Source organism: Niastella sp. sgz303648 (assembly GCF_059587045.1).
In genome coordinates, this window is sequence record NZ_JCAPSW010000008.1 from 57,672 (window position 1) to 115,342 (window position 57,671).

A 57,671-nucleotide genomic window follows, 5' to 3' on the forward strand; every position below is an offset into this window, starting at 1 on the left:
ATCCCATAGCAGATTTCCTGACAAGAGTTCGGAATGCGCAGTTAGCCGGTCACCGGATTGTTGAGATCCCGGCTTCTAACCTCAAAAAGCGTATTACTGAAATATTGTACGATCAGGGATACATTCTGAAGTACAAATTTGAGGATGACAGCAAACAGGGTGTAATTAAAATAGCCCTGAAATATGATCCTCAAAGTAAAGAACCTGCTATCAAATCGCTGGAAAGAATCAGCCGCCCTGGTTTGCGTCAGTACGCCAGCCCGGCCGAATTCAAAAGAGTAAAGAACGGTTTGGGTGTTGCTATTATCAGCACATCACAAGGTGTAATGACCGATAAACAAGCCAAAGTTCAGAATGTTGGCGGCGAAGTTCTTTGCTATATTTATTAATTTTGCACCCCAACGCAAAACGCGGAACGCAAAAAGCACAAGGCTGAACGCGCAACGCGGAACGCAAAAAGCAGGTTTTAAATTTTGAGTTTACAGCGTTAAGCATTGAGCGTTAGGCGTTAAGCATTAAGTATTAAGCGTTAAGCTTGTTCTCCGGATACATTAAGCCCGTAACCTATAGGGGCTGACCGGTTCGGCGAACTCAAACAATAAACTACAAACTAAAAATTAAATTAGTTATGTCTCGTATAGGTAAAAAACCGGTAACTGTTGTTAGTGGTGTTACAATTACGGTTAGCGCTGATAATGTGATCTCCGTAAAAGGTCCTAAGGGCGAATTGAAACAAGCCATTGACCGTGATATTAAAGCAGAAGTGAAAGACGGAGAAGTTATTTTCACCCGTCCTACCGACCAGATCCGTCACCGTGCATTGCATGGTTTGTACCGTGCGCTGGTGGCCAACATGGTAAAAGGTGTAACCGAAGGATTTGTAAAGAAACTGGAACTGGTAGGGGTAGGTTATAAAGCAAGCAATCAGGGTAACCTGCTCGATTTATCGCTGGGTTATTCGCACAATATTCTTTTCGAGATCCCCAAAGAACTGAAAGTAGCAACTGCACAGGAAAAAGGGGAAAACCCGAAAATCACCCTCGAAGGCATTGACAAACAATTGCTGGGTCAGGTAGCCGCCAAATTACGCAGCTTACGTAAACCCGAGCCGTACAAAGGTAAAGGTGTTAAATACGTTGGTGAGCAAATTCGTCGTAAAGCTGGTAAGGCAGCTGGTAAATAATTTTAGCTGATTAGCTAATTTGCTAATGTGCTAATGAAGTTCCCGATAAGAGTGATTGAATTCTTATCGGGAACTTAAAACAAGACGATCAATTAGCACATTATCGCATTATCAAATTATCAAATTAGTTCTCCGGCAGTATCGGAGGGCATAAAATAAAAGCAATGAATACCAAATTACAACAAAGGCAGAAGATTCGCTACCGCATTCGTAAGAAGGTGGCTGGCACTGCTGCAAAGCCCAGATTGGCTATTTTTCGTAGTAACAACGACATTTATGCACAGTTGATCGACGACGAAAATGGTTTCACACTGGCTGCTGCCTCTTCACGTGATAAAGACATCGCTGCGCAAAAAGGTACCAAGGTTGAAAAAAGCAAACTGGTAGGTCAGGCTGTTGCCCGCAAAGCAAAAGAACTGGGAATTACCATAATCGTTTTCGACCGTGGCGGTAACCTGTATCATGGCCGTGTTCAGGGCGTAGCTGAAGGTGCAAGAGAAGGCGGACTTCAATTTTAATTAGTTCAATTATACAATTCCGATAATTTCAAATAGAAATAATGGCAAAAGTTAATTTAAACAGGGTTAAAGCCGGCGATCTGGAGCTGAAAGAAAAAGTAGTGGCTATTAACCGCGTGGTAAAAACAACCAAAGGTGGTCGCGCCTTCAGTTTTTCTGCCCTGGTAGTAGTTGGTAACGGAAATGGTGTGGTAGGACACGGGCTTGGAAAAGCTAAAGAAGTACAGGAAGCAATTACCAAAGGTATCGAAGACGCCAAAAAGAACCTCATAAAAGTGCCTATCATGCATGGAACTATTCCGCATGACCAATGGGCTAAAGAAGGCGCTGCCAAAGTACTGGTTAAACCGGCTGCCCATGGTACCGGTGTAATTGCCGGAGGCAGCATGCGCGCTGTGCTCGAAGCAGCAGGTATTACCGACGTATTGGCCAAGTCGCTGGGTTCTGCTAACCCTCACAATGTGGTAAAAGCTACCTTTAAAGTGCTGGCTTTATTGCGTGAACCGGTTACTGTTGCCCGTCAGCGTAAACTGAACCTGAAGAAAGTATTTAACGGATAAACCGGCAACCGGCAACCGGCAGTCGTGAATCGGCATCCGGTAGCCGGCAGCCCATAATGAGTTGAATCATGAAAAAGATTAAAATAACTTTAGTAAAAAGTCCTATTGACAGACCCGAGCGGCAGAAATTAACCCTGCAGGCACTGGGTTTAAATAAGACCAATGCTTCGAAAGAAGTTGAAGCTACTCCACAAATCCTGGGTATGGTTCGCAAAGTAACCCACCTGGTGAAAGTTGAAGAAGCTTAAGAATTTGAAAATTTGAAAATGTGCTAATTTGAAAATTCAATTAGCACATTTTAACTTTGAGTCCATTTTCAAATTTTCAAATTCACCAATTTTCAAATTAAAAAGCGAGGGGCGATTCCCCGTAAGTAAAAATCAAATTACAATGAAATTACATGAGTTAAGGCCTGCCAAAGGCGCAACGCACAAAGAAAAACGTTTAGGTCGTGGTGAAGCTTCCGGTAAAGGTGGCACTTCTACAAAAGGTAACAAAGGGGGCCAGAGCCGTGCAGGTTATCAACGCAAAAACGCCCATGAAGGCGGACAGATGCCGATTCAGCGTCGTTTGCCCAAACGCGGCTTTAAAAATCCTTTCCGTGTTGAGTACAAAGTATTTAACCTCGGTCAGGTAGATCATCTGGTAGAAAAATATGAACTGAAAGAATTTTCTCTCGAAAATTTATATATCAACGGTCTTGTAAGCCAAACAGATAAGGTAAAAATATTAGGAAACGGCGAACTGAAAAGCAAAGTGACCTTTAAAGTAAATGCCATTAGCGATAAAGCAAAGCAAGCTGTTGAAGCTGCGGGTGGTACCGTAGAATTGGTAAAGTAATTTTGTGTAACTTGCATAGACGCATTCAACCGGTGCGTCTTTTTTCTTTGAGGGATTAAATAAAACTTTGCAAATCCGTGAAAAAGTTCATACAAACACTTAAAAATATCTGGAGTATTGAGGAGCTGAGGAGTAAAATTCTGGTTACCATTACCCTGATAGCCGTATACCGCTTAGGCACCCACATTGTGTTGCCCGGTATAGACCCCGATAAAATCACCGTTGGTAATTCCGGTGGTATCCTGGGATTGATTGATGCTTTTGCAGGTGGCGCTTTTCACCAGGCTTCGATTCTTGCATTGGGTATCATGCCCTATATCTCTGCATCGATCTTTATTCAGTTGATGACCATCCTGTATCCTCCTTTCCAGAAATTACAGAAAGAAGGCGACAGCGGACGTAAAAAAATCAACCAATACACGCGTTACCTCACCGTACTGGTTACCATTTTACAGGCCAGCGCTTACGTAGCTTTTTTGAATACAACCAATGGCCAGGCCATGGTTGAAGCATATAAACCCTTCTTCTGGTTATCTACCACCGTTGTACTTACTGCAGGCACCCTGTTTGTAATGTGGCTCGGCGAAAAGATCACCGATAAAGGTTTGGGTAACGGTAGCTCTGTAATCATCATGGTGGGTATCCTTGCCCGTTTCCCGCAATCGTTGTGGCAGGAATGGTCGGCCCGCTCGAACAGAGGTGGTGGTGGTTTGCTGATCTTCGTAATTGAAATAGCTATTCTGGTTGCTATAATAATGGGTTTGATCGTATTGATCCAGGGTGTTCGCAAAGTGCCCGTTCAGTATGCCAAACAAATTGTGGGTAACCGCCAGTTTGGTGGCGCCCGTCAGTTCTTACCTTTAAAAGTTAACAGCGCCGGTGTAATGCCAATCATCTTTGCACAGGCCATCATGTTTTTACCAACCCTGTTATCTAACTTCGATTCAACAAAAGGATTGGCTGCAGTGTTTGGTAATCACAGTAACTTCTGGTATATGATTATTTATGCAGTAATGGTAATTGGTTTTACCTTCCTGTATACTGCATTGATATTTAATCCCAAGCAAATTGCCGACGATCTGAAACGTAATAACGGATTTATTCCCGGTGTAAAACCCGGACAGCCTACAGCCGATTATATCGGTGCTGTTATGGATAAAATCACTTTCCCAGGTGCAGTATTGCTGGCATTGGTTGGTATTTTACCAGGATTTGCACAAAGACTGGGCGTTCAGCAATCGTTCTCTTCCTTCTTTGGAGGTACTTCGCTGCTGATCATGGTGGGTGTTATTCTCGATACCCTGCAACAGATCGAAACCCAGTTGCTGATGCGCCAGTACGATGGTTTAATGAAGAGCGGAAGAATTCAGGGACGCCAGCAGGTAACTCCGGCCTCTCTGTAATAAAATATTTTTTGCAATCCAGACCTGACAGCTTCAAACATAAGTTGTCAGGTTTTGTTTTAATAAGAAACGCTGAATGCAGAACGCTCAACGCAAAACGCTCAATGCACAACGCTAAATGCTCAACGCAAAACGCTAAATGCAAAACTGATTCTTAGCGTTCGGCATTAAGCGTTCAGCGTTCAGCATCAGGCGTTCAGCTTATAATTTAATGAAATGATTTATTACAAAACAGAAGCAGAAATTGAACTTTTACGCGAAAGCGCTTTGCTGGTGAGTAAAACGCTTAGTGAAATAGCGGGCATGTTAAAGCCCGGTATAACCACTATTTCACTCGATAAAACAATTGGTGAATACATTCGCGATCATAAAGCGGCTCCTTCTTTTTTAAACTATAATGGGTATCCTTATAACTCCTGTATATCGGTAAATGATGTGGTAGTACACGGGCTTCCCGATAACAATGAATTGCGTGAAGGCGATATTATTTCGGTTGATATTGGGGTTTATAAGAATGGTTTCCATGGCGACCATGCCTATACATTTGCCATCGGCGATCCCGGTGAGGAAGTGATGAAACTGATACGGATTACCAAAGAATCATTATTCAAAGGCATTGAAAAAGCAGTTGCCGGCAACCGCATTGGCGATATTGCCTTTGCCATACAGGAACATACCGAAAAAAAGCATGGTTACGGCGTGGTGCGCGAACTGGTAGGACATGGTTTGGGTAAACAGATGCACGAAGATCCGCAGGTACCGAATTATGGCCGTCGTGGTACAGGAACGGTTTTGAAAGAAGGGCTGGTGCTGGCTATTGAACCGATGATCAATATGGGTAAAAAAGAGGTGTATACCGAAGAAGACGGCTGGACCGTTCGCACAGTTGATCATAAGCATTCGGTGCACTTTGAGCACGACGTGTGCGTGCGTAAAACAAAAGCCGATATATTATCTGATTACAGCATTATAGAATCAGCTGAAAAGGCCAATCCGAACTTAAAGTCATAAGTATTAAGTTATAAGCAATAAGTAGTTCATTCTTCTTACTTTTCCTTGTATTTGACTTAATACTTACAACTTATAACATATAACTTAATGAAGCGCCTGGTAGTTATCGGCGGGGGAGCGGCCGGATTTTTTTGCGCTGTGAATGCGGCCCGCATGCATCCTTCGCTGGAAGTGATCATTCTTGAAAAAACAAATAAACTGCTTTCGAAAGTAAAAGTATCGGGCGGCGGACGATGCAATGTAACACATGCCTGTTTTGATATTGCCGATATGAGCCGCAATTATCCACGCGGCGCCAACTTTGTAAAAAAAGCATTTCATCAGTTTTTTACTACCGATACCATACAATGGTTCGAACAACGCGGTGTTCCCTTGAAAACCGAAGACGATGGACGGATGTTTCCGGTTACCAATTCGTCGCAATCGGTCCTTGATTGTTTGATCAAAGAAGCGAATCGGTTTGGGGTAGAAGTTAGAATGATGACGGAAGTAAGAAGTCTGAAGTCAGATGTTGGAAGTCGGAAGTCTGAAGACGGAAGTCTGATGACAGAAGTCAGAAGTCTGAAATCGGATGAAGTGCGAAATAGTGAACAAAAACAGTTTACGCTTGAACTATCTAACCTAAAACCGCTGACTGCAGACTTCGTATGTATTGCCAGCGGCGGTTACCCAAAAACAGCACAATTCGCCTGGTTACAGCAACTGGGACATACCATTGCAGAGCCCGTGCCTTCGCTGTTTACCTTTAATATGCCCGGTAATGCCATTACACAACTAATGGGTGTTTCGGTGCCCGAAGCGCATGTTAAAATAACCGGCAGTAATTTATCATCAAAAGGACCATTGCTCATTACACACTGGGGCATGAGCGGACCAGCCATATTGAGGCTATCGGCCTGGGGTGCGCGGGAACTGGCCGGTTGCAATTATCAGTTTTCAATCATTGTAAACTGGCTGCCTGAGTATAACGAACATACATTGCGCGAACAATTGCAGCAATTGCGGTTCGATATGGCGGCGCAGAAAATGATAAATCGCAATCCTTTTAATTTACCACAAAGGTTTTGGCAGTATTTGCTCGAACAATCGGGCATCGATGCCGACAAACGCTGGGCCGACCTGCCGGCAAAAGAGCAAAATAAGCTGATCACTAATTGCTGCGCACAGGAGTTTAAAGTGCAGGGAAAAACTACTTTTAAAGAAGAGTTTGTTACTGCAGGTGGTATTCAGTTATCGGAGATCGATGTAAATACCATGCAAAGCAAGATAATACCAAACGTATTTTTTGCCGGTGAAATACTGGATGTGGATGGTATTACCGGCGGTTTTAATTTTCAGCACGCCTGGACGAGCGGATTCATTGCCGCGAAAGCAATTTCACAGATGGTTTGATGGCTGAAATAGGCCAGATGGTTCGATTGTCGGGTTTCGATAACCATCCAACAATCAAACCATCTAAACCGTATCAAATACTATTGAGCCTGAGGAAAGCCTAATAATCTTCTGTGATAATTGATCTGCCCGGTATGATAACTCAGGTGTGTTAACAAATGCAGTAGAAAGAATTCAGTAGTTACCGTTTCACCGTTAATAGGCAAAGGATAATTTTTTTCCAGTTCTTTTTTACTGGTTTGTTCCAATGCATCCTTAACTGCTACTTTGGTGTTTTCTATTTCATTCAGTAATTTATGTTTGCTGATATTTTTCAGCGTAAATTCTGCATCGCGGTTTCGTATATATCCCGAATCACCCAACACATTGCCGATAAAATGTTGTAAACTGCCGGTTAAGTGCAAACACAGGTTGCCACCGCTGTTCTTAATTCCTTCTTTTGTTACCCACAGGCTGCTGTCGTCAGGGTACTGCGTAATTTCTTCAGTCAATTTATTCAGGTCTCGCTCAAATAAAATGATCAATACTGGTGTAATCATAACAAATAGTCAGTTGAATAAAATTTTCGATAAATGTAAAAATAAAAGTTCCCATCAGAATAGCCTTGCAAAAAAATAATTTTCGTTCGTTAAAAACAATCTTATTTATACACGTTCGGCGAAAAAATAATAACTCATTTTCGTACAATATGTACAGTGAAAAGAGATAATCATTTTTGCTGATGCGTATTGCATAGCAGGGCCTAAAGGTAGATAAACAAATAATTATTAGGTTAAAAGGAGAAAATTCTGACCCATTTGACCGATTTGACCTGTTTGCCTAAATCGGTGCAAATCAAGTAGTTGGTAAAGGAAAAAAAACGCTGAATCCCTTTACTATTCAGCATTTTAGCCTATCTTTGCAGCCCGAATTAAAAACATCGGATTTTTATCATGTTTCAGAACTTAATTATTAAACAATTAAACGCTGAAGCACAGGAGTCTTCTGCAGCCACTCAGGCCGCCGAAGCTACAGCGACAACAAATGCACCTGTGCAGGCTCCGGAAGTTGTGGACAACAGCGCTCACGACGATTTTGACTGGAGTATCGACAAACGCAATGTGGCTTCTTACAGCAAGGAAGAGAAATTAAAATATGATGCTGTATATGAGGGTACTTTCAAAGCAGTTACCGACGGTGAACTGGTAAAAGGTCTGGTAGTGGCCCTTACCAAAACTGATGTGGTAATCAACATCGGCTTCAAAAGCGATGGTCTGGTTTCGTTAAACGAATTCCGCGATTTACCTAACCTTAAAACAGGTGATGAAGTGGAAGTAATGGTGGTAGAAAAAGAAGACCGGGAAGGTCATCTTAATCTCAGCCGTAAACAGGCCCGCATTACCCGTGCCTGGGAAAAAATTGTGGAAGTTCACAAAACCGGCGAAGTTATTACCGGTACTGTTACTTCAAAAACAAAAGGCGGTTTGATCGTAGATGTATTCGGTATGGAAACATTCTTACCGGGTTCACAAATCGACGTAAAACCTGTAACTGATTACGACCAGTTTGTAGGAAAAACAATGGAGTTCAAAGTAGTGAAGATCAACGAAGCTATTAAGAACGCCGTAGTTTCCCATAAAGCACTTATCGAAAGCGATATCGAAGCACAACGTGCCGAGATAATGAGCAAACTCGAAAGAGGCCAGGTGCTGGAAGGTACTATCAAGAATATTACCGACTTCGGCGCCTTCATGGATCTGGGCGGCTTAGACGGTCTGTTGTATATCACCGATATCAGCTGGGGCCGTATCAGCCATCCGGGCGAAGTGTTGAAACTGGATCAGAAGCTGAAAGTGGTTGTATTGGATTTTGATGATGAGAAAAAGCGTATCAGCCTTGGTTTGAAACAATTGACTCCTCACCCATGGGATATACTTCCTGAAAATATTCACGAAGGTTCTGTTGTAAAAGGTAAAGTAGTGAATATTGAAGATTACGGCGCATTCCTCGAAATTATGCCGGGTGTTGAAGGCTTGGTACACGTAAGTGAAATTACATGGGCCAATACACCTATCAATGCGAAAGAATTCTTCAAACTGGGCGACGAATACGAAGCTAAGATCGTTACGCTTGATAAAGACAATCGCAAGATGAGCTTATCTATCAAGCAAATGAGCGAAGATCCCTGGAGCACTATCGAAACCAAATTCCCCGAAGGAAGCCGTCATACCGGTTTGGTAAAGAACATTACGCCTTACGGTGTGTTTGTTGAACTGGCTCCTGGTATCGGTGGTATGATCCATATCAGCGATCTGAGCTGGCTGAAACGCTTCAACCATCCTTCTGAATACACTAAGGTTGGCGAAAATATCGATGTGGTTATTCTCGGCATCGATAAAGACAACCGCAAACTGCAACTGGGCCATAAACAACTTGAAGAAGATCCCTGGAATGCACTGCAGGGTACCTTTGCAGTTGGTTCAGTTCATGAAGGAACAGTTATTCGCAGAGACGACAAAGGCGGCATAGTTCAATTGCCTTACGGCCTTGAAGGATTTGCTCCTAACCGTCACCTCATGCGTGAAGATGGCAAAAGCATTGGCGCTGATGAAACAACCCAGTTTATGGTGATCGAGTTCGACCGCAATGAAAAACGCATTGTGGTATCGCATACCCGCATCTGGGAACAATCTAAGATAGAAGAAAAAGAAGCTCAGAAGAAAGAAGCCCGTGCTGAAGCTGATAAAACGAAGAAAGCAGTGAAAAACATTCAGGGTAAAGTAGAAAAAGCTACTTTAGGCGACCTGGGTGCATTGGCTGAGATCAAGGAAAAACTGAAACAGGAAGAGCAACAGGGTGGTACAACCGAAACCAAAGAGTAACACCGGTTTGTTTTACTGAATAATACACAGGCGTCCCGAATTATCGGGACGCTTTTTTTTGCAGGAAGTGTAGGTGTGTTGTTATTGCATTCATTTAAAATGACTTATACCATCAGCCTATTATCGTGCGCTTGATTAAAGTCATTTGTTTGACATATTTGTTTCAAAAAGCTTGCAAAACTAAGAACCGTTAGTTAAATTTATATAAGCTAATCAGAACCAACTTTCTTAAACGTTTTCGTAGATCCTGTTAAATCTTGCTCTGATAATTACCGTTTATCAAATGGCCTATACCGGGCTTTCCAATTTCCTTGCGCGAACTCATATTATCGTAAACCCAAATTGTACCGTATGAAGAAGCTATACTCCTTCGTATTCATCTGCATTTTTCTGTTCTTTTTTGCGCTTCATTGCCGGGTGTAACCGGGCATAAATGCAGATTCAACGTTTAAAACATACTGTAAACAAACATATAATTCATTTTACGTACATAGGTACAGGTTACCCTGTGCATATAAGTAAATAAAATTAGTACAGGTTCATTGGGTAGCAACTCTCATCATCAGCGGGATGTTCCGGTGTTTGCCGGGATGTCCCGTTCTGGTTTTGAGGGGGAAGTTAGCAGGTTGAAAAGTTAAAAGGTTAACAGGTTGGAAGGTTGATAAGTTAACAGGTTAACAGTTTAAAAAGTTGATAAGTTGAAAAGTTGGTAGGTTGACAGGTTAAGACGTATTCGGGTAACCGAAAATTAAATGTTTGCCAACTGGGTCTGCCGAAGCTATAGCGAAGGCGGATTGCCGTTTGCCGTTTCAAGTGCTCTACAGCTTTGCGAGCAACTGCTTATTAAATTCAAGTAACGAACTTAATTTACTATCCGCTGCATCCCAGCGGCCCTGGTGATGTACATGAGGGGCAGGTATAACCACACATTTCATGCGCGCTGCTTTGGCTGCGATCATACCATTGAACGAGTCTTCAAAACAAATGCATACAGTTGGCGGAACGTTTAACAATTCAGCACAATTTAAAAATACCTGCGGATGCGGTTTGCCATACGGAAGCTGTTCGGCCGAAGTAATGGCATTTAAATAAGGCCTGATTTGCAGTTTTTCAACCACTGCTTCAATTAAACGCATAGGCGAGGAAGAAGCCAGGCCGATTTGAAATTTGTTTTCTTTAAAAAACTGCATGATGTATTCAACACCCGGCATGGCAATACCATGTTGCTTTATTTTATCCAATGCATTTTGCTCAACCATTTTCACCGCTGCTACAGCTTCTTTTTTGTCAATGGTAAAGTGGGTGAACCAGTAATCGACCCATTCGGGCGTACGCAAACCGGTGGTAAGATTATATTCTTCATCAGTTAGCGTAACACCAAATTGTTGTAACATTTCGGCACCGGCCTGTTGCCATAAGGGTTCCGAATCGATCAGCAGGCCATCCATATCAAAAATTACGGCAGAAAATTTCATGGGCGCAAAGATAGCAGATAAGGCTCAAGGTACAAGGTAAAAGGAACAAGGTGCATCGCCGTATGTTACTTGTGTGGCTGGCATGAATATTTAAAAATAAATTATTAACAGGATTAAAGAAACCCATAAATTACACACGTAATGCATGAGCAACATTATAAATTGCCGTTATTAACAAATTCTTTAATTTCAGTAAATTGAAAGGAAAAAATTATAGTGCATGAGCTCGTTTAGTGAACGAATGAGGCATATAAAGCTGGTGAGGAAAATTTTATATCCGATCATAGGTGTATTAACATGGCCGGGTCTTGCGATCTTCAATAAATTAAAAATTTCGGGAACCGAACATATAGCCCGGTTGCCCAAAAAGAATGTTTTGTTTGTAAGTAATCACCAAACCTATTTTGCCGATGTGATTACGTTTCTGCATATTTTCTGTGCTGTAAAATGGGGAAAGAAGAACAAACTGGGAGTTCCTTATTACTTATTGAATCCTTTTACAAATGTTTATTATGTAGCTGCCGAAGAAACCATGAAGGGCAGCTGGATCAGCCGTTTATTTACCCTTGGAGGAGCACTGACCGTTAAAAGAACCTGGCGGAGCTCGGGTACCGAAGTGCGCAAAGGACTCGATCCATCCGATACCCGGAAAATTACACGCGCTCTTGAAAATAACTGGGTGATCACTTTTCCGCAAGGTACTACCACACCGTTTGCACCCGGCCGTAAAGGCACTGCTCACATTATAAAACAATGCCGTCCTATAGTTGTACCTGTAGTGATCAGTGGTTTTTGGCGTGCCTTCAATAAAAAAGGACTGAAGTTAAAAAAGAAGGGCACGCTGCTGTCGGTTACTTTTAAAGAACCATTACAAATAGATTACGACGCTTCGGCCGAAGCGATCCTTGACCAGATTATGGATGCCATTGAACAAAGCAAGGCATTTAAAATGAAAGGAGCGCACCACTGGAAGATGGAGAAATTTGAAAATTAGCTGATTTGAAAATTTGAAAATGATTAAACATCCGGCTACCCATTTTCAAATTAGCACATTTTCAAATTTTCAAATTTATTTCACAAACAACGCCTTCAGTTCCGTAGCATCATTCGGCTGCATTTTACCTCCCAAAATCAATCGCAGCTGTCTTCTTCTTAAAGCGCCCTCAAACAATTTCTTTTCTTCATCTGTTTCGGGAACAAGCGGCGGTACAGTGCGGGGTTTGCCATTGGGATCGAGCGATACGAATGTATAATACGCTTCATTGCTTTTGTATTTATACTGGTGAATGGCATCTTCACCCCATACACTCATATGCACTTCCATTGAAGTATTAAAAGCGCGGGATACGCGCGCTTCAATATGCACTACATTTCCCAGTTTAATAGGATTTTCGAATGAGATATTATCTACAGAGGCTGTAACCACCGGAGCACCGCAATGCTTCATGGCTGCGAGCGCTGCCGCAATATCCATCCAGTACATCAGCCGGCCGCCCATCAGGTTACCAAAAGTATTGGTATCGTTGGGTAAAACCAGTTCGGTCATTATAACAGAAGATTCTTTGGCAGTTTTCGACAACTGTTCCATTGTAAAAGTTTGGCGCAAAGATAATAGATGGTTCGATTGTTTAATGGTTTGATAGTTGGGCTGTTCAATTTTGAACCTGTTAATTGAATGGCGGAATGTCCTGAATTTCGGAGACAACAGTCATCGAACAATAAAACCATTAAACAAGTATATGTTCGAGCTGCTGCAAAAAAGCGTCATCTGCATCAGCGCCAATCCCCGGCGCATCAGGTACATCTAAAAAGAAACCTTTGTATTGCACACCACCTGTTACCGGATCGGTTTTGTGGCCAAGCATGCAGGTATCCATATCGTAAAAAAGTATATTGTCGTGGCACAATGCAAAATGCGCAAAGGCCGTTAATGCCACCCGGCTTTCGAGCATGCCACCTATCATACAGGGAATTTGATGCTGTTTGCAAACGGCATGGATCTTTATTGCTTCGAGTATACCGCCCGATTTGGCGAATTTTATATTTACATAATCGCAGGCTTTGGCTTTGATAATGCGCAGCGCATCGTGATGATCAAATACGCTTTCATCGGCCATAATCTTAATGGGCGATTGTTGAACAAGCGCGGGTAATTTATCATCATCCCAATACCGCATGGGCTGTTCGCAAAACTGAATATTAAAAGGCTGCATAGCTGTTAACGCATACAAGGCATCGTCGTAGGTCCAACCCTGGTTGGCATCAATTCGTAAGGTAATCGATTCGCCCACTGCTTCACGAATACGACGAACCCGTTCTACATCATCAGTTGCATTTTTACCCAGTTTTATTTTGATGATGCGTACACCGCGTTGCACAAAATCAACGGCAGTTTTGGCCATATTGACCGGCGTATCGATGCCAATGGTTAAATCGGTTTCGGGTTGCTTTTTTTCGCCACCCAGCCACTGATACAACGGTTTATTGGCTGCTTTGGCGGCCAGGTCGTATAAGGCCATATCAAAGGCGCTTTTTATAGTAGCGTTAAAGGCGGTATAGTTGTGCAGCTCCTGCATGCGTTCATCAATGGCAGTGGCATCTTTGTTTTTCCAGATGGCCGCAAAATCTTTAGCCATTTCAAAACAGGTAGCCTGTGTTTCTCCGGCGATCATAGGAAAAGCCGAACATTCACCCACGCCGTAAATTCCGGCATCGGTATGCACCCTGATGAAAATATTCTGCGCGAAATGCATAGTGCCTGTGGCTATGGTAAAAGGATGCATGGGAATGCTGAATTTCCATATATCGGTGTGTAGTATTCTCATAATGAGGCACAATATACAAGTTACAAGGCACAGGAAAACCGGCAGGAATCGGCATAAACTGTTGCCGGTTACCAGTTGCCGGTTACCGGGTACCAGTTACCGGTTGCCGGTTTGCCCGGAAACCGGTAGCTGATAACAAAAAATGGAACAAGGCACAAGGTATTCCGGTTCGGGAAGGCTGACTTCAATCAGCATCCTTCGTCTTGTTTCCTGTTCTGTAAAGTTTTATCTTCGCGGCTAACATTCGTTAGCAATTATGGTTCAAACTATATCCTCTGTTTCCTTTGATAACACCGAAAATGCATTTGCTTACAAATCTGATAAAGAGCTGAAAAAAGCCCGGTTTTTGTTTTCGAGCATGGGGTACCAGACCCTTGTAAACCTGGGAATAAAGTTAACTCCCTGGGCCATTCAGGCCGGTTTGCCCGTAAAAGGACTTATTCGCAACACCATATTTGAACAATTTGTAGGCGGCGAAACACTGGCCGAAACAGCCAGGGTGGCCGCCAAACTGAAACAGTTTAATGTACAGGTGATATTGGATTATGGGGTAGAAGGCAAGGACGGAGAAGAAAATTTTGATCACGCCTGCGAAGAATTTATAAAGGTTATTAATTATGCTGCCACGCAACCCAACATTCCTTTTATGAGTGTAAAGGTGACCGGTATTGCCCGGTTTGCCCTGCTCGAAAAGCTGGATGCGGCAGCAAATGGCAAAAGCGGGTTCGAAGGAAAAGTGCATACCGAAGTATTATCGGCTGAAGAAAAAGCCGAATGGCAACGGGTTGAGCAACGTATCGTTCGCATTTGCGAAGCGGCTGCCGTAAAAGGAATTGGCGTTTTAATTGATGCGGAAGAAAGCTGGATACAGGACCCGGTAGATGCGCTGACCATGCAAATGATGGAACGGTATAACCGCAAACAGGTTGTTATTTATAATACACTGCAATTATACCGGCACGACAGGCTGCAGTTTTTAAAAGACAGTTTTGCTACTGCCCGGGCAAAAGGTTTTATACTGGGCGCCAAACTGGTGCGCGGCGCCTATATGGAAAAAGAGCGCGAACGTGCCCGGGAAATGAACTATGCATCGCCCATTCAGCCCGATAAAACAGCTACCGACCGCGATTACAATGCTGCCCTTGAATTTTGTACAGATCACCTCGATCAGGTAGCGCTGATAGTAGCTTCGCATAATGAATATAGTAACCTGTATACAACTCAATTACTCGATAAGAAAGGATTGCCACATGATCATGCGCATGTTCATTTTTCGCAATTGTTCGGCATGAGCGATAACATTACCTTCAATTTGGCCAAAGCCGGATTTTCTGTTAGCAAGTATTTGCCTTTTGGTCCCATTCAGGATGTGGTTCCTTACCTCATGCGCAGGGCACAGGAAAATTCATCGGTATCAGGACAAACCGGCAGGGAGCTGGCACTGATCAAAAAAGAGATGCAGCGGCGCTCGAAGATGGCTTGATGGATTGATGGTTTGATTGTTGGGTTTAATCTTCGGCCTGTTAATTAATAGCAAGGTGCCTGAAATTCGGATTGCACAACCGTCATTTCAACTTTTCTCCAAATAGCTTTAACGTTCTTTCCCATGCTAATTTAGCGGCTGCTTCATTGTAGCGCGTGGGTGCGGTATCGTTATTAAAGGCATGTTGGGCGCCTTCGTAAATATACAATTCATATTTAACGCCGGCTTTTTTAAGCGCCTCTTCATAGGCGGGTATGCCTGCATTGACACGTTCGTCTAACCCGCCGTAATGCAATTGAACAGCAGCTTTAATCTTTGGTACATCAACTGCATCGGGCTGGCGGCCATAATAAGCCACAGCTGCTTTCAGATCGGGCACATGAACGGCTAACTGGTTGGCTAAACCGCCGCCCCAGCAAAATCCCACGCAGCCGGTTTTGCCATTACTTTCTTCGCGCGATTTTAAATAATCGAATGCCTTTATAAAATTGTTGAGGTTTTTTTGATTATCCAGTTTTGAAAATAAGTTGCGTGCCTCATCTTCATTGGCAGGAGTGCCGCCCAAAGGCGATAATGCATCGGGCGCCAGCGCCAGGTACCCGGCTAATGCCACACGGCGGGTAACATCTTCGATATGCGGGTTCAGACCGCGGTTTTCGTGAATAACCACTACACTTCCGAATTTGCCTTTTTGTTTGGGTTTGGCCACATACCCTTTCATGGTGCAATCATCACCGGCATAAGTAATATATTCGGTAATAATGCGGTCATCCTGTGGCGGTACCGTTTGCGCATGGGCATAATTCACTTCAAGCATGGGCAATACGGCCATGGCAGCAGCGATACTACCGGTTAATTTGGCAAGCCGGCGAATAAATTCATCGCGGGTGAGCGGCTTGTGAGTATACTCGTCGAAAAGGTTTATAATTTCCTGGTTCATAAAAAGGATTAACAGGTGATTAGTTCCTTAAAGTTAACGAATTGACCATTGTACCGGTTGCCGGCATTGCCGGGTTTACAGAATATCTTATTTTAACTAATGTAACAGATGATAAAATCCCGAATAAAATTTCTACATTCGACATTCATTGTTCAATATTCATCAGTGTAAAAAGGACTGTTAGCTCAGTTGGTTCAGAGCATTACTTTGACAGAGTAGGGGTCACTGGTTCGAGTCCAGTACAGTCCACGAAATTGTAAAACCCGCTCCTGTAGCGGGTTTTGTGTTTAATGCAATCAAATTGTTCTTTCGAAGATTCTTTATGACTTTAGAATGAACTGTTTACTGGTTCGAATCCGCTGGAAATTAATATGTAACTGAAGAACTAATCAACCGCAGCACTACCTTTTAATGTGCGATACGTTCCGGGCCGGGAAGCCTTGGTTATCAAGAATTTTCATGTATCCACGGCCCTGATTTTTGCAGAATAGGACGTTTGGAAAAAATACCAAGAATTGGTATTTTTATGGAAAATAAATAATATGGGACGTAATACTTCCATCCTGCTGGGTGAACATTTTGAAGAGTTCATTAATAACGAAGTCTCTTCCGGTCGTTATAGCTCCGCCAGTGAAGTAGTCAGAACAGCTTTAAGGCTTCTGGAATCAGAAGAATCTAAAAAGAAACAGCTTAATAAGGCCCTTGCCACGGGAGAAACAAGTGGATTCGAAAAGAACTTCGATCCAAAGGCTCACTTAAAAAAACTGCATAATAAAATCAAATGAAATCGCTGCCATATGTCATTAGTAAAAAGGCAGTTTCTGACCTTGAAGAAATATGGGCTTATACTGTTGAAAAGTGGTCTATTGATCAGGCAGATCGGTACTATTCATTGATTTTTGATGAAATAAATTTCATTTGCAGGAATGTAGATGCAGGTAAATCTATGAATCATGTGCGAAAAGAGTATAGGGCCTCAAAAGTCAAATCTCATTTAATATTTTGCCGGGTCGTTAATGATGTTGTTGAAATTATTAGAATTCTACATGAACGAATGGATATTGACAATTGGCTAGCTGAATAACGACTGTGCAGATCCGCTAAGGCGTCTTTTGTGAAGTTTACACAACCGCAAAAAAGAAATCTTAAACATAGTGTACCTTCCGGGCATACTTACTAACTCCATTATTGGATAGTTGAACCCAACGCTAAAAAGTCTCGCAGAAAAAGGGGATTTTTATATTGAGGTTATCCCCCAGCAAGCGGCGAAAAGCTTACGTTGCAACCTCCATGTCGAAACAGTTGTTGAATTCAATCATTGGCTGGCCGCCGGGCCGGCATTGTCTATTGATAGGGAAGAATTAAGTGTATTGGCAACAGAACTTTTGTGAAGTAAAGCGCGGATGGGCAGTATAGGTATTGTCATCACATGAACCGATGAGTTACATCTAAAAATCAACTGCATTACACGCTGGACCCGATAAAAACTGCTAAATATTTTTGCTTAACATTTTTCGCGCTATTTTAGCCTGGCTGGCTTAAACTATTTGTTGATTAATGGCGTCCGCATTAATGATGATATGCCTGGTAAACCACGCAGGACTTTTTGTGGGCGAATAGGTAGGGGGAATTGATTTCAGAGAATAGTTTTCAACCGGCGATGCGAATAATGTTTTTTCTGACAACGTTTATTTATAGAAGTAAATGAAAAAAATATTCACTATCCTCTTTTTGTTTTTCTTCTCATTAAAATCATTTGCACAGGTTTGGCAATGGTCAGTTTCAGTTGATAGTGTGGTCTCTGATGAAACAAAAGATCATCCCATTGCTTTTTTATGGATACCTGAAGATTGTAAGCAGGTTCGTGGTGTTGTGGTTGGACAGCACAACATGATTGAAGAAGGCATTTTTGAGCATCCTGATTTTAGAAAAGCAATGAGTGAAATTGGTTTTGCCATTGTTTGGGTTTCGCCAATGCTCAATATGAACTTCGATTTTGCCAAAGATGCAGGTGAAGATTTCAATTACATGATGAAGAAGCTTGCTGATTCATCGGGCTATAAAGAGTTGGAGTTTGTTCCTGTTGTTCCCCTGGGGCATTCTGCCGCAGCAACTTATCCCTGGAATTTTGCTGCGTGGAATCCTAAAAGAACACTTGCTGTTATTTCTGTTCATGGAGATGCGCCTCAAACAAAACTTACAGGATATGGACGACCAAATGTTGAATGGGGAAGCAGAAACATTGATGGGGTGCCCGGGCTTTTTGTGATGGGAGAATATGAGTGGTGGGAAGATAGAATCACTCCTGGCTTTGATTATGTGAGTAAACATCCAAAAACGCCAATTACATTTTTATGTGATGCTGGCCATGGGCATTTTGATTACTCTGATGCATTGGTAAGATATCTTGCCCTTTACATAAAAATAGCTGCTGTGCATCGATTGCCTGCTTCAATGCCTTTGGATAAACCTGCTGAATTAACATTTATTGATATTTTCAATGGGTGGCTGATGGATAGATGGAGAAAAGATAGTTTACCAATAGCACCTTCAGCGTCTTATAAAAATTATAATGGTGATCGATATTTCTCTTCATGGTGTTTTAATAAAGAAATATGTGATGTTGCAAATAAAAATTATGCAGCAGCGAGAGGGAAGAAGAAACAGTATTTGGGATTCATTCAAAATGGTGAAATTGTAAAACCAGCCAAATCACATGCTAACTATAATTTGAAATTTAATCCTGAAAGTGATGGCATTACTTTTCATGTCAGTGCATTTTTTGCTGATTCATCAGGAATGATACCGGCAAGTGATCACGCAGGAACTCAATTACGAATAAGCAGGATTACCGGACCTGTTAAAAAGATTAATGATTCAACATTCCAAATCAATTTTGATCGTGTTGGGTTTAATAACCCCAAACGCTCCAACGATATTTGGCTGATTGCAACGAATGATGGCGATGAAAAATATAAAAGTATGGTACAACAAGCCGACCTGCGTTTCCCATTATGGAATAAAGAAGGAGAAAAGCAGCAGATCATTTTTGATTCCATTCCGGATCAGATGAAGAAAAATAGAACCGTGGCATTAAAGGCACATTCTACGGCAAACGTTCCGGTTTCTTTTTATGTTGCGGAAGGACCTGCAATAGTATCAGGTAGTGAATTGAGGTTGACTTCAATTCCCCCCCGTGCAAAGTATCCAATTAAGGTAACGGTGGTTGCATGGCAATATGGAAGAAGCGTTGAGCCTAAACTTCAAACCGCACAGCCGGTCGAAAGAATATTCTATATTCTGAAGTAGTCGAAGAAAATAAAAGTTTTAAAATGGCACTAATCAAGCGAACGGGAACAATATCAATTGGAGCAATACCAAAGATGTTTTAAGATTCCGGACCCAGATTAAAGATTTGCTGTGTTATGAAAAATAAAACCCTGTTTGTACTCCTTTTTGTCGTATCAATTAACTCACTTTTGTATGCACAAAAGACCAGTAAAGACCGATACGATTTTTCACCCATTCGTTCTAAGATCAAAACCTGGATCGGGGAAGGTTATTATAATGGCGCTTCCATTCTTATTGCAAAGAACAACAAGGTTATTTATGAAGCTTATTTTGGAAATTATGATACAGGTACTGTTGCTTTCATAGCATCGGCAGGTAAATGGCTGGCAGCGGCTACCATAGCCGCTGTTGTTGATGATGGAAAATTATCGTGGGATGACAGCGTAAAAAAATGGTTGCCTTCGTTTACTGATGTTAAAGGAAATGCAACGCTCCGCATGTTGTTTTCACATACCGCAGGTTATCCCGGTTATCAACCCGAAGGGAAACGCCGTGACGATTACCAAACATTAAATGAAGCCGTTGCGAATATTGTAGAACTGCCCGCAGACACTTTGCCTGGAACAAAATTTAGTTATGGTGGATTGGCAATGCAGGTTGCGGGACGCATGGCTGAACTGGCAACAGGTAAAAGTTGGGAAGTCATTTTTCAGGAAAAGATTGCCGGCCCGCTTGGAATGAGGTCGACCCATTTTACACCGGTGGATACTACACCCGGACATAACCCAATGATTGGTGGAGGTGCGAGATCTTCATTACATGATTATGGCCGTTTTTTGCAAATGATCCTCAATGGAGGTGTGTTTAATGGCAAAAGGATTTTGAGTACCCGTGCTATTAATGAAATGCAGGCCGATCAAATAAGAAATGCCAGTGTGAATACAGGTGAATTTGTTGAATATGTGCGAGCCTCCGGCCGGAAAGACATTTATGGTTTGGGCGAATGGCGTGAAGAAGTGAATGACAGTGGGCAGGCGACGCTTATCAGCAGCCCTTCCTGGGCGGGGGCTTACCCATGGATTGATAAGAAAAACAATTTGTATGGTTTTTTTCTCACAAGAGTAACTGATATGAAAGAAGGGTTCTCTTCTTTTTATGCGAGCCCCGTTTTGCCCATATTGACGCGTGATGTATTGAACGATGCGGCACATGCCAATGTAAAAAGGGGCTTTATTAATGTTGACAACGGAAAATTATTCTACGAAGAGCTGGGAGAGGGGGAACCGCTGATCTTTATTCATGGGCATTCTTTTGATCATTATGAGTGGGACCCGCAATTCTATGCCTTTGCCAAAAAATATCGCGTAATCCGTTATGATGTGCGGGGCTATGGACGTTCTTCCATGCCCAGGGAATATTCGTCCTGTTCACATGCAGAAGATCTGTTGCAATTGATGAATGTATTGAAGGTTAAGAAGGCTCATCTTGTTGGGTTATCAATGGGCGGATTCATTGCCACGGATTTTTTAGTACTGCACCAGAACAGGTTGTTGTCGGCAACCATGGCCAGTGGCGATATATGGTATGGGTCTCCCGGCCCTGCTTCACCCTGGAAAAAAAGTGAAATAGCAAAAAGAGAGGAAGAAATTCAGGTTTATAAACGCAAGGGCGTTTTCAATAACAAGATTGCATGGTTTAACGCGCTTACCACCCGCAATGGTCAAATAATTACAAAATTACGCGAACCCGTCTGGAACATGATATACAAGTGGGATGCCTGGCAGCCACTTCATGTTGAACCGAGATTCTTATTAGGCTCATCCGTTATTGAAAAATTAAAACAAACCAATGTTACTGTACCTGTATTGGTTTTAACGGGCACGGCTGATGCAAACCTGAAAAATAAATTAATGGAACTGGTTCCATCGGCAAAGCAGGCTTTTGTTGAAAATGCAGGCCATGTAAGTAATTTGGAAAATCCTGAGGATTTTAATAACAAATTAGGTCATTTCTTAACAGGCACTTCCAGCAAAATTGTCACTATTTTACCAACTGTTCCACCTTCCCTGCCCACACTATAATCTTCGCGATTAACAGAAAACTGGCCTTTAAAAATGCCGGCATCTCCTTTAGTAGTGAACGTAAAAGATATTTCCACAGGTTTGGTAGTACTTTTTATAGTCAGATCACCGAGTGCTTTATACCCCGTACCGGCTTTTTCAATTTTCCTGGATTGAAAGGTGATCAGCGGGTATTTATCAGTATTTAACCATACTTCCTTTCGAAGGTCGTGGTTGCGCAAACCTATGCCCGTACTTATTGTTTTTGCTTCAATGCTTGCAGAAAATGAACTACCCGGCAAGTCATTTTCGCTAAACCGGATGGTTGCCTTCAACCCCGAAAAATTACCATGTACTGTTCCAAAAGGACCTTTTACATTAAATAAAATTTTAGCATTTACTGCATCCACATTCCAATTCGCTGCTAAAACCAATCCTGTAATTATCAATGATGCTGCTAACGTTTGTTTTATTTTCATATGTTTTTTTATTACTCATTCCCGGATGCTTTTATTGGCTAATTGACGATGACAGTAGCTTTCATCGTAGAATGGTAAATACAGTGGTAGGGAAAAGAACCTGTTGTGTTAAATGTTTTCGAAAAGGAGTGCCCTGCTGTAATATCGCCACTGTTAAAACTATTGTCATCTGCGGTAACTGTATGCGTGGTATTGTCGTTATTGGTCCAGGTAACAGTCGTTCCTCCTTTTACTGTAAGACTGGCTACTGAGAAACTCATGTTTTGCATGGTCACCGTGGTAGTGCCGGTATTTGTATTGTTCATGGTTGACCCCGACGAACTCCCTTTACTACAATGACTTGCAAGGGCGCCTGCCAATACTAAGAAAATAAGCAATGGCAGAAAATATTGCTTTTTCATATACATCGTTTTATAACAATACGAGTAATGAAAACTATTAGTTGCCCTTTGAAAAGGCATTCCGGATTGCTGTTACAGGATCAGGCGCAAAATGTATGCTTTTCGTATAATTGAACAATCTGTTGGTGTAGAGGGCCCGGAATTTTAACTATCTTTTTTGTTTTTGCCTCAATAATTACCGGTAGATCCGGCACCTCCTCCGCTGCCCCCACCAAAATCAAAATGGTTATCAGGCTCAGTGGCCGTTGTTTGATGGAAGGTTTGAGTAACTACCAACGACTCCAACTGAAGCAATCCGGTTACATTTGGATCATTCGGTTCGGCATGTGTAAAACCATACTTGGGGGGCGTAAGGTATTTTGTAATAAGATAGGATATAAAAATCATTATAATGCCGCCTATGCTCATAGCTATTTCCAGTGGAGCAATATGATGATAATAACGGATGGTTATTACAATAGCAACGACCAATATCAAACCTGTTCGCAGTAAAATAACATCTTTCTTCTGTATTCCTTTGAAGATATATACAGCGGGAATTAAAACTGTCGGTATCCAGAAAATCCATCCGCCGGGTATAGATTCTCCTTCTTTCAAATTAAGATCAAACATGATGTTACTTACTTCTCTTACTGCAAGATAATTTCCGGCAACATAAAGTATAATCAGCGCAAGTATTTCTATAAGTGTACAACAATCTGTATAATATCTCAACCGGTTATTGTTCTTGTTTTTCCTCATAAGCCGGTAAACAAAAAAGGAGATCGCCATGAGCAAAAAGGGCATTGCGGTTTTTGCCATATTACCCAACGGAATAACACCATAAAATAAAACGCCGAGAAAAGAAATAAAAGCAAGGCCACCCATAAGCACGTTGCCAAATCGCAGCAGGTAATAAGATGAAAGGATAAAGATTAATACAGATTGGGCAAAAAACGATATAGAAGGATACAGTAAGTTAACAGCGCATACCATAAACCCAATGCTTAACCATATCATGGCATCGTCCATTCCCGAACGGTAATGATTTTTTTCGCGAATTAAAAATTCCAAAGCCGCATATATCAACAAAGAAAAAACCAGCGCTAATATTCCAAACTTTGTCTCTGAACCAACCATAGTCACCAGGCAAAATAAACCAAAAACCATAAGGGCTATTACTGCTGTTAGCAGGAATAATCCTATACGTATGAATAAATTGGGCGAGTATAGGCCTACAGGATATGTTTTTTCGATTCCCGCTGCTTCTTCTGTAGAAATAAGATTATGATTTAAAGCAAATTTTGCTTCCTCGTTTATTAATAAATGGTCAAGAGATTTATGGTTATATGCTATCATTAAGCTTTAGTTTTTTGTTCATCTTAGTCAAAAATACGATCAGCCCTGCGCCTGAGAAGATAAAATACATTAATATAAGGTAAATTATGCCAATGTCCTGCACTCCATGTAGCATCAGTTGTATCATCACATAACTGATACCAATATACCCGTAGAGTGTTAGCATCAGCATAAAATAAAAGGAAGCCTCAGCGATCGATTTTTTATAGAAATAGAATACAATGCCTGCCAGTGGTAACAGCCAAAGCGCATATAAGTTGTCGAAGTGAATCATTCCTGCCAGGCAGGCGATGAACAATATATTCATTCCAAAGTTGGTGTATGTAAAACAGAAATGAGCTTTTATATTTCGCTGTTTGCTGCCCCAGGCTATTACATTAAGCGCCACTCCTAATAATAGCCCTGCAAAAATGATCCCGGCATCATCAAAATTGTTCTCATTAATTATACTGAGTGGTTTTATAGCTATGCCCATCCATGCGGCAAGATTGGCTATTGCCATGCTTAAAACACCTAAATGATCGAAATAATAAGCACAAAAAAATAAGATGACCATAGGAATAAACGTGGCCAGTCCATAAGCATTTCCAAAAACGGTGTATTGTACCTGCAGGTAGGTTATAAAAGTGATAAGGGTCAGGCATCCCAGTAAGAGTATATAATCAAAATAAGAATTAGGTGCGGGTACTTTGGTTGTAGCAAAGGGAGGTTTTTTACGTTCACAGTAAAAGAAGCATCCTATACATAATAGCCCTATAGCTGCCAGTATAGCCTGATGTCCGATAGTATCAATGTTTTTATAGATTAATATACCCAGTCCGCCTGTAAGTAATAAAATGCCGAGATATAAAATGGTTTTCAGTTCCCAGTGCACGGAAAAAAGACCGGAATTTGCCTTTTGCTTTACTTTTTGAAGAGATAATTCAGAGATTAGTCCCTCTTTGTGTAATTGTTCAAATAAAGGTATGTTCACGATGTAAGGTTTGTTAACAGAAAGTAAATATAATTCTTTTATTATTGATAGTATGCGTAATTGCAAAGGCGCAGGTGGCCACAAAATCTCTGTTTAATGTTAGGGTGATTTAATCAATTCATATCTTCATACAATTAACTCCTCAAAGATCCCGGCCGGCTATTTAAATGATGAGGGCATGAATATACAACCAATTAAAATTTTTAATGGGCGGGTCATCACGCCTTATCGTATCATCAACGGCGCTACTTTATTGATTACGGGAAATAAAATCACTGCTATTGCTGAGCGGGATATAGAAGTACCGGGTGCGCTCACCATTGATGCAGGCGGAAAATACATTGCGCCGGGCTTTATAGATATACACGTACACGGCGGCGGCGATGCTGATTTTATGGATGGAACTGCAGATGCTTTTTTGCAGGCTGCCGGTTTACATGCCCGCTATGGCACCACTTCCATGACCCCCACTACACTTAGCGGCGACAAACAAACTCTGTTACAGGTATTGAAGGCATATGAACAGGCGCATAGTAAAAATAAAACAGGATCTGAATTTATAGGCATGCACCTCGAAGGGCCTTATTTCGCCATGAACCAGCGCGGAGCGCAGGACCCCCGGTATATTCGCAATCCCGATCCTGATGAGTATATGAATATTCTATCCCGTTCGAATGTTATTACCCGCTGGAGCGCTGCTCCTGAATTGACAGGAGCTCTTGAATTTGCCGACTACCTGCGGTCAAAAGGCATTCTGGCGGCATTGGCCCATACTGATGCTGTTTATGAAGAAGTGCTGGAAGCCTTTGAAAGAGGGTATACCCATGCCACTCATTTGTATTCAGCTATGTCGGGCGTTACCCGAAGAGGAACGATGCGTTATGCAGGAGCCGTTGAAAGTGCATTTTTGATTGATGAAATGACAGTTGAAATTATTGCCGACGGCGTACACCTGCCACCACCCCTGTTAAAGCTGGTATACAAAATTAAAGGGGCCGATAAAACGGCCCTGATTACAGATGCCATGCGGGGTGCCGGTATGCCGCCGGGGGAAAGTATACTGGGAAGCAAACAAAACGGGTTGCGGGTTATCATTGAAGATGACGTAGCAAAATTACCCGACCGTAGCTCATTTGCCGGTAGTGTGGCTACTGCCAACCGGCTGGTGCGGAATATGGTGTTGCTGGCCGGTGTGCCTTTGTGCGACGCGGTGAGGATGATGACCAGTACGCCGGCTGAAATCATGGGCATTGCCAACAGAAAGGGATCATTAACGGCCGGAAAAGATGCCGACATAGTGATTATCGACGAACAGGTTGATGTTTATATGACTATCATCGGTGGCCGGATTGTTTATGACAGAACAGGTACAAACAATCAGAAAACGACACTATAAAGTAACAGTATCTAAATAAATGACTATGTCCCGGGAAATAGTTAAAGAAAATCTGGTTATTAATATATGCGATAACAGGATACTGTTGGGTGCCGCAGCTGCTACAGCCCTTGCGAAAACCATCCACCATCTTTTGCAGGTGCAGCCCTTAATAAATATTGTATTTGCAGCAGCTCCTTCTCAAAATGAGTTCCTCAGTGCTTTATTGGAAGAAACGGTTCCCTGGCATTGTATCAATGCCTTTCATATGGATGAATATATAGGGCTGCCGGCTGGTTCAGATCAAACGTTTGCCGGTTATCTTAAAAAACATTTGTTCGAAAAAGTATCCTGTAAAGCGGTGCATTATATAAATGGCAACGCACCCGATCTGATTGATGAATGTACCAGGTACAGTGACCTGCTCAAAAAATTTCCCATCGATATTGTGTGTATGGGCATCGGCGAAAATAATCATATCGCCTTCAATGATCCGCCGGTAGCTGATTTTAATGACCCCGAAACAGTAAAGATTGTAAAGTTGGATGAAGACTGCCGTCAGCAACAGGTAAACGATAATTGTTTTTCATCGCTGCAGCAGGTGCCCACGCGGGCCATTACCTTAACCGTGCCTGCTTTGGTGAAGGGCAAATATATATTCTGCATGGTACCGGGCGAAAGAAAAGCAAAAGCGGTTTACCACACTATCAACAGCGCTGTTACCGAACAATATCCTTCTACTATTTTAAGAAAACATAAAGGGGTGCGGTTGTTCATAGATAATGACAGCAATAAAATGATTCAACTATGAAAAACCGGTTATTTTTTGTATTGCTGATTTTTATTTTTAACCAGGCGCCGGGGCAAACAGCAGCAACGCATGATTTTACCGTAAAAGCTTTTCATCTCGATTTGCGTATACAGGTAATGACCATGCCGGCGTTAAAAATTTTTGTTAAACGGTTACAGCAGGGTGGTATTAACACGCTGATATTGGAATATGAAGCTACATATCCTTACCTAAAACATCCATTGATTGCTAACCGGTATGCTTATACAAAAAGTGAAATCAATTCGTTTGTTACTTTTTGCAACCAGTTGGGCATTGATGTAATTCCTTTGCAGCAAAGCTTTGGGCACGTGGAGTATATATTGCGTCATTACCAGTATGCCGCATTGCGCGAAGATGTAAAGGAACTTTCACAGGTTTGTCCGCTTCAAACAGATGGCGATAGTGCTTTATTTACCGATTTGTATACCGAACTGGCTGCAGCTCATACATCACGTTATATTCATATCGGGGGAGATGAAACCTGGTTGCTGGGCCATTGTGCCAGGTGCCGGGCAAAGGCAGAGAAAGAAGGCATATCGAAATTGTACATTGATTACATAAACATGCTTTGCCGAATTGTGATGCGGTTGGGAAAGCGTCCCGTTCTTTGGGCTGATATTGCCTTGAAATACCCCGAAGCCCTGCAGTTACTGCCAAAGGAAACCATATTTGTAGACTGGAATTATGGATGGGTGCTGAACAGGTTTGGCGATCATCAAAAACTGGTTGAAAGCGGTTTTGAAATATGGGGTGCGCCGGCTTTAAGAAGCAGTCCGGATAATTATTTTTTGACTCAATGGGAAAAGCATTTCAATAATATCAGGGACTTTGTTCCCGTAGCCAGACAATTAGGATATAAAGGAATTGTAATGACCTCGTGGTCTACCTCAGGTGCGTACTCTTACCTGTATGAATCGGAAGATAATTTGAGCCAGTTGTATGCTATAAGACAGGTGTATCCCATTACTGGGTTCAATATATTGCTGGCAGCGTTTATGAAAAGCATTGCTGCTTCCGAACCGTTGAATACAGAAGCATTTATTGTTGACTATTGTGCAAAAACGTATGGATTTACCCAGGTGCAGGGCAGGGACTTTTGGCAGGCGTTGAAAATAACGCCATATGAAGTAGAAAATGGTATAGTAAAAAGCCCTGTTCCGCTTTCACTGGCAACATTAGCCGACAGCGTTACAAAAGCGGCTAACGTATTTCACAAACTGAAACCATTAAAAAATATAGAAGAGTTTAAGCAGTACAGGCTGATGGCCGATATCCGTGTTCAATATATTCGTTTTTTGCAAATTGAAAAGCAGGTGAATGTCGGCTCTCTTACGCAGTCAGAAATTTTTCCCCTGATTCAAAAGTTACGGGCATTGATGGCAACAGCCTCATTGCTCGACCAACGATTTATTGCACTCAATAAAAATAGCTTTTATGTATCTGAATTAAAACAGGCAAACCAGTACCGCAACATAAAGCTTCAGCTGCTTTATGACCGGTTGGGCAAAATAAGATGAAATACCTAAACTAAATAAATCATACCATGAACTTTCAAAGGCAATGTTTACTGCTGCTGTTGAACTACTTGTTTTTTAATTTACAGGCAGGGGCGCAAACTGTATCCAAAGAACCTGATTCTTTGGGTCCTTTTTATCTGAAAAACATTGATACCTGGTCTATTCATGCTGCTGCTATTGGTGAGGATTATACATTGTATGTTTTGAGAACGGCTGCATATGATACCAGTAATATACAATTGCCGGTTTTGTATATGACGGATGGCGACTGGAATATGACAGTGGCCATGAATTGCTTTAGCATGTTGCGACAGGATTATATTACCCATGAACCATTGATTGTTGGAATAGGGTATGGCAAAGGAAAAAATCAACGTTTTCGGGATCTTGATCCCGGAACCGGGGGACCTGCTTTTTTAGCATTCATTGAAAAAGAGGTAATGCCTTTTATTGATAAAAAATACCGCACTAATAAAGAAAAGGCTATTTATGGATATTCTATGGGTGGCATGTTTACTACCTATATTCTGTTTAACCGTCCTGATTTATTTGATAAGGTTTTTATTGGCGCTCCCGGCAATAATGGAAGCCTACTGATGCCTGCTGCGAAACAATATTTTAAAGATCATAAAGATTTAAAGAGTAAAGTTTTTATAGGGGTGGGTAGTTATGAAAAGGAGGTGGTAAAGAACATTGATTCATTTGCAGATTATTTACTGTCACGCAAATGCCCGGGCCTCTCCATCAGGAAAGATTTTACACCGGGTGCTAATCATGGCGCTGCATTGGCCCAGGTTATGCAAAATGCAATTGCCTTTGGTTATTGTGAACGGCACGATGCAATAACGGTTGATCCTGTTATTTTTAATCAATACAAGGGCAATTATATAAGTAAAGACACATCATTGCCCAATGTATTGATATTTACCGATAAGAATAAACTATACTGGCAATGGCAAAGGGCCGGTGAAATTCCAACTCAGTTGCTTCCTATGAGCAAAACAACCTGGTTTATGGTTGAAAACGAACGGATACTTTTTACATTTAAAAAAGAGAATAATAAATCAGTATTGGTTGCAGTTCCGGAAGATAAAAAGGAATATGTTTTTATCAGGAAGGAATGAAAGTTCTAATTAAACTTCATTACACTTAATACGATAATAACGGCAACAATGATCAGCTGAATCAAATGTAAGATGACTATTCTCTTTTTTATGTCATCGAATGAAATTGCTGATTTGCCATAGATTTTGTTTTCAAGCCTTTTACTACTCCTCACGGTCATTATCCTTAATATTATTAATATAACTACTAATGCAATCTTTAATCGCATCCATAACTGACTGCCGTATACTTTGTGCATCTGGCTCATCATTAAAATACCGGCTGTAACAATAAACGCTAATGAAATGCCCATTAACCGGGCATATTTGCCGGTTGTAGTAAATAAAGCTTTTGCAATGGGTTCATCTTTTTCAGCGGATTGCCATATTTGATTAAAAGTGATCATATTGGCTACGAAGGTGCCTGTAAACAATGCGAATGCCGAAAGATGAACAATGAGATAATAATAATATGCTGTCATATAATTTGTACTTTGAAATACAAATTTGGCAACCATTATTGATAGGTACCTGTGATAAAGATCACAAAATGCCTTGCTTCATTCTTTTGTTTCTGATGCGGCTTAACGTTTCTCTTTTTATGCCCAGGTAAGAGGCTAATTGTGATATGGGGACCCGTTGTAGTAAGGCAGGTTCGTTCTTTTCTAAAAATTCGTACCGTTTTTTTGCCGTTAATATGCGGTACAGTTGTAATTGCCTTTCCTGTTTCGCAGCTATTAATTGTAAGTTCTTTTGGCCGGCTAAGCCAATTTCGGGTGATTGTTGTATGGCAGCCAGCAAATGCGGCTTATCAATTTTATACACGATCATCGGTTCACAGGCAACAATTGTAAAATTGGAAGGAATGTCAAAAATGTAGCTGTTTATATTAGTGACCGTTTCATATTCAAAATAAAAATTGAGATTCACTTCTGCATCATTCTGTATATTGTAAGCCCTGCAATATCCCTGTTCAATTAAATACAGCGACTGGCAATGTCTGCCAATGCGTATCAGCTCATCACCTTTTTTGTATTCGATCTTCGAAAAATAAGGTAATATAACGTCCAAACTGTGTTTAGATAGCTCAAAAAATGGTTTAATATTTTTGATAAGGAGCTCCATTGCTCAAATTTACACCTTCTCTATACAATCAGGCACCATGGTTTTATGGCGCTGCTCCCTTAATTCAATCCCAAAGATTTTGATTTAATCGAAGCAATTTCATATGCAACACTGGTGCCGCGTTTGGTGTCGGCAATTTTATGGGTTAAAGAAGAATTGGGCTTAATGGAAAAAAAATCTTCATACTTCGTATCCCATATTCCTCCATTGGCTTTGATATAGGTTATTTTAACATGTACTTTATCAAGCGTATAATCGGTAGTATTATTAACAGTTATTTCTAAATCAGAAATTCCTCCTAACCTGCTGTGCTGATAGGTATTGTTTTCTGCTTTTACATAGACCCTGATATTGTTCCTGATCTTTCTTTTCAGGCTTTCGTCGCTATTGGCAGCGTTGCCTGCAGATGCTGCACGGTTTTCTTTTTCTGCTTCTTTCGGGGCCGATTGAATGGTTGCATTTGCATCCTGCTTATACAAAGCGGCCATTACGCCCATTAATAAAATTATTGGAATCAGCAAAATCCAACGCAGTTTGGAATTTCTTTGCCGCATCGGATTTCTCCTATGATCTGTTCGTAAATTATGCGGCCAGGTCGATGGTTCGGGTTTGAGGGTCAGCGCGGGTGGTTCGGGGGTAAACAATTCCTTAAGATCGTCAACTTTTCCGGCTACAGCCCATTCTGTAAGCCCGTCGTGCCACACGAGGGTATCTTTTGAAATATTTTGTTGTTTGAGCTGGGTAGCATCAAAAGGACCTTGCTTCGTATTTCCATCATGCACATAGAACTTTTTCATAATGTCGGATTTTCAGGTATATTGGACTTCTGCACGAATCGCTAAAATAGATTTTTTTTTGTGCCCGTACAACCGGGTTTTTTCACCATATATTATTATTCTTACCTATCTGAACTCATACCCCAAACCACTTACCTGTGTAAGCAGGTTGGCAGGGGCATCGGTTGCTTTACAGCGTCCTTCAATTACAGGAGCAATCGGTGAGTGTTGCGCTAAGTATTCTTCAAGCACGCTATGCATTTTATGACCCATTAAAGTGGGCTGTTTTACTCCTTCCATACGGCAGATGGTTGTATCGGGATCGCCTTCGCGTTCACAGGCCACAAAACTGTATTCTTTATTCATGTCAACAGGAACGCCACCTACTTTTATCTGGTTTACTCTTTTGCCGGCCTCGTTGTTCAGTGTGAAAGTTACTTCCATGCCTTTGAAGCGAACCACCCAGCCGCCTAACCGCTTTGCCGGATCTTTTGCAAACGCATTTTCCAGTTCAGTTTCCATCCAGGTCCATAATTGCAAACCGGTAATGGAACCTTTTTTGGCTTCGCTGTCAACCGGCAACATGCTCCATAAATAATCAACGGTAATATCAGCCGTACCTGTGGCAGGGTCAGGTACAAGGGGCGGACAAAAACGAAAGCCATTGCTCAGCGCAATATCAGGTTTAAACTTCCACATAATGGCATCGGTAATAAAATTATCCATCGGTGTTTCTATAACATAATACCTTACCAAAGGTGTTTTTGTTTTGCCGATAACACGGGTGAGTTCATCATTAAACGGTGCCTTTGCCTTCTTTATCAGCTGCTTCATTTCTTCATCTTCTTTGTATTGATGCGGATCAACATCCAGCAACTGATAGGCATGGTCTTTTACAATTCCGTCTTCAATAACTATATCAAGCTTTGCTATAAACGATCCGAAAGCGCCGGGCTCTGTTATTTTTGCATGAGTGCCCTGTAAAGGTTTACGAATTCTTTCATGGGTATCGGCGCCAAGTATATAGTCGGCCCCTTTTATTTGTTCCTGATTCGAAAGACCTACCTGCTGCGCCAGTCCCATATGGGTTAACAAAAATACCATCTGGCACAGCTCATATTCTTTCAGGATCTTTATATATTTCGCCACATTGATGACGGGCGATGTGAACTTAATACCATTGCAATACGCCGGTGACTGGCGCCGGGGAGTAAGCGGATCATTATAGCCAATAAAACCTATTTTAATGCCTGCAATATGTTTAACAAAGTAGGGAGGAAAAATCAGATCGCCTTTCATGTCATCTGATGTATCGTGAAACATATTGGCGCAAACTTTTACACCGTCATAGGCAAACATGTCTTTCATCATCATTTCTTTTCCGTACACCACCTCCCAGTTACCCGGCAGCATAATGTCGTACCCGATGTTATTCATCAATGGCACTATGGCCTTTCCTTCGCTGAGCGCCGCCGTACCGCTACCCTGAAAACAATCGCCACCGTCGATAACAAGGGTATTGACTGCATTTTGATTTCGCAATGTGTTGATCATTGTTTTCAACGAAGCCAGGCCTCCGCGTTTTTTGTATACAGGCACACCCTTTTCGATAAAAAATTCATCGTGGGCCATCAACTGCGAATGAATATCGGCAGTATGCAACAGCGTTAGCAAGGTGGCTTTATTATTTTGTACAGCCTTGTTATGCTGCATGGAAGCGGCTTTGTAAGCAGCGTCGTTATCTTTCATGGCTGCTGCAGCAAATGGATTTGTAACCAGGCCACCGCCTATTCCAAGGCCAAGCCCCAGGCGACCCGCGTTTTTTAAAAACTCACGCCGGCTGTTTTCAGACAGTTCAATATGTAATTCTTTTTCTTTTTGGCTAATTTCAATGGCATTGCATGAAGCGCATGTACATTCAGGCATGTGTATCGGTGACATAGCAATCGTTGTTTTGGGCTTAACAGTAAACAGGCTAAATTACAGGAAATTAATATATGAGGAGTTAAATGAATTACAGTCTATAGCTTACCAACAGCAGTTTCATGCATATAAAGAACGTGGCTGTTAATATAAAAGAAATACCGGCTTGTTGAAAAGCTATGTAACTTTCTATTGGTATGTATTTGTAAAGCTGTTCCTGAAATCAGGGAGTCACAATTCACCCTTTATTTGTCACAATTGGCCATTATGGATTTTTCAGGCAAGCTGTATGTTTGCATTATCAAATTAATCATCCTCATTCACTTCAAAAAAATAAAAAGATGGAAACGACAAGCACAACAAAGATCACGATTGAAGCCACCGTAAAAGCACCGGTTGAAAAAGTTTGGGAATTTTGGTCAGGACCGGAGCATATTAAACAATGGTGCAGCGCTTCTCCTGACTGGCATGCTCCTTTTGCTGAAAATGATTTACGTACAGGAGGAAAATTCAGTATGAGAATGGAAGCAAAAGACGGCAGTTTTGGATTTGATTTTGGCGGTGTGTATGACCAGGTAATTACCAATAAATTGATCGAATACACTATGGGCGATACCAGAAAAGTAGTGGTTAATTTTACCAGCAATGGAAATGAAACCAAAGTAGTTGAAACATTCGAGGCCGAAAGCACCAACCCCGTAGAAATGCAGCGCGACGGCTGGCAGGCTATATTGAACAATTTTAAAAAATATACCGAAGAGAATTAAGCCCAAAGCATAGCCCTCAGTTCATAGAAATTTATAAAGTAAAGGCTCTGCAAACACGGGGCCTTTACTTTTTCGCGCAAAGGCGCAGTGTGTTTGTTTGTAGTTTGTTGTTTGTGGTTGCTGCCGCGCTTTGGGAATCATTATTACCTCACCACCCCTTAAAATTGTAACAGGATCAAAATCGTACAGTAATTCACCTAAAGAACCACAAACAACAAACCACAAACTATAAACTTTGGCTAAATTTGTAACTGTTACCAATAACCTACATTAGCCCCTATAAACTACCATTCATACTTTTAAAGTTATGAAACGTACTTTTTTGTAATGATTTGTAATTATTTTAGTTATGAATACTACTGCTGAAAGCGATATATCCCTTCTTTAAAAGGCACTACACCATTCATTTTTAACAGTTTAATGCCCCTTTACGGGGGAGTGGTTATTTATTGTATGCTAATATAGTTAGTTTAAGTATGCTAATATAGTTAGTATTGATCGGTAGCTTTGCAGTAAAGGGATGGGGCTTTATGTATTTAAACTGCAGAACATATTTTAGTTTACGATACGGAACTTATACTACTGAAGAACTGGTAAATACAGCTGTTGAACACGGAATAGATGCATTTGCCTTAACAAACATAAACTGCACCTGCGATTGCTGGGACTTTGTTAATTTCTGTCAGCAAAAGAACATAAAACCGGTGGTTGGCGCTGAAATAAGAAACGGGGATGCGCTGCTCTATATTTTGCTCGCTAAAAACAACCAGGGATTTGCCGGCATCAATGAGTTTTTATCATACCACTTACAACACAAAAAAAATTTTCCCGATGATGCAACAGCTTATTTTAAAAACAGCCACGATGTGGTTATTATTTATCCCTTTGATCGAAAAGCTGCCGGTGATCTGCTGCCTGATGAATATATCGGCATATTGGCATCTGAATTAAATAAACTGTTTGCGACCGACTGGAAAAAATTCGAAAACAAACTGGTAATACGGCAGCCGGTCACTTTTCAAAATAAAAAATACTTCAATTTGCACCGGCTGCTGCGGGCGATTGATAAAAACACCCTGTTGTCGAAATTACCTGTCGAAACCCAGGCTTCGCCCGATGAAATATTTGTGCATCCCTCGGCTTTGCTCGAACAGTTCAGGCAATATCCTTCAATTGTAACCAACACGTACAAATTGCTGGATGCCTGTCATATTGAAATGGATTTTAAAACAGATAAAAATAAAAAGTGTTTTAGTGCTTCTGCTGAAGATGACAGGGTATTGCTCGAAAAACTGGCTACCGATGGGTTGATAGCGCGTTACGGACGAAAAAATAAGATAGCCTGGGAACGATTGTACAAAGAGTTAAAGATCATTAACGATCTCGGGTTCAATTCATATTTCCTCATCAACTGGGATATGATCCGGTACGCCCAGTTGCGCGGATTTTATTATGTAGGGCGGGGTAGCGGCGCCAACTCAATTGTGGCGTATTGCCTCAGAATAACCGACGTAGACCCTATTGAACTAAACCTTTATTTTGAACGATTCCTTAACCCCGAGCGAACTTCGCCTCCCGATTTTGATATCGACTTCAGCTGGACGGATCGCGACGACATCATCGATTATATTTTTAAACGGTATGGAAAAAAGCACGTTGCTTTATTAGGCTCGTATACCACCTTTCAGCACGATGCCATCATTATGGAGCTGGGAAAAGTATTCGGTTTGCCTGTAGATGAAATAAAAGGACTGCAACGGTCGGGCCACCCAACCGATACCATTCAGCGAACCATATTGCAATATGGCAGCCTGTTGAAAAATTTTCCCAATAACATTTCTATTCATCCATGCGGCATGCTCATTACCGAAAAACCTATTACTGATTATGCCACCCTGTTTATGCCACCCAAAGGTTTTTCTACAACGCAAATGGATATGTTCGTTGCAGAAAATATCGGCATTAATAAATTCGATGTGCTGAGCCAGCGGGGACTTGGCCACATTAAAGAAAGTTTACGCTTAATAAAAGCCAATAAAGGCATCGATATAAATATTCATGATTTTCAAAATTTCAGGCACAATCCTGAAATCAAAAAGCAGATACGCGAGGCGCAAACCATCGGATGTTTTTATATTGAATCGCCTGCCATGCGGCAACTGCTGAAAAAGCTGCGCTGCGACGATTACATTACCCTGGTAGCGGCCAGTTCCATCATTCGACCCGGAGTAGCGCAATCGGGCATGATGCGCGAATACATCACCCGTTTTCACAATCGCGATAAAATTGTTTACCTGCATCCGCTTTTTGAAGAACATTTGAGCGAAACATTCGGGGTAATGGTGTTTCAGGAAGATGTGATAAAGATCGCGCATTACTTTGCCGGCCTCACTTTAGGAGAAGCCGATATACTACGACGCGCCATGAGCGGAAAATATCGCTCGAACAATAAGTTCAGGCATATTAAAGAAAAATACCTGGCCAATTGCCGCGAGTTAGGGCATACCGATGAACTGGCTGCCGAAGTATGGCGGCAAATGGAAAGTTTTGCCGGATATAGTTTTAATAAAGCGCACTCTGCCAGTTTTGCCGTGGAAAGTTATATGAGCCTTTACCTGAAAACCTATCATCCAAGAGAATTTATGGTAGCGGTGATCAATAATTTCGGCGGCTTTTATTCAACCGAATTGTATTTTCTTGAATTGCTGAAGGCGGGTGGTATTATCAAAGCACCCTGTGTAAATAACAGTGACCTGTACACTACTATTAAAGGCAATGAGGTGTATACAGGGTTTATTCATATAAAGGCGCTGCAGGAGAAAACTGTAGAACAAATGCTGGAGGAACGAAAAGCCGGCGGTGATTTTTTGCATTTACAGGATTTTATTGAACGAACGGCTATTGCTGCCGAACAATTGAATATACTGGTAAGTGTTGGCGCATTCCGTTTTACCGGTAAAACAAAAAAGCAATTGTTGTGGGAAGCCAGTTTTTTGCAGAAGAAAAACAAAACGCATGTACCGGCCAGCGAATCATTATTTGAAGAAAAGCCGGTTCAGTTCAGTTTGCCTGCACTTACCGACGACCCGGTTGATGATTTATATGATCAGAAGGAGATACTTGGTTTTACACTCAGCAATCCTTTCGATATGGCAGATGATGCTGCTGATAAATACCTGCGGGCAAAAGATATCGGCAACCATTTGGGGAAAGTTGTAACAGTACTCGTTTATTTCATCGCCCGAAAGCATGTGCAAACAAAAAATAATGATGTTATGTTTTTCGGAACGTTCATCGATAAAGAACTCGATTGGGTAGATACCGTGCATTTTCCCGATGCAGCCCGGAATTATCCATTGCACACCGGCGGGTTTTATAAAATAACCGGCAAGGTGGTAGAGGATTTTGGCGTATTCAGCATCGAAGCGCGTAAAATGGAGAAAGTGGGATTTAAGAAACGAAGCTTTGATAAGCAATAACGCTCAATGCCGAACGCTTAATGCTTAACGCTAAATACACACTGTTTAAGCATTCCGCGTTTTGCGTTAAGCGTATTCACACGCTCAATGCCGAATGCTTGATGCTTTAACGCTAAATACACATTGTTTAAGCGTTCCGCGTTTTGCGTTAAGCGTTTGGCGTAATTCACCATTGACCATTCACCATGATACTTTCAAACGACCGACATATCGCCCATTTCGACCTCGATGCTTTTTTTGTATCGGTTGAAACGTTGCGCAATCCAAAGCTGGCAGGAAAACCGTTGCTGGTGGGTGGTGGCAGCGACAGGGGAGTGGTGGCTGCCTGCAGCTACGAAGCCCGCAAATATGGCATTCATAGTGCCATGCCTATGAAAATCGCCCGCCGGCTTTGTCCGGATGCCATTGTTATAAAAAGCGACTTCGAGGTATACAGCAAATATTCTCACCTCGTTACCGATGTAATAAAAGATACCGTACCTGTTTTTGAAAAAGCAAGCATCGATGAATTTTATATTGATCTAACTGGTATGGACAGGTATTTTGGATGCCGTCAGTTTACCGATCAGTTAAAAATAAGAATTACCAAAGAAAGCGGTTTGCCTATATCCTGGGGGCTGGCCTCGAATAAGCTGATAAGCAAGGTAGCTACCAATGAGGTGAAGCCAAACGGACAACTGGAAATCCCCTTTGGCAATGAAAAAGGTTTTCTGGCGCCGCTGAGCATTGTAAAAATTCCGGGTGTAGGAAAAGAAACGGGGTATAAGCTGTTAAAGATGGGCGTTGAAACTGTGAAAACTTTAAGTGAAATACCGGTTGAAATGATGGAGAATTTATTAGGCAAAAGCGGTATCGATCTTTGGCGAAAAGCAAATGGTATCGATGAATCGCCCGTTATTCCTTTTCATGAACAAAAATCGATTTCAACAGAAACAACTTTTCAAACAGATACGATTGATACAAATTTCCTGCACAGCCAGCTGGTACGCATGACAGAAGAGATCGCCTTTCAATTACGGCAGCAAAATAAATTAACCGGTTGCGTAACGGTAAAAGTGCGGTACTCGAATTTCGAAACCTTTACCAAACCAATAACCATCCCTTATAGCAATGCCGATCATATATTGCTAAAAACAGCCAAAGAGCTGTTCAATAAACTGTATGAGCGTCGCCTGCTGGTGCGGCTGTTGGGCATACGCTTCACCAATCTTATTCCAGGTAATTACCAGATCAGTTTGTTCGATGATACGCAGGAGATGATCAACCTGTACCAGGCCATCGACAGTGTAAAAAAGCGGTTTGGTGAAAAAACAATTATGCGGGCTGTTGGGGTGTAAGAGGGCAATGGTTTGCTTATACCTGAACATAATATTGTAATAGCCCAAACAACTCAATAAATGCCCTGCGCTTTTTCAACCATACCTATAACATAACCCGTAACGCTCACAACGTAAATTTTGATGGCCATAATAAATCCAACTATGGCCATCAAAATTCCAATGATGGCCATTTCATGTTTGCTTTTGAGATTTTAAATTTAAAATGACCATTTCATGTTTGAAATGACCCTCCAAATTTTCGGCCGCGCCCGTTGTAACAAATGAAATGGCCGTCACCTGATTATTTTATGAGATTGTAAGGTAAAAAACCGCCATTTTCAGATTTTAAATGGGCGTCGGGAATCTAAATTCACCAAAAACAACATTGATGCGGACCATCTTTTAACTTTTGATGGCCATCACGAAAAATGTTATAGACCTTACAAGTTTGCTTTTTGAAATTTCAATCATGAAATGCCCATAAATGATTTCAAATTTGGAATTTCAATTTTGAAAATGGCCATTTTATGATTCAATTCTGCCTTCAGTCTCAAAAAAGTTAGGGATTCGGCCTGTTCTTAAATACTTCCTGTTAAAGTATAAAAAATATGAAAGTATAAATCGTTGGTAAGAAGATGATTTACGTGTAATCAATTGATTTTGTGGATATTATTTACAATATGTTATTAACAAATGTTCAGGTTGGCCGAATATTTGGAAACATGCGAACAGTAATGAGAATAGGTTGAAATCAATGAGTTGGTATTTGAAAATCTATAATATGAATGCGGTTTCTAAGTGTAAATGTATAGATGTTAACAAAATACTGCTCATTTTTGGCCATTCTGAAAAAATCTTTTTGTCGTACTCTTTACTCTGGTGTTTTATAATAAAGGGCATTTACACCCTTTTCGGGAATACCCCCCAACCAAATAACGATCGTACGACATTTTGTAAAAACAAATTGAAGTAACTATGAAAAAAGAACTCCCTATTACCGTAGCAGTTGTAGACGATAACGCCCTTATTCGTGAAAGTGTGAAGTTCAGGCTTAACTCATTGGGTCACAAAGTGGTTATGGAAGCCGAGAACGGTAAAGAATTCCTCGACAAGTTGCATTTGAATACTGCCCCCGATATATGCGTTCTGGATATTAATATGCCTGTGATGGATGGTTTGGAAACAACTGTACACCTGAAGAAGCAATGGCCTGGTATAAAAATCATCTTTTTTTCAATGGAAGACAGCAGTATTTACATCAATAAAGGCATACAGTTGGGCGCCGACGGATTTGTTGCAAAAGATGCCCCTTTCAATGAGTTGAATAATATGCTGATCAGCATAGTGAACCAAAGCCAGGTGGCTTAAAATTATACAAAACACGCACATCCATTAAACCAAATATAAACAGCCCCGACGAAAGCCGGGGCTTGTTTATTTTTAAGCTATGCTGAAATCTGAAATCAATGAAAGTTTATGAGTTGAAAAGTTGACAGGTAACCGGAAACCGAAGGATTTGCCGTTTGCCGTTAATATCTTCCGTCTTTCTTATCCATTGAACGTCCTACTCCATATCCAACACCGCCGCCTAAAACACCCCCAATTACCGCACCCAGTGCACGATTGTTCTTAACTAAAATTGCACCTGCTGCAGCTCCGGTACCAGCACCAATTGCAGCGCCTTTGGCAGCTTTACTCCAGCCTTTCTTTTTAGGTTGAACCGGTGCAACCGCCGGTGTTGTTTTATTTATCACATAATGTTTATGTATAACTACAGGGCGTGCTGCCTGTGTATTTGAAACGGTTGTAGTTGTTTGTTGCTGCTGTTGTTTCCAGTCTTTAAATTCCGCATATTCCGATGCCGATACCGGCATCACCTGTGCACTTCCCGTTTCGAGCCGGTTATTGTCTTTACACGACGCCATTACCAATACAATTCCCAATGCTGCTGTGGTAGTGTAAAAAATCTTTTTCATAAATCTGTTTTTTTTAGGTTTCTCACATTTAATATTACTTCAAACACTATAGTTGAAAAAACGTGCCATAAATTTTGTAATTGTTAAAGCCGGCGTTGCTATAGGCGAATATCAATTCATTTTCAATATAATCGTGGCTTCCACGCATTAACATAAAGAAATATTAAAGGCCAGATAAAAGAGAAATGCCCGTTAACTGACGCTCTTTTTCTTTTTTAGGTTCTTAGCGTATGCGACATCGTTACCGGGAACGATTGCATAAAAAAATGCTTTTGGTAATAACAACAGTATTCTACTTCTGTATAACTTACCAATGAATTTTGACTTTTTATTAACAAGGTCTTTCAAGATTGAAACTTCCCCGAATCCTTTAACCGCATTAATATTTTTCCGTCCCTTTTATTAGTTTTAAGCTAATAGCGATTGATTGCCATGTGTTCCTTCGAAAAGCCATCATTCAGTGATGGCTTTATTTTCTGCTATTTAGCTCGCTTTTTTTTAACTCCTGAAATTGGGTATAGCCGCCTGTGCATAGTTTTCAAAAAAAGTTATGCGGCGCCTTTATTTGCCATAACGATTGTTTTTTATTAATCACTTAAACGCTTGTTTTATGAAGAAAACTCTATGGTCTTTGTTTGCTTTGCTATTTGCCTGTGCGGGTTCAATTGCCCAGCAGGTGTTGTATGTGTCGCCCTCCGGAAGCGCTTCCAATTCCGGTACATCTATTTCAGCTCCTACAACATTACAAAATGCGCTGGCTACGGTTACTGCCGGTGGCACTATTTACATGCGCGGAGGTACGTACAGTTTTACTTCTACCATTGTTATTGCCGAAGCTAACAGCGGAACAGCTTCTGCTCCTAAAAACCTGTTTGCCTATGGCAGCGAAGTGCCCATCATCAGCTTTGCCGGTATGGCTGTTTCAAGTTCAAACCGGGGCATCGTACTCGATGGAAGTTACTGGCACTTTAAAGGAATTATCATCGAAAGTGCAGGCGATAATGGTATGCTGTTATCTGGCGATAACAATACCATTGAAAGCTGCATTTTCAGAAAGAATGCCGACACCGGATTGCAGCTCAGCCGCTATAATACTTCGTATACAACTATTAGTCAGTGGCCGAGCAATAATCTGATCCTGAGTTGCGAAGCGTACGACAATAAGGACCCGGGTAATGAAAATGCCGACGGATTTGCCGCCAAACTAACCTGTGGTACCGGAAACGTTTTTCGCAATTGCGTTTCGCACAACAATATCGATGATGGATGGGATTTTTATACCAAGCCCGATACCGGACCCATAGGACCGGTTACCCTTGAGGGTTGTATTTCCCATGATAACGGTATACTTACCGATGGTTCTACCTCGGGCAATGGCGATAAAAACGGTTTTAAGCTGGGGGGTGAAGATATTGCCGTAAATCATATTGTAAGAAGATGCGTTGCATTTAATAACGGGCATCATGGATTTACGTATAACAGCAATCCGGGCACTATTGAAGTAACCAATAATACTTCGTACAACAATGCCGAAAGAAATTTCAATTTCGATGGCGGTACCAGTGTGTTTAAAAATAATTTGTCGTATTTAAGTGGTTCAAATGATCGCATCATTGGTACGGCTACTGCACCCAATGCCTTTCAGGGAGTTTCAGGTTCATTTACAGTTACAGCGGCCGATTTTGTAACCCTTACACCGGGACCCGCCGCCAGCCCGGTCAGCAACGGATTTTTGAACCTCGCTTCGGGCAGCGACCTGGTCGATGGCGGTGTTGCCACTACCGGCATTACATATAATGGTAATGCACCCGACCTTGGCGCCATTGAATCAGGAGGAACCGCTATAACCTATACACTTACAACGAATGTTTCTCCATCGGGCAGCGGTAGTGTTACCCTTAGTCCCAATGCCACTTCGTATAATTCAGGTACCGTAGTAACGCTTACAGCGGCTGCTGCCAGCGGTTATACATTCACCGGGTGGACAGGTGATGTTACCAGTACGTCGGCTTCGGTAACGGTTACCATGAGCAGCAATAAAACCGTAACTGCCAACTTTACTACAAGCACCGGCACCACCTATACGCTAACCACTACTGTTAGTCCAACGGGCGGCGGTACTATTACCCGCAGTCCGGATGCTGCTTCGTATTCAACGGGTACCGTTGTTACATTAACAGCAACAGCGGCGAGCGGCTACACGTTCAGCAGCTGGAGCGGCGGCGCAAGCGGCACATCGGCTACTACTACGGTTACCATGAATGCCAATACCAGCGTTACAGCCAACTTTACCACCAGCGGCGGCACCGGCACAACGTTGCGTATTGATGATAAATCGGGTACAGGTGTTGGTTACTGCAGCGCCAACGGAACAAGGGCAAGCACATACACCGGCGCTGATGGCGGTTATTATATTAACCTGAGCAATTCAAGCGGACAGGGTATTACCTGGGCAGTAAGTGCAGCATCGGCAGGAACCTATAATTTACGCTGGCGCTATGCCAATGCCGGTTCACAAAGCGCTACTACTGCCCGCGTGCTGGTAAATGGCGTAGAGGTGATCTCCGCCGCATCGTTCCCGAAAACAACCAGCTGGACAGCCTGGACAACTACCGACTGGATGCCGGTTACCCTTGTGGCAGGCGCCAATAAGATCAGGCTCGAAACAACTTCTGCTACTGAATTTGCCAATATCGACTGGATAGAAATTAACGGCAACAATCCAACCGAGGCATCGTGCAGCGCTGCTACCGGAAGCCGCATCGCAACACAAACCATCACAACAGCAACTGATATACTTACTGAGCAAAATCCGGTTGTGGTACCCAATCCAACAAAGGGATTATCATCGATACGGTTTGCTATTACATCGGCACAGAAAGTTGTGGTAAAAATGTTTGCAGCCGATGGACGGCTGATCAAAACATTGGCCAACGGCAATTTGGCGGCAGGTATGCATTCGGTTCCCATAGATTATAAGGGATTGCAGCAGGGAACTTATTTTATTGCTGTATCCTATAATGGAAAGCAACAGATCCTTCAGAACATTCTTATAAAATAAAAGGGTAGGGGAGAAAATAGAAAAAGGGCTGCTGTTCATTTGGCAGCCCTTTTTATTGAAAGTGCCGTTGATTTCCCTATTCGAAATCCTTCTACCAATATGCTGCCCCTGACGGGACAAGGCATTCACCTTCATGCATTACTACCATAAGGATTTTTATTAAATGGGGCCTCGGCCAGTTTGGCTTTTTGTTTTGAAATACGGCGTCCTCTGAAAAACAGGTACAGGTTAAAGAACAACATAATGCCAAGATAAATACTGAACCCGCCGATTTTTGTGCTGAGAATTTCGAGCATGGTGCGGCTGTCGCTGATTTCAGCTGCTATTTCCATAATGAATAATGCAAACCCAAGATTGATCAGATAGAAACCGGTTTCGAAAAGTTTATTGGTCGACAGGGCGATGTCGGTTTTGCCATTGAAAATATCCAGCATAAAGGTTTTGCTGTTTTTAAACAGAATATGGGCTACATACCAGGTAAGTATTATAACAACAGGCAGATAAATCAAATAAGCGGTGAAGTTTAATGAGGTTTTCATATATCTACATTTTTATTGTTGGCATGGTTGTGATGTCGGTGGCTGAAAAATAACAATACGGCCATGTTGAAATAATGCATTACAGCCAGTACACACATTATTTTACCCATCATGGTGCAAATGCTGGTTAACAGCTCGGTCCAGGTGGTAATGGTTTCCCAAAACCTGATGGTAAGGGCAACATAGCCAAGGTTGATCAGGTAATACCCGGTTAACAACATCCGGTTTATAAAATGAGTTAGTTGTTGATCGCCATGAAGCAGGGTAAGAATATAACTGCTTCCGTTTCGGTAAAACCGCAAACCAACGTTTACGGTTATAAACCAGGTAATGATCAGATAAATGATGTAGGCGAGCGTATTCATAACAAATGATTAAGCATTTATCACCTTGTCTTTACACTACAAAGCTAATGAAATGTTCCAAACTTTCAATATTTTCTGAAAATTAAATTTATGGGGCGGGAGGAATTAGCGCAGGGCATCTCTGTACCTGATGGCAGGCAATTTGTTCACTTTTTTAAACCTCTGCAGGTATTAATAGTTATAGTATCAATGTTATTTAGGTAAGACGCTGTTTGCTCAAGTGCCTTTAGGCACAGAATGTGAGTAGAAAAACGGGACGTTTTGGTGCCTAACGGCATCCTTCAATACGTCAACACGTAAGCTAATCGACATTGGTTATTGTATATTAATAAATGTCTATGGAATTAAAACAGGCCATTGAACTAATAAAGAACACAGTTATTGAAAACAGCACCAAACAGGTTTGGGCCGATTTAGGATGCGGGGCCGGACTGTTTACAAAGGCGCTGGCTAATTTGCTGGTTGCAGAAAGTGTGATTTATGCAGTTGATCAAAATAATGCGGCGTTAAAGAATATAACTCCGCTGAATGGTGTTTTAATTAAATCAATACAGGCCAATTTTATAAAAGACGATCTGGGATTTCGTAGTCTTAACGGCATATTAATGGCCAATTCCCTGCATTTTGTACAGGATAAAATAACCCTCATAAAAAAGCTGGCGGGTTATTGTATGCCTAATCATTGCTTTGTAATTGTGGAATACGATATGGAAACCCCCAATCCCTGGGTGCCCTGGCCGGTTAGCTTTACATCGCTTCAACAATTGTTTCAGCAATTCGGGTATACTTCAGTTAAAAAGATGCATGAAGTGCCATCGATATATAACCGGTCGAAAATTTATTCGGCAATAGTAAAGCCCTGAGCTGTTTTATACTACAGATGCTTCGGCAAACCCGGCATGCTCTGCAGCAGCAATGGGAGAAAGATACCAGCATAAACCCAGCAACAGGCAGGCGCACTCTTCGTTGCTGTATTTATCGGTTTGTAATGAAGTGAATGAGGGGGCCGATGTAAGATCACAAACTGCAAGCGGCAGCGATTCGGTATGTTCAAATACCACTAATTGCTGTTGCTTATTATTTTCAAAAATGTAGTTGTATTTTTTACCTTCAATTTCTATAACCCCTATATGATGCATTTTATCGAACGAAAAACGGCCGATTTCAACACCGTATTCATTTTTTAAAATGGTTTTATTATGCCATAAACCTGTTCTGTTGATAAAGAACAAACGATGGCTTTCTTCGCTGGTTATACGAACAGATTGTTGTTCCAGGTTATACTTCAATACCAGTTTGGTTTCATTTCCTTCTGTTAACTGATATTTTTTGATTGAAGCCGATGACTGGTTAACAAATACCCATTTCATAGTATAGCAATTAGGCAGGTGAAGAAATTGTTAAGCAAAACCTTTTGTTTGCCAAATGTATACCTCATCGCTATAGAAAAATCCGGTGTGGATTTTTACTGAACCTTTTGTGGAAAAAACGCAAATTCTGTTGATAAGAAACGCAGGATTTTTAAAGAATGGGCTCGCTTTATTAAGTTTGGGTTATGTTTTTATTATTTGTTGTTTGTTTCATAAAATAGTTGTACATAATTCATCTGCAGTAATAATGCGTGATGCCGGTAGCCGGTGCTCGCTACAAATTAACCGGCTTACCGGTCATCCTGCATTTCCCATTTAGAAACTAATGTATTGGTAATTTGACAACTGAGAAGCCAAATACCCCTATTTCGTTTTTTACTTCTACATTCAACATTTAATATTCGATATTCAACATTTTACAGAAAGCTAATCCCTGCCGTCCAGCCGATCCAGCCGGTTACATTATTGTTCCAAAGCGTAAAAGTGTGATAATTATCGCCGGGTATCAGAAATTTATATCCTTTAACCGGTTCGGTTTGTTCAGCATAATAAGCCGAAAAAGAAGGTCCGGCAAAAAGGGCAATGCCAGGCGCCAGTTTAACGGTGGCCAATACCTGTAGTTTATTTAAATAATTCGAATAATGCCAGTTGCCGAGATACAGGAATTGAGAGCTGATTTCAGGATTTATGGTAAATCGCCTGCCGGCTTTTATTTCATGACCAATGCCATACCCGTACGAAAAACTTTTGTTATCATCTCCTGCATTTATACCTGCCAACAGAATGCTGTATAGTTTAGCATTCCCCGTTTTGATGGCCAGGTTAGTATTTTGTACCTCATTGGCGCTGATAGTTATTTTATAATATCCTTTTCGAACAATAGTTATCAATCCGATACTATATCCATCCGACGTGTCGGCAATATTGATCAGTCCCAGCTGAAGACCTTTTAAACGTTTTGTATAATTAAATATGCCTGCCTGTAAACCGGTTATTGCACCATTGTTGATGTTGGCAATACTTGCCAGCTGTACTCCGTTCACGGTTTGTTTTGCATAGTTGCAAATGCCTGCTGCCTGCACGCCGGTTACTCCTGCGCCTACCTGGTTATACAAACCGGCCATTTGTATACCATAAACGCTTTTTCCGGTATAATTTGTAAGACCTCCCGCCTGTACACCTGTTACGCCACCTTTCACGCTATTGAACAGGCCTGCCATTTGCACGCCATTTACAAGTCCGTATGTGATATTGAACAGGCCGCCCGCCTGAACGCCCTGCATATTCTTATTGTTGATGTTGAACAGGCTGCCCAGTTCAACACCCTGTACGCTGCCTGTATTGCCTCCTAAAACATTTATCGAGAAATTGCTCGTGGTGTATACATCATGCCGGCCCTGTGAACTTAAGCCAGGTACAAAAGCAATTCGTACGGGCGTGTATTGCGCAACAGTAATTTTGTTTAATATAATACAAACGGTCATGCATAGTATAATTCTTCTGCTCATAATTGTCGATTTGATAGTATGACAACTGAAGAAGAATTATCCCCTATGAAAAGTAAAGAAAGCGCAAGGCGCAAGGCACAAGGTACAAGGAACAAGAGGGAAAAAGGCAATAAGCAATGGGCAACAGGCAATTGACAATGACCAGGAACAATAGGTCGGCTATTTGCCGTTTGCCGATTCACGTTTTCCGTTAAAAAATGCTAATGCCCGCATTCCATCCTATCCAGCCTGTAACATTTTTGCCCCATACATCGAATGTATGATAGGAGCGAAGGGGAAAGTCTTTTTCGGTAATTTCTTTTGTTCGATCAACATAAAACATGGTAAGTGAAGGGCCGGTAAACAACGATATGTATTTGCCCAGTTTAACGTTGAGCTGTATATGCAGTTTATTCATTACATTATTAAAATGCCAGTTGCCGTACGACAGGTATTGTGATGTAAACTCAGGGTTAATACTGAATCTTTTTCCAATAGCAATTTCATGGCCGAGGCCATAGCCGATTGAAAATACGCTTGAGCTGTCTTCCTTTCTTTTCCTGTAACCGGCTATTAATATATTGTATAATTTATGGTTACCTGTTTTAAAGGCGGCATTTACATCTAATACTTCATTGGTCGACAAAACAAGTTTATGATATCCTTTAAATACGATATTCACCAGGCCGATGCTATAGCCGTCGGAAGTATCGGATATATTTACAAGACCTATTTGTACGCCACTCAGTTTTTTGGCATAATTAAAAAAGTGTGCTACCTGCAAGCCTTTTAATTCGCCACGGGTAATGTTCCCGATGGTTGACACCTGGGCTCCCTTCACTCTTTTGCCGGCATAATTAAAGATGTTTGAAACCTGCAGGCCCGATAAGGTGTCTGATACATGGTTGAACAAGCTGCTTAACTGAACGCCTTTAAGATTTTTATTTACATGATTTGAAACATTCGATGCCTGCACCCCTGTAAACGAACCGTTTACGTGATTATAAATACCGCTTAACTGAACACCTGACACACTTCCTTTAACAAAATTCGATATGCCTGATGCCTGTAAGCCGGTCACATCTTTTAAAACATGGTTATGCATACCTGCAAGCTGTACACCGGTTACCGAGCCTCCGGTAATGTTCAGCATGCCGGCAGCCTGTATATACTTTACATCTTTTTTATTAATGTTAAAGGCGCCGCCCAGTTCTACGCCACTAACCCCGGCAGTATAACCCCCCACTACGTTAATCGAAAAGTTGTTCACAACCTGCGCGCTCAACTTACCATGTGAGCTAAGGCCGGGAGTAAGCGATAGCTGAAAGCTGCGATCGGCAAAGAATTTTTTCAGGTTAATACTTTGCACGTTTTGTTTGGCCGACAACAGAAATTTGCCCCATTTGGTTTTTTCGACCTGGTTTATTTGCTCCCGAATCAATGCAGTTGAAGTAAGTGAATCGGTCGGTGGTTTTACAACAATGGTATCGGGCAGTTCGTTCTCAACCGGACTAATGGTTATCACCGGTTCACTGGCCGATACGGGGGTCATTACAATGGTGAGCTGCTGATCGAATTTAGGCTTAATAATTACTGTAGTATCTTCAAACATTTCGCGGCTAATGGAAAGCGATGCCGTGCTGTACCTGCTTTTAAGCTTTATTTTAAAAAAACCTTTGTCGTCGGATAAGGTCGATGCCAGCCGATCTTTTTCATAAATACTAACATTGCTAACCTTTTCGCCCGTTTCGCTGTTCAGCACATAACCGGTAACGGTATATAATTTCTCGGCACTTGGCGTTTGGTTGGTAATAACATCGGACGATACAACTGTTTTTCGTAATATGATATAGTTATTGTTTTGCTGCCAGGTATACCGGTTGCCGCAAAGCTGATCGAGTACCTGTTTCAGGGGTTTATTATTTGCCGAAACACTAACAATACTATCGGGGTTTATGATGTTGCTGTTATAAGAAAAGTAAAAGTTCCCTTTACTGCTTATCAGTTTCAATACATCGGCCAGTCGCTGATTGGTTGCATCAACGGTAATCCTTTTATCGGACAGGGTTTGTGTAAAGGCATTCGTAGCAAGACAAATTAAACCAATAGCAATAGGTAAGGTTACCCGTATTTTAATCATGGCTGTTAATTCTGCATGCAATTTAGCGTAGTATAATTTGTCCTTTTTCTTTTACAATAGAAATATCAAAAGTTGAACTGATCACACTAAGAATCTTGTCGAGCGGCTCATCGATAAATGTAGTGTTAAGCGGCAGGTTGCGAAGCGCTTCTTTTTCAAAAACAATATGCACATCGTAGGCCTCATTTAATTTTTCTGCCAGTTTCCATAACGGTGTGCCATCACATACAAACTTTTTGCTTCGGTAGTAATTGTACAACTGGTCGGTATTTGCCTGTTTTTGCAGTATGGCTTCGTTTATGGCAATGATCACTTTTTGACCGGCTTTCAGTGTAACGGTTTGTTGTTCGGTGGCAACTTTTACAATGCCGGTTTCAACGATTATTTCTGTGGTATCGCCTCTGCTTCTTACGTTAAATGAAGTGCCAACTACGGTTACGGTAACATTGTTGGTATGCACTTCAAACGGCTTTTCTTTATTGTGCGTTACGGTAAAAAAGGCTTCTCCGTTTAACTGCAGCACTCTTTTGTCGCCGGTAAATTTTTCGGGGTACGAAACCTGGGAATGTTTATTCAGGATCACTGTTGAGCCATCGGGTAAGGTATCTGTTTTAACAGAAGCGGCCGCCTGAATGGTAGCCATGGCAACTACTTTTCCCGGATTGTTATTGAAGAAATACCAGGTCATCCAGGCAATGCCAACCACAAGACCGGTGATCACAGCTGCCCGCATCAGCGAACTGTTCATCGACCATACCTTCGTTTTTGATGAAGGGAACGTTTTTTCCTGAACCCTGTTTTGAAATCGCTCCCAGGCTGCCTGTTCATTGATTTGGGTGGTGGCAGCCAGTTGAACGCTTTGCTCCCAGATCAGTTTAAAGTGATTGAAATAATGCTGGTTAGCCTCATCACTGGCAAGCCACTGTTCTACCTGAAGCATTTCTGCTGAGGTAGCTTCGCCGGTGAGGTGTTTAACCAGCAGATCATCCATATGTTGTGTATATTTTTTCAATCAGGGGGTAATTTATATGTGACTTTTTTATATATAGAATAATGCCAGAATGAAAACCGGCAGATAATCGATCAGCTTTAACCGTAATTGTTTTAACGCCTTGCCCATTTGGTTTTCAACCGTTTTAATCGAAATTCCCAGCTGATCGGCAATTTCCTGGTATTTAAGTCCATCGAACCGGCTCATTTGAAAAATGGTACGGCATTGCTGGGGCAGGGCATTCAGTGCATCGCGTAAGCGTTCTTCCAGCTCTTTTACCATCATTTTACGTGATGCTGCCTGATCGGTATTGTTTTTTGACTGATGCATAACATGCAAATGATATTGGGCTTTTATTTTCTGATGCTTCAGGTAATTCAGGCTTTCGTGATAAACCGATTTGTATAAATACGCTTTCAACGACGTTTGAATACTATCAGGCACCTTTTTCTCCCATATCTTGTAAAATACATTCTGAACCGTTTCTTCTGCCACTGCTTCGTTCTTCAGTATGGTAAAGGCATACGCGTACAGGCTTTTAAAATGTTCTTTAAAAAGCTGTTCGAATTCCTGTTCTCTGGTTGCAGACAACGGTTTAATGCTGGTGGTTGTATTTGGAATTGACACTTTAATGCGTTGATAATCCGCTTCAAATATAAATGCTTCCAATAAGTTTTATTAATCAGGACAACTGAAAATAATAATACCCCTATTGAAAGGACAAATTTCTGCATTGTATTTCATTAATAATATATATGTGAAACAACTCATGCGTAAATAACGACCGTATTTTTTCATTGCCTAAATGTGGAAAAAACAAGCTCCCAATGCTTGTTTTAACCTTTTTTTGGTATTATTATTGAGCCCAGATTCAGTTGCTGATTACGTTCCGACAATTGCTCATAAAATTTTGGATAAAAAATAATTACGAATTGCACAATATTGAATGCATTAAGTAAGTTTTTTATGAGTAGTTACATTAGGTAACGGCACGTCTATAACCCCCCACCGTAGCAAAATATACTTAATCCAACCGTCCCTCTGAAACCATTCCTGGGTTTTCTTAGCTAAACGTGTACCTAAAATTTTCTTTATATGTTGCGATTCCTGCTCGTTTCCATGTACGAGTTAAAACAGTTTCTGCAGATAGTGCTGTGGATAGCTATTCCCGGTACTGTCATTGCATTTCTGGTTACCACACTCTTTCATTACAAACGTAAGAAAAGAAATGCTGAGGGAGCCGAACCCGCCTATATGGAAGGTGGTGGCTTTCATACGGTGGTAGCCAATGAACCAAACAGCCAGGTTCCCGATTGGTTGGCCAGTGGCACCAATCCTGATAACCAGCCGCTGATAAAGAAATATGAGCAGGAAGTACGCAGGTACCGCGAAAATTATGCAACGCTTGAGCAGGATTTTCGTGAACTGGAAGGAAAATATTCTGATCTTCTTAACAAAGCATACAGCACCGAAAAGCAAAACGATGATGTTACCACCCGTTTACAGCAGGAAATAAGCGGGTATAAACTGAAAGTGGCGCAATTGCAGCAGGCTGTTGAAGCAGCCCAGGCCAACACCAGTATGGCCCAAAACGATAAATCGGTGCCCGAAGCATTAATTCAAAGTCAGCAACAGATACAACAACTGCAGGATACGATTCAGCAACTACAGGAAAAATTACGCGCACAACAGGATCAGAAAGAGAAAGGCTCCGCTGAAGTTACGCGGCTCGAAAACCTGTTGAAGAACATGGAACATTCGGCCCGTACAGCCCAAAGCGAATCGGAAGAACTGCAACGGTATTATGCAAAACAGGTTGATGAGCTGGGCCAGCAGTACAAGAATGAGAAAACCGATATGGGTTCGCAGGTGCAGCAATTACAAAAAACTATTCAGCAGTTAAAAGACGAAAATACTGCCCTTCAGCAAAAGATACAGGCGGGCGGAGAGCAAAGACATGGCAATTACGAACAACAGATAAAGGAATTACAACTGTTACTTACAAAAGCCGAAGAAGATAAAACCAGTTTAAAAGCAAAGATCACCGATCAGCAATATCTGCAGGATGTATTGCAGGAAAAGAAACTGCAGATTGAATTTTTGCAGAACCAGCTCGAGCAACGCATCAGAACCTTCAGGGAAATTGAAAAAGACGCTACCGATAAAAGCTCGCAGGTGCAACAAATGCAGGTGCAAAAAGAAAATTTTGAACGCGAAATGCATGCCCTGAGAGAAGAAATGCAACAACAACGCGAAGAGGTTAATGCATGGCAACTGGCCGTTGAGCGCAGCCGTGAAGAAGTTCGGCAGAACCAGGAAAACCTGCGTTCAAAATCAGGTCATATCGAAAACCTCGAACGCAATCTGCATGAAGTACAGCAGCAACAGGCTGTTTTGCAATTGGTGCTCGACGATAAACAAAATATGATCACCTCATTGCAGGAAAATCTGAATCGCGAACAGCAAAAAACAAAAGATCTCGAAAATAAGCTGGTTACCAATAATCAATTGTTGTCGAAGATATATGGCGATCTGTCGAAGTCGCTCAGCAATCCGCCGGCATCGGCGCAGCAAAATGGTACTAAATTGAATGGTGGCAATAATGGTTCAAACGGACATTCTGTAAACGGTAATGGATTCAATCTGGCGTCGCAAAATAAGTAATAAGTGATAAGTCATAAGTAAAATAACAACCTTATCGATCAAACTGTACCCGAAACTAACTGCTTTATAAAGTATTCCTGTGTCCGTTCTGCATGCTTCAAAGTGCTGCAGGATATTTGTGTTTAGATATCACTGGTTTCGTTATTCGGCATCGGGCTTTTCAGACGGTTTATTGCCTCTTATGCCAAAATAGGTGCCCAAAGCACTAATGCCCAAAACAGCAAACTCGTTAAATTCTGCTATCATATTAATTCCAATCAGGTTAATTCCAAGAACATACCAGGCAATAGCGCATATTAAACCAATTAAGATTCCGCCAATTATTGGTTTCGCCGAAAACTTTTTTGCCTGAATGATAAGATAGTATTTAGTCAATCCGCCAAGCAAACCTCCAAGTATAGATGCCAGTAAGAACATCCAGGGAAATACATACGTAAATGTTAAGGAATTTGACTGGATATTATTTGAAGTTGCAGATAGTATAACGTTGCCAATTCCTTCTGACCGCAAATAAATAGTAGAGGGTTTGTTATAATTTATGTATAATGATTCTGGTTTTACAGTTCCTTTTGCTACACTAAAGTTGATTTTCACCGATTCAGACGAGTTTGAACCGATAAACCGAACGGAAACGGGAATATTTTGAACACCAAAACCCTGAAGTGTAGATCGGTTAGTAAAAATTTCGAGCATTGGTTTTACTTTAAGGTAGGCTGTATATCCTTCAGGGTTGGAGGCTGTAATAACTTTTATCTTTGCTGAATCGGTCACTTCATCGGCAACTATATCAACATTGGTTGAAGGTAAATTCAGGTGCGATATCTGCAACTGATCGGGATTAATTGACGCTAATTCATTCGATACTACTTCAATATTCACCGGTTCTTTAATGCTTGTATTATTGGTTACCGGTTCTCCCAACAGGAAAAAGCCCAGCCGGGCGTTGAATTTCTTCGAAGATTCATTATATCGTAATGGTTGTTGCAGTGAAAATACAATTCTGTAAACAAGGTCTTCGTTTTGCGTTCCCTTTGTTTCAACATGCAATTCAGGTACAATTTTTATATCGTCCTGTGCAATGGAAGAGATGGATCTGAATTTACGGTATGATTCGTTATCTATTCCTGAAATTTTCTTTTGGTAAGATATCACTGTTTTGCTACTTGCCGGCACCTGAACGTTATTTACAGTTGCACTATCCGTTTCTTTAACGCTTCCATCTTTAATAGTTTGAACTTTCACCATATTACCGGGCTTTACAAACTTTTGAAATACGATTGGACTTAATGTCCTTTTCGCCTGTGAGTACCCGGTGAACCAGGTGAACGTGTTGGCTGCAAACGATAATAAGAAAATCCCGATAAATTTATTCCGACTTCCAAAAAATGCAAATTGGTTTGATAAGAGGAGCATAAGGATGGTATTATTTCGAAATGGTTAATGGAAAAATCTGTGATATTAAATCAATAGGGGGGAATTTTATATCTCTGATGTCAGGTTCAAATCCCTGATCATTTAAGAAACAGATGTGGCTGACCTCTTTAAAATTATTTAATTGAAGTGGTTTTAACAACCGTAAAAAAACGGTATTTAATGCTATTGCGGGGTACTGCGAGGTATTGAAAAACAGATAAACAATGTAATTCCTGATTCGCGAATTGCGAACCGGAAACGCTTTTTGATTAACTAATTAAATTTCAAATGATTAACAACATGTGCTTAATGCCCTTTCGCAAACTGCTTTTCACCTGCTGCAATAACAATGTTTAAAGTATTTTCTTTGGGCGGTATTGGGCAGTTGTAGCCTGAGGTATAGGCGCAATACGGATTATAGGCTTTATTGAAATCTATCACCAGGCCGTTATTTACAACATCAGCTACTTTAAAATCAAGATACCTGCCTCCGGCGTATGAAGCTTCTCCGCTGCCTTCATCGATAAAAGGAATAAAAAAATCATCTTTGTTTTCTTCAGATGCCAGTAAAATGCTTAGCTGATAGGCGTATAGCTGATATTGTTTTCCTGCAATTGTAAACGTTATTTTGGCATACCGTTTTGCTTCTTTCGATTTGCCGCTCGATGTACGCATAGCGAAAAAAGGTTGATTGTAAAGCAGCTCAACGCGGGCATTTACCCGGTACCGGCTGTCGGGCGCATAAAAATGTACAAAGGCAGTATCGGTTTGAATGATTGATGACAGTTCTTTTTTATAGTTCTGCCGGAAGATATGCAGGCTGTCGGCATAATTTTTTTGGGCTGCAGCAGCCAGACTTACAGCGAGGCAAAGGATAAAGAGTATGGGTTTCATAGATGGTAAAATTAAGCCTTTTGGTCAATGGGCAATGGTGAATGGTCAATACGCCAGTCATTTTGAAGAATCGACATTTATTCACAATTCACCATAGACCATTCACCATTGACCACCAATTCACAGCTTGTCCCCATAAAACCAGCCCCTTCCGTTCGCCATTACAGTTTTCGTACCTTGCGGCCATGGAACAATTTCAGCAATTATTAAAGCATATAAAAGATACCGGCAATTATAAATCTGACCGTACGGGAACCGGAACTGTGAGTTGTTTTGGGTATCAGATGAGGTTCGACCTGCAAAAGGGATTTCCCCTCGTAACTACAAAAAAGTTACATCTTAAAAGTATTGTTTATGAATTGCTGTGGTTCCTGAAAGGCGAAACCAACATCAAATACCTGAAAGATCATGGTGTTAGCATTTGGGACGAATGGGCAAATGAACAGGGCGAATTAGGACCCGTGTATGGAAAACAATGGCGAAGCTGGGCCGGGGCCGATGGAACAACCATCGATCAGATCACCGATGTGATAAAACAGATCAAAACAAATCCCGATAGCCGCCGCCTTATTGTGAGTGCCTGGAATGTGGCCGATTTGCCTAAGATGGCGCTCATGCCCTGCCATGTTTTATTTCAGTTTTACGTTGTTCCTGGCGGGGAAGGAGGAAGGCCTCGTCTTTCGTGCCAGTTATATCAGCGATCGGCAGATGTATTTCTTGGAGTTCCTTTCAATATTGCCTCTTACGCTTTGCTCACCATGATGATCGCTCAGGTTTGCGATCTTGAGCCCGGCGAATTCATTCACACTTTCGGCGATGTGCACATTTACAGCAATCATATGGAACAGGTAAATCTGCAATTAAGCCGTACACCGTATCCGTTGCCAACCATGAAGCTAAATCCCTCGGTAAAAAATATTTTTGATTTTCAGTTCGAAGATTTCACGTTAGAAAATTATCAGCATCATCCGGCGATAAAAGCACCGGTAGCGGTGTAGAAATATCGAATATCGAACGATGAATGTTGAATGTAGAAATAAGGAATAAATAAAATTGGTGAAGTATTAAGAGGAATGCAGAATGAGAGAAATAATTAAATTTCTCTTAATATGGACACAAATAAGCAAAAATTTGATCTTGAAGACAGGTTGGTAGCATTTGCCTGTTTAATTCTGGAAATTTGTGATATGTTACCGGGTTCAAGGGCTGGTTGTAATCTTGAACACCAGTTATCAAAGAGTGGTACTGCTCCGGCTTTAATGTATGGAGAAGCGCAGGCAGCAGAATCAAGAGCCGATTTTATGCATAAGATGAAAATGGCTTTGAAAGAGCTTCGTGAAACAAGAATCAATTTGAGAATCATAAAAGAGAAACCTTTGGTAAAGCATCCGAAAGTTGATAGTGCTTTTGATGAAGTAAATCAATTAATAAAAATCTTTGTCAAAAGCATTGAAACTGCTAAAGCAAATAACCTTCTGAGGAAGTAAATTTCAACATTAATTATTTAACATTCGATATTCAA

Annotated in this window: 53 protein-coding genes and 1 tRNA gene (1 of these 54 only partly in view); 31 read left to right on the plus strand and 23 right to left on the minus strand. The window is 41.4% G+C overall.

All coding sequences use genetic code 11. The annotated features are described in order from the left end of the window. The 9 genes from rpsH to AC59IL_RS22980 all read left to right on the plus strand — a co-directional run. Positions 1-389 carry the 3' portion of a 30S ribosomal protein S8 gene (gene rpsH / locus AC59IL_RS22940; RefSeq protein ID WP_496554537.1) on the plus strand. 10 nt of this gene lie to the left of the window's left edge, so the window shows 389 of its 399 coding nt (coding positions 11-399); its start codon lies off the left edge, out of view; the stop codon is at positions 387-389. A 239-nt stretch (positions 390-628) separates the two neighbouring features. After that, positions 629-1,183, plus strand: a complete 555-nt coding sequence (gene rplF / locus AC59IL_RS22945) for a 50S ribosomal protein L6 (RefSeq protein WP_496554538.1) — start codon at positions 629-631, stop codon at positions 1,181-1,183. Positions 1,184-1,347: 164 nt separating this feature from the next. After that, positions 1,348-1,701 carry a 50S ribosomal protein L18 gene (gene rplR, locus AC59IL_RS22950; RefSeq protein WP_496554539.1) on the plus strand — a complete coding sequence of 118 codons (354 nt, stop codon included), beginning with the start codon at positions 1,348-1,350 and terminating at the stop codon, positions 1,699-1,701. A gap of 41 nt (positions 1,702-1,742) precedes the next feature. Next, on the plus strand, positions 1,743-2,261 hold the full coding sequence (gene rpsE / locus AC59IL_RS22955) for a 30S ribosomal protein S5 (protein ID WP_496554540.1): 519 nt from the start codon (positions 1,743-1,745) through the stop codon (positions 2,259-2,261). 68 nt (positions 2,262-2,329) lie between these two features. After that, positions 2,330-2,509, plus strand: coding sequence for a 50S ribosomal protein L30 (rpmD, locus tag AC59IL_RS22960; RefSeq protein WP_207513212.1), 180 nt, complete (start codon positions 2,330-2,332; stop codon positions 2,507-2,509). 28 nt (positions 2,510-2,537) lie between these two features. Then, the gene (gene rplO / locus AC59IL_RS22965) at positions 2,538-3,101 is read left to right on the plus strand and encodes a 50S ribosomal protein L15 (RefSeq protein WP_496554541.1); all 564 of its coding nucleotides are present in this window, start codon (positions 2,538-2,540) and stop codon (positions 3,099-3,101) included. A 77-nt stretch (positions 3,102-3,178) separates the two neighbouring features. Next, positions 3,179-4,504: a preprotein translocase subunit SecY gene (secY, locus tag AC59IL_RS22970; RefSeq protein ID WP_496554542.1), complete on the plus strand. Its 1,326-nt coding sequence runs from the start codon at positions 3,179-3,181 to the stop codon at positions 4,502-4,504. A 216-nt stretch (positions 4,505-4,720) separates the two neighbouring features. Beyond that, positions 4,721-5,515: a type I methionyl aminopeptidase gene (gene map / locus AC59IL_RS22975; RefSeq protein ID WP_496554543.1), complete on the plus strand. Its 795-nt coding sequence runs from the start codon at positions 4,721-4,723 to the stop codon at positions 5,513-5,515. An 87-nt stretch (positions 5,516-5,602) separates the two neighbouring features. Then, positions 5,603-6,907 (plus strand): BaiN/RdsA family NAD(P)/FAD-dependent oxidoreductase, encoded by a 1,305-nt coding sequence (locus tag AC59IL_RS22980; protein WP_496554544.1) that lies wholly within the window; start codon positions 5,603-5,605, stop codon positions 6,905-6,907. Between the two features lie 80 nt (positions 6,908-6,987). On the opposite strand, the gene AC59IL_RS22985 is transcribed toward AC59IL_RS22980, so the two are convergent. Further along, positions 6,988-7,446, minus strand: coding sequence for a DinB family protein (locus AC59IL_RS22985; protein ID WP_496554545.1), 459 nt, complete (start codon positions 7,444-7,446; stop codon positions 6,988-6,990). Between the two features lie 393 nt (positions 7,447-7,839). Here AC59IL_RS22985 and rpsA point away from each other — a divergent pair, with 393 nt between their 5' ends. Continuing rightward, positions 7,840-9,768, plus strand: coding sequence for a 30S ribosomal protein S1 (gene rpsA / locus AC59IL_RS22990; protein ID WP_496554546.1), 1,929 nt, complete (start codon positions 7,840-7,842; stop codon positions 9,766-9,768). A gap of 818 nt (positions 9,769-10,586) precedes the next feature. Here the strand turns inward: rpsA and hxpB are convergent. After that, positions 10,587-11,243: a hexitol phosphatase HxpB gene (hxpB, locus tag AC59IL_RS22995; protein WP_496554547.1), complete on the minus strand. Its 657-nt coding sequence runs from the start codon at positions 11,241-11,243 to the stop codon at positions 10,587-10,589. Positions 11,244-11,463: 220 nt separating this feature from the next. Between hxpB and AC59IL_RS23000 the strand changes: the two genes are divergently transcribed. Further along, entirely contained in the window at positions 11,464-12,237 is a 774-nt protein-coding gene (locus tag AC59IL_RS23000; RefSeq protein WP_496554548.1) for a lysophospholipid acyltransferase family protein, read from the plus strand. A 75-nt stretch (positions 12,238-12,312) separates the two neighbouring features. On the opposite strand, the gene AC59IL_RS23005 is transcribed toward AC59IL_RS23000, so the two are convergent. Next, the gene (locus tag AC59IL_RS23005) at positions 12,313-12,831 is read right to left on the minus strand and encodes an acyl-CoA thioesterase (RefSeq protein WP_496554549.1); all 519 of its coding nucleotides are present in this window, start codon (positions 12,829-12,831) and stop codon (positions 12,313-12,315) included. Positions 12,832-12,970: 139 nt separating this feature from the next. Then, positions 12,971-14,068, minus strand: coding sequence for a mandelate racemase/muconate lactonizing enzyme family protein (locus AC59IL_RS23010; RefSeq protein WP_496554550.1), 1,098 nt, complete (start codon positions 14,066-14,068; stop codon positions 12,971-12,973). Between the two features lie 256 nt (positions 14,069-14,324). Here AC59IL_RS23010 and AC59IL_RS23015 point away from each other — a divergent pair, with 256 nt between their 5' ends. Next, positions 14,325-15,551 (plus strand): proline dehydrogenase family protein, encoded by a 1,227-nt coding sequence (locus tag AC59IL_RS23015; protein ID WP_496554551.1) that lies wholly within the window; start codon positions 14,325-14,327, stop codon positions 15,549-15,551. Positions 15,552-15,633: 82 nt separating this feature from the next. Here AC59IL_RS23015 and AC59IL_RS23020 read toward each other — a convergent pair whose 3' ends face one another. Further along, positions 15,634-16,491, minus strand: a complete 858-nt coding sequence (locus tag AC59IL_RS23020; protein ID WP_496554552.1) for a dienelactone hydrolase family protein — start codon at positions 16,489-16,491, stop codon at positions 15,634-15,636. 174 nt (positions 16,492-16,665) lie between these two features. Here AC59IL_RS23020 and AC59IL_RS23025 point away from each other — a divergent pair. The 6 genes from AC59IL_RS23025 (at position 16,666) to AC59IL_RS23050 (ending at position 21,863) form a co-directional block, all read left to right on the plus strand. Then, positions 16,666-16,740 (plus strand) — tRNA-Val (locus AC59IL_RS23025). A gap of 293 nt (positions 16,741-17,033) precedes the next feature. Then, positions 17,034-17,276: a type II toxin-antitoxin system ParD family antitoxin gene (locus AC59IL_RS23030; RefSeq protein ID WP_407748455.1), complete on the plus strand. Its 243-nt coding sequence runs from the start codon at positions 17,034-17,036 to the stop codon at positions 17,274-17,276. After that, positions 17,273-17,575, plus strand: coding sequence for a type II toxin-antitoxin system RelE/ParE family toxin (locus AC59IL_RS23035; protein ID WP_496554553.1), 303 nt, complete (start codon positions 17,273-17,275; stop codon positions 17,573-17,575). The genes AC59IL_RS23030 and AC59IL_RS23035 overlap by 4 nt, the downstream gene beginning before the upstream one ends. 112 nt (positions 17,576-17,687) lie before the next feature. Continuing rightward, positions 17,688-17,882, plus strand: a complete 195-nt coding sequence (locus AC59IL_RS23040; protein ID WP_496554554.1) for a hypothetical protein — start codon at positions 17,688-17,690, stop codon at positions 17,880-17,882. Positions 17,883-18,195: 313 nt separating this feature from the next. Next, positions 18,196-19,800, plus strand: a complete 1,605-nt coding sequence (locus AC59IL_RS23045; protein WP_496554555.1) for a hypothetical protein — start codon at positions 18,196-18,198, stop codon at positions 19,798-19,800. A 116-nt stretch (positions 19,801-19,916) separates the two neighbouring features. After that, positions 19,917-21,863 (plus strand): alpha/beta fold hydrolase, encoded by a 1,947-nt coding sequence (locus AC59IL_RS23050; RefSeq protein ID WP_496554556.1) that lies wholly within the window; start codon positions 19,917-19,919, stop codon positions 21,861-21,863. Here the strand turns inward: AC59IL_RS23050 and AC59IL_RS23055 are convergent. The 4 genes from AC59IL_RS23055 to AC59IL_RS23070 form a co-directional block, all read right to left on the minus strand. Further along, a complete protein-coding gene (locus AC59IL_RS23055) occupies positions 21,788-22,321 on the minus strand; it encodes a YceI family protein (protein ID WP_496554557.1) in 534 nt (177 codons plus the stop codon). The two genes, AC59IL_RS23050 and AC59IL_RS23055, sit on opposite strands and share 76 nt — an antisense overlap. Positions 22,322-22,359: 38 nt before the next feature. Next, positions 22,360-22,722 (minus strand): cupredoxin domain-containing protein, encoded by a 363-nt coding sequence (locus AC59IL_RS23060; RefSeq protein ID WP_496554558.1) that lies wholly within the window; start codon positions 22,720-22,722, stop codon positions 22,360-22,362. Between the two features lie 168 nt (positions 22,723-22,890). Next, positions 22,891-24,060 (minus strand): hypothetical protein, encoded by a 1,170-nt coding sequence (locus AC59IL_RS23065; protein WP_496554559.1) that lies wholly within the window; start codon positions 24,058-24,060, stop codon positions 22,891-22,893. Next, positions 24,047-25,033 carry a DUF2157 domain-containing protein gene (locus AC59IL_RS23070; RefSeq protein WP_496554560.1) on the minus strand — a complete coding sequence of 329 codons (987 nt, stop codon included), beginning with the start codon at positions 25,031-25,033 and terminating at the stop codon, positions 24,047-24,049. Before AC59IL_RS23070 ends, AC59IL_RS23065 begins: the two co-directional genes overlap by 14 nt. Before the next feature lie 178 nt (positions 25,034-25,211). On the opposite strand from AC59IL_RS23070, the gene nagA reads away from it, so the two are divergent. Genes nagA through AC59IL_RS23090 form a run of 4 tightly spaced genes read left to right on the plus strand, consistent with a single transcriptional unit; the run spans position 25,212 to position 29,881 of the window. Then, a complete protein-coding gene (nagA, locus tag AC59IL_RS23075) occupies positions 25,212-26,429 on the plus strand; it encodes an N-acetylglucosamine-6-phosphate deacetylase (protein ID WP_496554561.1) in 1,218 nt (405 codons plus the stop codon). A 25-nt stretch (positions 26,430-26,454) separates the two neighbouring features. After that, positions 26,455-27,219: a 6-phosphogluconolactonase gene (locus AC59IL_RS23080; protein WP_496554562.1), complete on the plus strand. Its 765-nt coding sequence runs from the start codon at positions 26,455-26,457 to the stop codon at positions 27,217-27,219. Continuing rightward, entirely contained in the window at positions 27,216-28,757 is a 1,542-nt protein-coding gene (locus tag AC59IL_RS23085; protein ID WP_496554563.1) for a beta-N-acetylhexosaminidase, read from the plus strand. The genes AC59IL_RS23080 and AC59IL_RS23085 overlap by 4 nt, the downstream gene beginning before the upstream one ends. A gap of 26 nt (positions 28,758-28,783) precedes the next feature. Next, positions 28,784-29,881, plus strand: coding sequence for an alpha/beta hydrolase (locus AC59IL_RS23090; protein ID WP_496554564.1), 1,098 nt, complete (start codon positions 28,784-28,786; stop codon positions 29,879-29,881). A gap of 5 nt (positions 29,882-29,886) precedes the next feature. Here the strand turns inward: AC59IL_RS23090 and AC59IL_RS23095 are convergent, their stop codons facing one another. The 4 genes from AC59IL_RS23095 to AC59IL_RS23110 all read right to left on the minus strand — a co-directional run bounded on the left by AC59IL_RS23095 (position 29,887) and on the right by AC59IL_RS23110 (position 33,702). Beyond that, positions 29,887-30,342 carry a hypothetical protein gene (locus AC59IL_RS23095; protein WP_496554565.1) on the minus strand — a complete coding sequence of 152 codons (456 nt, stop codon included), beginning with the start codon at positions 30,340-30,342 and terminating at the stop codon, positions 29,887-29,889. A 61-nt stretch (positions 30,343-30,403) separates the two neighbouring features. After that, positions 30,404-30,985, minus strand: coding sequence for a Crp/Fnr family transcriptional regulator (locus AC59IL_RS23100; protein WP_496554566.1), 582 nt, complete (start codon positions 30,983-30,985; stop codon positions 30,404-30,406). Positions 30,986-31,044: 59 nt separating this feature from the next. Then, entirely contained in the window at positions 31,045-31,782 is a 738-nt protein-coding gene (locus AC59IL_RS23105; protein ID WP_496554567.1) for a DUF4339 domain-containing protein, read from the minus strand. Positions 31,783-31,887: 105 nt separating this feature from the next. Next, on the minus strand, positions 31,888-33,702 hold the full coding sequence (locus tag AC59IL_RS23110; protein WP_496554568.1) for a bifunctional metallophosphatase/5'-nucleotidase: 1,815 nt from the start codon (positions 33,700-33,702) through the stop codon (positions 31,888-31,890). Between the two features lie 323 nt (positions 33,703-34,025). Between AC59IL_RS23110 and AC59IL_RS23115 the strand changes: the two genes are divergently transcribed. The 4 genes from AC59IL_RS23115 (at position 34,026) to AC59IL_RS23130 (ending at position 40,617) form a co-directional block, all read left to right on the plus strand. Continuing rightward, complete coding sequence (locus tag AC59IL_RS23115) at positions 34,026-34,451, plus strand: SRPBCC family protein (protein WP_496554569.1); 426 nt, start codon at positions 34,026-34,028, stop codon at positions 34,449-34,451. 530 nt (positions 34,452-34,981) lie between these two features. Further along, positions 34,982-37,930: a DNA polymerase III subunit alpha gene (locus AC59IL_RS23120; protein ID WP_496554570.1), complete on the plus strand. Its 2,949-nt coding sequence runs from the start codon at positions 34,982-34,984 to the stop codon at positions 37,928-37,930. 185 nt (positions 37,931-38,115) lie between these two features. Further along, positions 38,116-39,267, plus strand: coding sequence for a DNA polymerase IV (dinB, locus tag AC59IL_RS23125; RefSeq protein WP_496554571.1), 1,152 nt, complete (start codon positions 38,116-38,118; stop codon positions 39,265-39,267). Positions 39,268-40,224: 957 nt separating this feature from the next. Next, complete coding sequence (locus tag AC59IL_RS23130; protein WP_496554572.1) at positions 40,225-40,617, plus strand: response regulator; 393 nt, start codon at positions 40,225-40,227, stop codon at positions 40,615-40,617. A 161-nt stretch (positions 40,618-40,778) separates the two neighbouring features. On the opposite strand, the gene AC59IL_RS23135 is transcribed toward AC59IL_RS23130, so the two are convergent. After that, entirely contained in the window at positions 40,779-41,225 is a 447-nt protein-coding gene (locus AC59IL_RS23135; protein ID WP_496554573.1) for a YMGG-like glycine zipper-containing protein, read from the minus strand. Positions 41,226-41,835: 610 nt separating this feature from the next. Here AC59IL_RS23135 and AC59IL_RS23140 point away from each other — a divergent pair. Next, positions 41,836-44,286: a right-handed parallel beta-helix repeat-containing protein gene (locus AC59IL_RS23140; protein ID WP_496554574.1), complete on the plus strand. Its 2,451-nt coding sequence runs from the start codon at positions 41,836-41,838 to the stop codon at positions 44,284-44,286. A gap of 131 nt (positions 44,287-44,417) precedes the next feature. On the opposite strand, the gene AC59IL_RS23145 is transcribed toward AC59IL_RS23140, so the two are convergent. Both AC59IL_RS23145 and AC59IL_RS23150 read right to left on the minus strand, forming a co-directional pair. Further along, positions 44,418-44,825, minus strand: a complete 408-nt coding sequence (locus AC59IL_RS23145) for a hypothetical protein (RefSeq protein WP_496554575.1) — start codon at positions 44,823-44,825, stop codon at positions 44,418-44,420. Further along, positions 44,822-45,190 carry a hypothetical protein gene (locus AC59IL_RS23150; RefSeq protein WP_496554576.1) on the minus strand — a complete coding sequence of 123 codons (369 nt, stop codon included), beginning with the start codon at positions 45,188-45,190 and terminating at the stop codon, positions 44,822-44,824. Before AC59IL_RS23150 ends, AC59IL_RS23145 begins: the two co-directional genes overlap by 4 nt. A gap of 338 nt (positions 45,191-45,528) precedes the next feature. On the opposite strand from AC59IL_RS23150, the gene AC59IL_RS23155 reads away from it, so the two are divergent. After that, positions 45,529-46,053, plus strand: coding sequence for a class I SAM-dependent methyltransferase (locus tag AC59IL_RS23155; protein ID WP_496554577.1), 525 nt, complete (start codon positions 45,529-45,531; stop codon positions 46,051-46,053). Positions 46,054-46,059: 6 nt separating this feature from the next. On the opposite strand, the gene AC59IL_RS23160 is transcribed toward AC59IL_RS23155, so the two are convergent. From AC59IL_RS23160 to AC59IL_RS23180, 5 genes are all read right to left on the minus strand, one after another. After that, positions 46,060-46,560: a hypothetical protein gene (locus tag AC59IL_RS23160; protein WP_496554578.1), complete on the minus strand. Its 501-nt coding sequence runs from the start codon at positions 46,558-46,560 to the stop codon at positions 46,060-46,062. 416 nt (positions 46,561-46,976) lie between these two features. Then, positions 46,977-48,068: an LA_2272 family surface repeat-containing protein gene (locus tag AC59IL_RS23165; RefSeq protein WP_496554579.1), complete on the minus strand. Its 1,092-nt coding sequence runs from the start codon at positions 48,066-48,068 to the stop codon at positions 46,977-46,979. Between the two features lie 190 nt (positions 48,069-48,258). Then, complete coding sequence (locus AC59IL_RS23170; protein ID WP_496554580.1) at positions 48,259-50,187, minus strand: STN domain-containing protein; 1,929 nt, start codon at positions 50,185-50,187, stop codon at positions 48,259-48,261. A 22-nt stretch (positions 50,188-50,209) separates the two neighbouring features. Continuing rightward, positions 50,210-51,199: a FecR domain-containing protein gene (locus AC59IL_RS23175; protein ID WP_496554581.1), complete on the minus strand. Its 990-nt coding sequence runs from the start codon at positions 51,197-51,199 to the stop codon at positions 50,210-50,212. Positions 51,200-51,226: 27 nt separating this feature from the next. Then, positions 51,227-51,847 carry an RNA polymerase sigma-70 factor gene (locus tag AC59IL_RS23180; protein WP_496554582.1) on the minus strand — a complete coding sequence of 207 codons (621 nt, stop codon included), beginning with the start codon at positions 51,845-51,847 and terminating at the stop codon, positions 51,227-51,229. 426 nt (positions 51,848-52,273) lie between these two features. Here AC59IL_RS23180 and AC59IL_RS23185 point away from each other — a divergent pair, with 426 nt between their 5' ends. Then, positions 52,274-53,842: a hypothetical protein gene (locus AC59IL_RS23185; protein ID WP_496554583.1), complete on the plus strand. Its 1,569-nt coding sequence runs from the start codon at positions 52,274-52,276 to the stop codon at positions 53,840-53,842. 141 nt (positions 53,843-53,983) lie between these two features. Here the strand turns inward: AC59IL_RS23185 and AC59IL_RS23190 are convergent, their stop codons facing one another. Beyond that, a complete protein-coding gene (locus tag AC59IL_RS23190) occupies positions 53,984-55,087 on the minus strand; it encodes a hypothetical protein (protein WP_496554584.1) in 1,104 nt (367 codons plus the stop codon). A 474-nt stretch (positions 55,088-55,561) separates the two neighbouring features. Continuing rightward, positions 55,562-56,149, minus strand: a complete 588-nt coding sequence (locus AC59IL_RS23195; RefSeq protein WP_496554585.1) for a DUF1684 domain-containing protein — start codon at positions 56,147-56,149, stop codon at positions 55,562-55,564. Positions 56,150-56,334: 185 nt separating this feature from the next. Here AC59IL_RS23195 and AC59IL_RS23200 point away from each other — a divergent pair, with 185 nt between their 5' ends. Next, positions 56,335-57,147, plus strand: coding sequence for a thymidylate synthase (locus AC59IL_RS23200; protein WP_496554586.1), 813 nt, complete (start codon positions 56,335-56,337; stop codon positions 57,145-57,147). A gap of 111 nt (positions 57,148-57,258) precedes the next feature. Beyond that, a complete protein-coding gene (locus AC59IL_RS23205) occupies positions 57,259-57,636 on the plus strand; it encodes a four helix bundle protein (RefSeq protein ID WP_496554587.1) in 378 nt (125 codons plus the stop codon). The last annotated feature ends 35 nt before the right edge of the window (positions 57,637-57,671 follow it).

Bases quoted from the DNA above. Each gene is read 5' to 3' on its own strand.
- AC59IL_RS22980 (WP_496554544.1), top strand. From the start codon at position 5,603: ATGAAGCGCCTGGTAGTTATCGGCGGGGGAGCGGCCGGATTTTTTTGC.
- rpsE (WP_496554540.1), top strand. From the start codon at position 1,743: ATGGCAAAAGTTAATTTAAACAGGGTTAAAGCCGGCGATCTGGAGCTG.
- AC59IL_RS23080 (WP_496554562.1), top strand. From the start codon at position 26,455: ATGTCCCGGGAAATAGTTAAAGAAAATCTGGTTATTAATATATGCGAT.
- hxpB (WP_496554547.1), bottom strand. From the start codon at position 11,243: ATGAAATTTTCTGCCGTAATTTTTGATATGGATGGCCTGCTGATCGAT.
- map (WP_496554543.1), top strand. From the start codon at position 4,721: ATGATTTATTACAAAACAGAAGCAGAAATTGAACTTTTACGCGAAAGC.
- AC59IL_RS23145 (WP_496554575.1), bottom strand. From the start codon at position 44,825: ATGAAAACCTCATTAAACTTCACCGCTTATTTGATTTATCTGCCTGTT.
- AC59IL_RS23185 (WP_496554583.1), top strand. From the start codon at position 52,274: ATGTTGCGATTCCTGCTCGTTTCCATGTACGAGTTAAAACAGTTTCTG.
- AC59IL_RS22985 (WP_496554545.1), bottom strand. From the start codon at position 7,446: ATGATTACACCAGTATTGATCATTTTATTTGAGCGAGACCTGAATAAA.
- AC59IL_RS23200 (WP_496554586.1), top strand. From the start codon at position 56,335: ATGGAACAATTTCAGCAATTATTAAAGCATATAAAAGATACCGGCAAT.
- AC59IL_RS23020 (WP_496554552.1), bottom strand. From the start codon at position 16,491: ATGAACCAGGAAATTATAAACCTTTTCGACGAGTATACTCACAAGCCG.
- AC59IL_RS23100 (WP_496554566.1), bottom strand. From the start codon at position 30,985: ATGGAGCTCCTTATCAAAAATATTAAACCATTTTTTGAGCTATCTAAA.
- AC59IL_RS23190 (WP_496554584.1), bottom strand. From the start codon at position 55,087: ATGGTGAAAGTTCAAACTATTAAAGATGGAAGCGTTAAAGAAACGGAT.
- rplF (WP_496554538.1), top strand. From the start codon at position 629: ATGTCTCGTATAGGTAAAAAACCGGTAACTGTTGTTAGTGGTGTTACA.
- nagA (WP_496554561.1), top strand. From the start codon at position 25,212: ATGAATATACAACCAATTAAAATTTTTAATGGGCGGGTCATCACGCCT.
- AC59IL_RS23085 (WP_496554563.1), top strand. From the start codon at position 27,216: ATGAAAAACCGGTTATTTTTTGTATTGCTGATTTTTATTTTTAACCAG.
- AC59IL_RS23030 (WP_407748455.1), top strand. From the start codon at position 17,034: ATGGGACGTAATACTTCCATCCTGCTGGGTGAACATTTTGAAGAGTTC.
- AC59IL_RS23105 (WP_496554567.1), bottom strand. From the start codon at position 31,782: ATGAAAAAGTTCTATGTGCATGATGGAAATACGAAGCAAGGTCCTTTT.
- AC59IL_RS23050 (WP_496554556.1), top strand. From the start codon at position 19,917: ATGAAAAATAAAACCCTGTTTGTACTCCTTTTTGTCGTATCAATTAAC.
- AC59IL_RS23060 (WP_496554558.1), bottom strand. From the start codon at position 22,722: ATGAAAAAGCAATATTTTCTGCCATTGCTTATTTTCTTAGTATTGGCA.
- AC59IL_RS23015 (WP_496554551.1), top strand. From the start codon at position 14,325: ATGGTTCAAACTATATCCTCTGTTTCCTTTGATAACACCGAAAATGCA.
- rpmD (WP_207513212.1), top strand. From the start codon at position 2,330: ATGAAAAAGATTAAAATAACTTTAGTAAAAAGTCCTATTGACAGACCC.
- AC59IL_RS23165 (WP_496554579.1), bottom strand. From the start codon at position 48,068: ATGAGCAGAAGAATTATACTATGCATGACCGTTTGTATTATATTAAAC.
- dinB (WP_496554571.1), top strand. From the start codon at position 38,116: ATGATACTTTCAAACGACCGACATATCGCCCATTTCGACCTCGATGCT.
- rplR (WP_496554539.1), top strand. From the start codon at position 1,348: ATGAATACCAAATTACAACAAAGGCAGAAGATTCGCTACCGCATTCGT.
- AC59IL_RS23150 (WP_496554576.1), bottom strand. From the start codon at position 45,190: ATGAATACGCTCGCCTACATCATTTATCTGATCATTACCTGGTTTATA.
- AC59IL_RS23155 (WP_496554577.1), top strand. From the start codon at position 45,529: ATGGAATTAAAACAGGCCATTGAACTAATAAAGAACACAGTTATTGAA.
- AC59IL_RS23140 (WP_496554574.1), top strand. From the start codon at position 41,836: ATGAAGAAAACTCTATGGTCTTTGTTTGCTTTGCTATTTGCCTGTGCG.
- AC59IL_RS23160 (WP_496554578.1), bottom strand. From the start codon at position 46,560: ATGAAATGGGTATTTGTTAACCAGTCATCGGCTTCAATCAAAAAATAT.
- AC59IL_RS23035 (WP_496554553.1), top strand. From the start codon at position 17,273: ATGAAATCGCTGCCATATGTCATTAGTAAAAAGGCAGTTTCTGACCTT.
- AC59IL_RS23110 (WP_496554568.1), bottom strand. From the start codon at position 33,702: ATGTCACCGATACACATGCCTGAATGTACATGCGCTTCATGCAATGCC.
- AC59IL_RS23005 (WP_496554549.1), bottom strand. From the start codon at position 12,831: ATGGAACAGTTGTCGAAAACTGCCAAAGAATCTTCTGTTATAATGACC.
- AC59IL_RS23095 (WP_496554565.1), bottom strand. From the start codon at position 30,342: ATGACAGCATATTATTATTATCTCATTGTTCATCTTTCGGCATTCGCA.
- rpsA (WP_496554546.1), top strand. From the start codon at position 7,840: ATGTTTCAGAACTTAATTATTAAACAATTAAACGCTGAAGCACAGGAG.
- AC59IL_RS23000 (WP_496554548.1), top strand. From the start codon at position 11,464: ATGAGCTCGTTTAGTGAACGAATGAGGCATATAAAGCTGGTGAGGAAA.
- AC59IL_RS23195 (WP_496554585.1), bottom strand. From the start codon at position 56,149: ATGAAACCCATACTCTTTATCCTTTGCCTCGCTGTAAGTCTGGCTGCT.
- AC59IL_RS23120 (WP_496554570.1), top strand. From the start codon at position 34,982: ATGTATTTAAACTGCAGAACATATTTTAGTTTACGATACGGAACTTAT.
- AC59IL_RS23205 (WP_496554587.1), top strand. From the start codon at position 57,259: ATGGACACAAATAAGCAAAAATTTGATCTTGAAGACAGGTTGGTAGCA.
- AC59IL_RS23130 (WP_496554572.1), top strand. From the start codon at position 40,225: ATGAAAAAAGAACTCCCTATTACCGTAGCAGTTGTAGACGATAACGCC.
- AC59IL_RS23090 (WP_496554564.1), top strand. From the start codon at position 28,784: ATGAACTTTCAAAGGCAATGTTTACTGCTGCTGTTGAACTACTTGTTT.
- AC59IL_RS23055 (WP_496554557.1), bottom strand. From the start codon at position 22,321: ATGAAAATAAAACAAACGTTAGCAGCATCATTGATAATTACAGGATTG.
- AC59IL_RS23065 (WP_496554559.1), bottom strand. From the start codon at position 24,060: ATGATAGCATATAACCATAAATCTCTTGACCATTTATTAATAAACGAG.
- AC59IL_RS23170 (WP_496554580.1), bottom strand. From the start codon at position 50,187: ATGATTAAAATACGGGTAACCTTACCTATTGCTATTGGTTTAATTTGT.
- AC59IL_RS23010 (WP_496554550.1), bottom strand. From the start codon at position 14,068: ATGAGAATACTACACACCGATATATGGAAATTCAGCATTCCCATGCAT.
- AC59IL_RS23135 (WP_496554573.1), bottom strand. From the start codon at position 41,225: ATGAAAAAGATTTTTTACACTACCACAGCAGCATTGGGAATTGTATTG.
- AC59IL_RS23115 (WP_496554569.1), top strand. From the start codon at position 34,026: ATGGAAACGACAAGCACAACAAAGATCACGATTGAAGCCACCGTAAAA.
- AC59IL_RS23045 (WP_496554555.1), top strand. From the start codon at position 18,196: ATGAAAAAAATATTCACTATCCTCTTTTTGTTTTTCTTCTCATTAAAA.